49 protein-coding genes and 2 pseudogenes (2 of these 51 only partly in view) are annotated in these 57,671 nt (G+C 60.0%); 40 read left to right on the forward strand and 11 right to left on the reverse strand.

The window, feature by feature from the left end:
- From speA to AC1DHT_RS20185, 4 genes are all read right to left on the reverse strand, one after another.
- A protein-coding gene (speA, locus tag AC1DHT_RS20170; protein WP_427538099.1) for an arginine decarboxylase crosses the window boundary here: on the reverse strand, positions 1 to 1,073 show its 5' portion. Its footprint begins 841 nt before the window's first position; 1,073 of the gene's 1,914 nt are visible here — the first part of the coding sequence; its start codon is at positions 1,071 to 1,073; its stop codon lies off the left edge, out of view.
- 219 nt (positions 1,074 to 1,292) lie between these two features.
- Entirely contained in the window at positions 1,293 to 1,664 is a 372-nt protein-coding gene (locus tag AC1DHT_RS20175; protein ID WP_054595446.1) for a translation initiation factor Sui1, read from the reverse strand.
- Positions 1,665 to 1,855: 191 nt separating this feature from the next.
- Positions 1,856 to 2,425, reverse strand: coding sequence for an NUDIX hydrolase (locus AC1DHT_RS20180; protein WP_427538102.1), 570 nt, complete (start codon positions 2,423 to 2,425; stop codon positions 1,856 to 1,858).
- Positions 2,426 to 2,428: 3 nt separating this feature from the next.
- Complete coding sequence (locus AC1DHT_RS20185) at positions 2,429 to 3,496, reverse strand: DUF2333 family protein (protein ID WP_427538105.1); 1,068 nt, start codon at positions 3,494 to 3,496, stop codon at positions 2,429 to 2,431.
- Between the two features lie 291 nt (positions 3,497 to 3,787).
- On the opposite strand from AC1DHT_RS20185, the gene gcbA reads away from it, so the two are divergent.
- The 16 genes from gcbA (at position 3,788) to AC1DHT_RS20265 (ending at position 23,474) form a co-directional block, all read left to right on the forward strand.
- On the forward strand, positions 3,788 to 5,458 hold the full coding sequence (gene gcbA, locus AC1DHT_RS20190) for a diguanylate cyclase GcbA (RefSeq protein ID WP_427538108.1): 1,671 nt from the start codon (positions 3,788 to 3,790) through the stop codon (positions 5,456 to 5,458).
- Between the two features lie 1,246 nt (positions 5,459 to 6,704).
- Positions 6,705 to 7,472, forward strand: coding sequence for a methyl-accepting chemotaxis protein (locus tag AC1DHT_RS20195; RefSeq protein ID WP_427538296.1), 768 nt, complete (start codon positions 6,705 to 6,707; stop codon positions 7,470 to 7,472).
- 196 nt (positions 7,473 to 7,668) lie between these two features.
- A complete protein-coding gene (locus AC1DHT_RS20200) occupies positions 7,669 to 8,007 on the forward strand; it encodes a polymorphic toxin type 44 domain-containing protein (protein ID WP_145017187.1) in 339 nt (112 codons plus the stop codon).
- The gene (locus AC1DHT_RS20205; protein ID WP_427538111.1) at positions 7,985 to 8,449 is read left to right on the forward strand and encodes a hypothetical protein; all 465 of its coding nucleotides are present in this window, start codon (positions 7,985 to 7,987) and stop codon (positions 8,447 to 8,449) included. The genes AC1DHT_RS20200 and AC1DHT_RS20205 overlap by 23 nt, the downstream gene beginning before the upstream one ends.
- Before the next feature lie 93 nt (positions 8,450 to 8,542).
- Positions 8,543 to 10,306, forward strand: a complete 1,764-nt coding sequence (locus tag AC1DHT_RS20210; RefSeq protein ID WP_427538114.1) for a protein-disulfide reductase DsbD — start codon at positions 8,543 to 8,545, stop codon at positions 10,304 to 10,306.
- A 131-nt stretch (positions 10,307 to 10,437) separates the two neighbouring features.
- Entirely contained in the window at positions 10,438 to 10,890 is a 453-nt protein-coding gene (gene aroQ / locus AC1DHT_RS20215) for a type II 3-dehydroquinate dehydratase (RefSeq protein ID WP_019693755.1), read from the forward strand.
- A 48-nt stretch (positions 10,891 to 10,938) separates the two neighbouring features.
- Positions 10,939 to 11,403 carry an acetyl-CoA carboxylase biotin carboxyl carrier protein gene (gene accB / locus AC1DHT_RS20220; protein WP_054595440.1) on the forward strand — a complete coding sequence of 155 codons (465 nt, stop codon included), beginning with the start codon at positions 10,939 to 10,941 and terminating at the stop codon, positions 11,401 to 11,403.
- A gap of 17 nt (positions 11,404 to 11,420) precedes the next feature.
- A complete protein-coding gene (accC, locus tag AC1DHT_RS20225) occupies positions 11,421 to 12,782 on the forward strand; it encodes an acetyl-CoA carboxylase biotin carboxylase subunit (RefSeq protein ID WP_019693757.1) in 1,362 nt (453 codons plus the stop codon).
- 304 nt (positions 12,783 to 13,086) lie between these two features.
- Entirely contained in the window at positions 13,087 to 13,965 is an 879-nt protein-coding gene (gene prmA, locus AC1DHT_RS20230; protein WP_427538117.1) for a 50S ribosomal protein L11 methyltransferase, read from the forward strand.
- Between the two features lie 30 nt (positions 13,966 to 13,995).
- Positions 13,996 to 15,258, forward strand: coding sequence for a DUF3426 domain-containing protein (locus tag AC1DHT_RS20235; protein WP_427538120.1), 1,263 nt, complete (start codon positions 13,996 to 13,998; stop codon positions 15,256 to 15,258).
- 197 nt (positions 15,259 to 15,455) lie between these two features.
- Positions 15,456 to 16,466 carry a tRNA dihydrouridine synthase DusB gene (gene dusB, locus AC1DHT_RS20240; protein WP_427529475.1) on the forward strand — a complete coding sequence of 337 codons (1,011 nt, stop codon included), beginning with the start codon at positions 15,456 to 15,458 and terminating at the stop codon, positions 16,464 to 16,466.
- Positions 16,463 to 16,783, forward strand: a complete 321-nt coding sequence (fis, locus tag AC1DHT_RS20245) for a DNA-binding transcriptional regulator Fis (protein ID WP_007921650.1) — start codon at positions 16,463 to 16,465, stop codon at positions 16,781 to 16,783. The genes dusB and fis overlap by 4 nt, the downstream gene beginning before the upstream one ends.
- Positions 16,784 to 16,865: 82 nt before the next feature.
- Complete coding sequence (gene purH / locus AC1DHT_RS20250) at positions 16,866 to 18,473, forward strand: bifunctional phosphoribosylaminoimidazolecarboxamide formyltransferase/IMP cyclohydrolase (RefSeq protein WP_427538124.1); 1,608 nt, start codon at positions 16,866 to 16,868, stop codon at positions 18,471 to 18,473.
- A gap of 167 nt (positions 18,474 to 18,640) precedes the next feature.
- A complete protein-coding gene (gene purD, locus AC1DHT_RS20255) occupies positions 18,641 to 19,936 on the forward strand; it encodes a phosphoribosylamine--glycine ligase (RefSeq protein WP_145017204.1) in 1,296 nt (431 codons plus the stop codon).
- Positions 19,937 to 20,035: 99 nt separating this feature from the next.
- Positions 20,036 to 22,813, forward strand: a complete 2,778-nt coding sequence (locus AC1DHT_RS20260) for a hybrid sensor histidine kinase/response regulator (RefSeq protein WP_427538127.1) — start codon at positions 20,036 to 20,038, stop codon at positions 22,811 to 22,813.
- A 64-nt stretch (positions 22,814 to 22,877) separates the two neighbouring features.
- On the forward strand, positions 22,878 to 23,474 hold the full coding sequence (locus AC1DHT_RS20265) for a MarC family protein (RefSeq protein WP_054595433.1): 597 nt from the start codon (positions 22,878 to 22,880) through the stop codon (positions 23,472 to 23,474).
- 47 nt (positions 23,475 to 23,521) lie between these two features.
- Here the strand turns inward: AC1DHT_RS20265 and AC1DHT_RS20270 are convergent, their stop codons facing one another.
- The gene (locus tag AC1DHT_RS20270) at positions 23,522 to 30,622 is read right to left on the reverse strand and encodes a TcdA/TcdB pore-forming domain-containing protein (RefSeq protein ID WP_477761438.1); all 7,101 of its coding nucleotides are present in this window, start codon (positions 30,620 to 30,622) and stop codon (positions 23,522 to 23,524) included.
- Between the two features lie 109 nt (positions 30,623 to 30,731).
- On the opposite strand from AC1DHT_RS20270, the pseudogene AC1DHT_RS20275 reads away from it, so the two are divergent.
- Positions 30,732 to 30,818 (forward strand): annotated as a pseudogene (locus tag AC1DHT_RS20275) (MarC family protein); the annotation flags it as partial.
- Positions 30,819 to 30,902: 84 nt separating this feature from the next.
- On the opposite strand, the gene AC1DHT_RS20280 reads toward AC1DHT_RS20275, so the two are convergent.
- From AC1DHT_RS20280 to cobG, 6 genes are all read right to left on the reverse strand, one after another.
- Positions 30,903 to 31,553: a hypothetical protein gene (locus tag AC1DHT_RS20280; RefSeq protein ID WP_477761439.1), complete on the reverse strand. Its 651-nt coding sequence runs from the start codon at positions 31,551 to 31,553 to the stop codon at positions 30,903 to 30,905.
- Between the two features lie 59 nt (positions 31,554 to 31,612).
- A complete protein-coding gene (locus AC1DHT_RS20285; RefSeq protein WP_427538136.1) occupies positions 31,613 to 32,425 on the reverse strand; it encodes a hypothetical protein in 813 nt (270 codons plus the stop codon).
- 237 nt (positions 32,426 to 32,662) lie between these two features.
- A complete protein-coding gene (gene cobJ, locus AC1DHT_RS20290) occupies positions 32,663 to 34,366 on the reverse strand; it encodes a precorrin-3B C(17)-methyltransferase (RefSeq protein ID WP_427538139.1) in 1,704 nt (567 codons plus the stop codon).
- Positions 34,366 to 35,097 (reverse strand): precorrin-2 C(20)-methyltransferase, encoded by a 732-nt coding sequence (locus AC1DHT_RS20295; RefSeq protein WP_427529598.1) that lies wholly within the window; start codon positions 35,095 to 35,097, stop codon positions 34,366 to 34,368. The genes cobJ and AC1DHT_RS20295 overlap by 1 nt, the downstream gene beginning before the upstream one ends.
- Positions 35,097 to 35,723: a precorrin-8X methylmutase gene (locus AC1DHT_RS20300; RefSeq protein WP_427538142.1), complete on the reverse strand. Its 627-nt coding sequence runs from the start codon at positions 35,721 to 35,723 to the stop codon at positions 35,097 to 35,099. The genes AC1DHT_RS20295 and AC1DHT_RS20300 overlap by 1 nt, the downstream gene beginning before the upstream one ends.
- A complete protein-coding gene (cobG, locus tag AC1DHT_RS20305) occupies positions 35,716 to 37,023 on the reverse strand; it encodes a precorrin-3B synthase (protein ID WP_427538145.1) in 1,308 nt (435 codons plus the stop codon). The genes AC1DHT_RS20300 and cobG overlap by 8 nt, the downstream gene beginning before the upstream one ends.
- Before the next feature lie 131 nt (positions 37,024 to 37,154).
- Here cobG and cbiE point away from each other — a divergent pair, with 131 nt between their 5' ends.
- The 23 genes and pseudogenes from cbiE to AC1DHT_RS20420 all read left to right on the forward strand — a co-directional run.
- Positions 37,155 to 38,366, forward strand: coding sequence for a precorrin-6y C5,15-methyltransferase (decarboxylating) subunit CbiE (gene cbiE, locus AC1DHT_RS20310; RefSeq protein ID WP_477761440.1), 1,212 nt, complete (start codon positions 37,155 to 37,157; stop codon positions 38,364 to 38,366).
- A complete protein-coding gene (locus tag AC1DHT_RS20315; protein WP_427538151.1) occupies positions 38,359 to 39,456 on the forward strand; it encodes a cobalt-precorrin-5B (C(1))-methyltransferase in 1,098 nt (365 codons plus the stop codon). Before cbiE ends, AC1DHT_RS20315 begins: the two co-directional genes overlap by 8 nt.
- Positions 39,453 to 40,181, forward strand: coding sequence for a cobalt-precorrin-6A reductase (locus tag AC1DHT_RS20320; protein WP_427538154.1), 729 nt, complete (start codon positions 39,453 to 39,455; stop codon positions 40,179 to 40,181). Before AC1DHT_RS20315 ends, AC1DHT_RS20320 begins: the two co-directional genes overlap by 4 nt.
- 203 nt (positions 40,182 to 40,384) lie before the next feature.
- A complete protein-coding gene (locus AC1DHT_RS20325) occupies positions 40,385 to 40,687 on the forward strand; it encodes a type II toxin-antitoxin system RelE/ParE family toxin (RefSeq protein ID WP_103316981.1) in 303 nt (100 codons plus the stop codon).
- A 3-nt stretch (positions 40,688 to 40,690) separates the two neighbouring features.
- Positions 40,691 to 40,981: an addiction module antidote protein gene (locus AC1DHT_RS20330; protein WP_103316984.1), complete on the forward strand. Its 291-nt coding sequence runs from the start codon at positions 40,691 to 40,693 to the stop codon at positions 40,979 to 40,981.
- 98 nt (positions 40,982 to 41,079) lie between these two features.
- Positions 41,080 to 41,481, forward strand: a complete 402-nt coding sequence (locus AC1DHT_RS20335) for a DUF2946 domain-containing protein (RefSeq protein ID WP_347928787.1) — start codon at positions 41,080 to 41,082, stop codon at positions 41,479 to 41,481.
- Positions 41,482 to 41,528: 47 nt separating this feature from the next.
- Complete coding sequence (locus tag AC1DHT_RS20340) at positions 41,529 to 42,008, forward strand: copper chaperone PCu(A)C (RefSeq protein WP_427538158.1); 480 nt, start codon at positions 41,529 to 41,531, stop codon at positions 42,006 to 42,008.
- A gap of 54 nt (positions 42,009 to 42,062) precedes the next feature.
- Complete coding sequence (locus tag AC1DHT_RS20345) at positions 42,063 to 42,482, forward strand: DUF2946 domain-containing protein (protein WP_427538161.1); 420 nt, start codon at positions 42,063 to 42,065, stop codon at positions 42,480 to 42,482.
- 89 nt (positions 42,483 to 42,571) lie between these two features.
- Positions 42,572 to 44,701, forward strand: a complete 2,130-nt coding sequence (locus tag AC1DHT_RS20350; protein ID WP_427538164.1) for a TonB-dependent copper receptor — start codon at positions 42,572 to 42,574, stop codon at positions 44,699 to 44,701.
- A 137-nt stretch (positions 44,702 to 44,838) separates the two neighbouring features.
- Positions 44,839 to 46,221, forward strand: a complete 1,383-nt coding sequence (locus AC1DHT_RS20355; RefSeq protein WP_427538167.1) for a PepSY-associated TM helix domain-containing protein — start codon at positions 44,839 to 44,841, stop codon at positions 46,219 to 46,221.
- Positions 46,222 to 46,299: 78 nt separating this feature from the next.
- Positions 46,300 to 47,082 (forward strand): annotated as a pseudogene (locus AC1DHT_RS20360) (ABC transporter ATP-binding protein); the annotation flags it as partial.
- A 1-nt stretch (position 47,083) separates the two neighbouring features.
- A complete protein-coding gene (locus AC1DHT_RS20365) occupies positions 47,084 to 48,043 on the forward strand; it encodes an ABC transporter substrate-binding protein (protein ID WP_477761441.1) in 960 nt (319 codons plus the stop codon).
- Positions 48,040 to 49,050 (forward strand): FecCD family ABC transporter permease, encoded by a 1,011-nt coding sequence (locus AC1DHT_RS20370; protein ID WP_427538172.1) that lies wholly within the window; start codon positions 48,040 to 48,042, stop codon positions 49,048 to 49,050. Before AC1DHT_RS20365 ends, AC1DHT_RS20370 begins: the two co-directional genes overlap by 4 nt.
- Positions 49,051 to 49,333: 283 nt before the next feature.
- Positions 49,334 to 50,599 (forward strand): urea ABC transporter substrate-binding protein, encoded by a 1,266-nt coding sequence (gene urtA, locus AC1DHT_RS20375; protein ID WP_477761442.1) that lies wholly within the window; start codon positions 49,334 to 49,336, stop codon positions 50,597 to 50,599.
- Between the two features lie 220 nt (positions 50,600 to 50,819).
- Entirely contained in the window at positions 50,820 to 52,322 is a 1,503-nt protein-coding gene (gene urtB, locus AC1DHT_RS20380; protein WP_427538176.1) for an urea ABC transporter permease subunit UrtB, read from the forward strand.
- Complete coding sequence (gene urtC, locus AC1DHT_RS20385) at positions 52,322 to 53,401, forward strand: urea ABC transporter permease subunit UrtC (protein ID WP_477761443.1); 1,080 nt, start codon at positions 52,322 to 52,324, stop codon at positions 53,399 to 53,401. The genes urtB and urtC overlap by 1 nt, the downstream gene beginning before the upstream one ends.
- Positions 53,398 to 54,267, forward strand: a complete 870-nt coding sequence (gene urtD, locus AC1DHT_RS20390) for an urea ABC transporter ATP-binding protein UrtD (RefSeq protein ID WP_427538182.1) — start codon at positions 53,398 to 53,400, stop codon at positions 54,265 to 54,267. The genes urtC and urtD overlap by 4 nt, the downstream gene beginning before the upstream one ends.
- Positions 54,268 to 54,401: 134 nt before the next feature.
- Positions 54,402 to 55,100, forward strand: a complete 699-nt coding sequence (gene urtE / locus AC1DHT_RS20395; protein ID WP_427538185.1) for an urea ABC transporter ATP-binding subunit UrtE — start codon at positions 54,402 to 54,404, stop codon at positions 55,098 to 55,100.
- Positions 55,101 to 55,131: 31 nt separating this feature from the next.
- Positions 55,132 to 55,971: an urease accessory protein UreD gene (locus AC1DHT_RS20400; protein WP_427538188.1), complete on the forward strand. Its 840-nt coding sequence runs from the start codon at positions 55,132 to 55,134 to the stop codon at positions 55,969 to 55,971.
- A 201-nt stretch (positions 55,972 to 56,172) separates the two neighbouring features.
- Positions 56,173 to 56,475: an urease subunit gamma gene (gene ureA, locus AC1DHT_RS20405; RefSeq protein WP_019693787.1), complete on the forward strand. Its 303-nt coding sequence runs from the start codon at positions 56,173 to 56,175 to the stop codon at positions 56,473 to 56,475.
- Between the two features lie 9 nt (positions 56,476 to 56,484).
- Complete coding sequence (locus tag AC1DHT_RS20410) at positions 56,485 to 57,018, forward strand: GNAT family N-acetyltransferase (protein ID WP_427538191.1); 534 nt, start codon at positions 56,485 to 56,487, stop codon at positions 57,016 to 57,018.
- Between the two features lie 6 nt (positions 57,019 to 57,024).
- Positions 57,025 to 57,558 carry a GNAT family N-acetyltransferase gene (locus AC1DHT_RS20415; RefSeq protein ID WP_427538194.1) on the forward strand — a complete coding sequence of 178 codons (534 nt, stop codon included), beginning with the start codon at positions 57,025 to 57,027 and terminating at the stop codon, positions 57,556 to 57,558.
- A protein-coding gene (locus tag AC1DHT_RS20420) for an urease subunit beta (RefSeq protein WP_427538197.1) crosses the window boundary here: on the forward strand, positions 57,555 to 57,671 show its beginning. The gene runs 189 nt beyond the window's last position; only the first 117 of its 306 coding nucleotides appear in the window; the start codon lies at positions 57,555 to 57,557; its stop codon lies off the right edge, out of view. Before AC1DHT_RS20415 ends, AC1DHT_RS20420 begins: the two co-directional genes overlap by 4 nt.

Raw genomic sequence — 57,671 nt, forward strand, 5'->3', positions numbered from 1 at the left:
TGCACCACCAGCATGGCGTGGTGAGCGGTCAGCGAACGACCACTCTCGGAGAAGATGTTCGGATGCGGCAGGTTCTGCGCGTCGCAGAATTCCTTGAGCATGCCGACCACGACACCGGCGTAATCGTCCATGTCGTAGTTGATCGAGCTGGCGTTGCGCGAATGGGTACCGTCGTAGTCGACGCCCAGGCCACCCCCCACGTCGATGTGATCCACCGGTAGGCCAAGGTTGCGCAGTTCGCCGTAGTAACGGATCGCTTCCTTGAAGCCGTGCTGGTAGTCCGCCAGGTTGGCGATCTGCGAGCCCATGTGGAAGTGCAGCAAACGGATGCCCTGATCCAGACCGGCCGCACGGAAGCGCTCGACTACCGACAGCAACTGGGCAGCAGACAGCCCGAACTTGGATTTTTCGCCGCCAGTGTCAGCCCATTTGCTCGATGCCAGGGACGACAGGCGAACCCGCAGGCCGACTTGAGGCTTGACCTTCAGCGAGGCAGCCTCTTCGATCACCAGGCCGACTTCGGATTCTTTCTCGATCACGATGAACACGTTGTGGCCCAGCTTCTGGCCCATCAGTGCCAGACGGATGAACTCACGGTCCTTGTAACCGTTGCAGACGATGGTGCCGCCCTTTGGCGCCAGGGCCAGCACGGCCAGCAGTTCCGGCTTGGAACCGGCTTCCAGGCCGATGGACACGTTCTGGGTGGCGATGATGTTCTCGATCACCGCTTCCTGCTGGTTGACCTTGATCGGGTACAGCGCGGTGTACTTGCTCTGGTATTCCAGACGCTCGATGTTCGCGTCGAAGGCGCCGGTCAACTGACGGACGCGGTCTTGCAGGATGTCCGGGAAGCGCACCAGCAGTGGCAAGGACAGGCCGCTTTTACGCAGCTGTGCGACTTGCTCGAACAGATCGATAGGCGAGCTGCTCGGACCGTTCGGACGAACTTCTACGCGACCGGCGTCACTGATCGCGAAATACCCGGCCCCCCAATGGCGAATCCCGTAAACACTGCGGCTGTCCGCAACTGTCCATTGGCTGCCATCGTCTTTGCGTGTGCGTCGTACGGACATCGAAGTCCCCTATAAAGAAGTCAAAGAGCGCCACCCGGGTTGAGGGCTGGCGCAGTCTAAAGTGAAAAAATGACGATTAGCCTGCAAGCGGGATAGACCACACTTACAGCGCTGAGTTTAGAAACCGGTCAGAACAGGCTCTGTGAAAACCATGGAGACGACGTTCAACCTGAATCGGATCAGGACTGCATCAAGTCGGGGTGGTTTTCACAGAGGCTGCTAGCCGCCGGATTTCTTCGCTTTGAAACCGTGTTTGATCAGCTCTGCCAAGAGTAGCTCGACATGATCGCCCTGGATCTCGATGATCCCGTCCTTCAACGCGCCACCTGTACCGCAACGTTTCTTCAACGTCGTGGCGAGCTCCTTGAGCGCATCTTCAGCCAGCGGTACGCCGCTGATGGTCGTCACCGTCTTGCCACCCCGGCCCTTGCTTTCGCGGCGCACGCGCGCGATGCCGTCGCCGGCCGGGATAACGGTTTGTTTGCAGATGCAGGCTGCCACCGGCTGGCTACAGTCCGGGCAATGTCGACCTGCGTCGGTGGAAAATACCAGGCCACCAAGGGCGGCGAAGGATGCGGCTTTTTTGGCCACCGGCAATCCTCTTGGGAGGACAAAGACTGGTCGCAGCAACGTTGGCACGTGCTATCGACCGCGAAGCCCCACTCAGGCAGGGGCAGCGCTACTGACCGGATGCTCCTACAAAAGGAATACCGGTTCAGCTTGAAAAGGTCGCGCAGTGTAACGGCAAAAAGCGCACTTGCTAAGAGCCAATCGGCGCCATTTTATAGATCTTTTGCGACGTCCTTCAGAGCGTCACCCCCGCGCGCGCGCAGATAGCGCTTCAACGCCGCCAGAGAGTCCGGGCAGTAAGGCTTCTGCGTGATTTCCAGCATCACCTGTTCGATGGGAATAAAGCGGGCCTGAAGCACTTCTTCCGGCTGCAGGATCAATGGCCCGTCCCAGACCGCCGAAAACGCCGAACACCACAAGCGGTTACCAGTGTCTTCAAAGAAAAAATGATCATGGGCGGTCAGCTCGACCCCACTGACGCCCAGCTCTTCTTCCAGCTCACGGGCCGCCGATTCGGCATAGCTTTCGGTCGCCAGCACCATGCCGCCCGCCGCCACATCCCAGAATCCCGGGTAAATGGCTTTACTGAACGTGCGCTGATGCACACACAGTTCGCCGACCGAGTTGAACAGCATGATGTAGGTGCCACGTCCGATCAGACCGCGCTCGCGCAAGTCCGAACGCACCAGCGAACCGAGCAGGTTGTCCTGCTCGTCGACCCAGGCGATCTGTTCGGCGTCCGAGGCTGCGCGGTGCGCAGCCTCATTGACATTATCAACCATGACTCAGCCCTGATTGAGCAATTGACGCAAATCGATAACTGCCGCGTTGGCCCGCGAGATGTAGTTGGCCATGACCAGCGAGTGGTTGGCCAAAACCCCGAAACCGCTGCCGTTGAGGATCATCGGGCTCCAGACTGTTTCCTGGGAGGCCTCCAGTTCACGAATGATCTGACGTACGCTGACCGTCGCGTTCTTCTTCGCCAGTACATCGGCGAAGTCGACTTCGATGGCGCGCAGCAAATGCGACAGTGCCCAGGCCTGACCGCGCGCTTCATAGAAGACGTCGTCGATCTGCAGCCAAGGGGTTTCCACCCGCTCTTCATCCACCTGCGGCACCTGACCCGGCGCCAGGGTTTCGGTTTTCAGCGCGGTGTTCAGCTTGACTCGGCCAACACTGGCCGACAGCCGTTGCGACAGCGAACCCAAGCGGGTCGCGACATCCCCCAACCAGTTGTTCAGGTTGTCGGCACGCGCATAGAACTGGGCGTTTTTTTGCGTTGGATCGGACAGGCGAGCCTGGTAACGGCTCAGGGAGTTGATGCCTTCCTGGTATTCCGACTCGCTGGACGGCAGCATCCAGCTCTTGTTGTCGAAGTTGAAACGCGGCTCGGCCTTGGCCAGATCAGCGTCTTCAGCCGATTGCGATTGCGAACGGGCAAAGTCTTTACGCAAGGCGCGGGTCAGATCGCGGACTTGCACCAGCACGCCATATTCCCAATTCGGCATGTCGTCCAGCCACAAGCCTGGTGGAAAACGGTCGTTGGAAATATAGCCACCCGGCTTGTGCAGCAAGGTACCGGCGACGGTCTTGAGGGTTTCGACCGTGGTGTAGCCGATGACCATCTGTTTGCCTTCCTTCTCGGCGGCCAGCTGCGCGTTCTGCTGAACCGGAAACAGCGCAGGTTCATGGCTCCAGTACCAACCCAGGGCGAGGACCACCAGCAAATACAGGCCGATCAAGGTGGCCAATGCGCGGCTGAACAGCAGGCCACCTAAATAGCTGCGGGTTGCCGACTTGGGTTCGGCGGCACGTTCAGGCGCGCTGCCTGTGCGGTTCTTCCAGTCCAGCATGGCGATATCCTTTCAATCACTTGAGTTCGTCGGTTCGACCACAACCCTACTCCATCGTGCTTTGCTGCGAGCAGATTAAATCTGCCCGGCAGACCGTGGATCGCACAGTGGACGCGAGTCGAGCAGCCACTATAAATGAAGCACAGCGTTGATCCTATGCGACCAGTCGGTCAGGAACTGAATAACGTCGCTTTACAGTTTATTGATGTACGACACTCATGGCATCGGAAAGAGGTGCTAGCATAGAGCCACCAGTCGATCTCAGCATGCACCCTAACTAGTAGTCAGGATATGACCGAGCCAGAAGACCCCAGCCGTGAGCGCCTCAAGCACCACTTTGCCCAGCGGGTAATTCATCAAGCACGTCAGATTCTTGAGATATGGCAGCGCCTGCAACGCTGTGAATGGTCTGGCACGGACCTGGCAGAGCTGAGTGAAGCGAACCTGCGGCTGCTGCGTTTCGCCGAACGCTTCGAACAACCCGAGCACACCCACCTGGCGCACAGCATCAGCCAGTCGCTTGCGGCCGTCGACGCCAACCGCGGACGCCTGAGCAGCGGGCTGATCACCGACCTCAATCGCCTGATGCAGCGCCTGTCGCGCACCGGCCTGCGGCATGGCGACCAGCTCGAACAAACCTTTCTACCGCCACTGCGCAAGCCGATCTACGTGATGCTGCAAGATCACGACCGCGCCGAGCGACTGGCCAAGCAACTCGAATTTTTCGGTCTCAGCGCGCAATCGCTGGACAGCGTGGCGGCGTTTCGCTCCTCGATGGTCGAGCGGTTGCCGGCAGCGATAGTCATGGACGTCGACTTCAGCGGCCCCGGCATGGGCCTGCAATTGGCAGCCGAAGCTCAGGAAGGCCTGGAGCAGAAACTGCCGCTGCTGTTTTTCAGCTTGCTGGAAACCGACACCCCGACCCGCCTCGCAGCCGTACGCGCCGGCGGCCAGGAGTTTCTGACCGGCACCCTCGAAGCGTCGAGCCTGCTGGAAAAGATCGAAGTGCTGACCTGCGTCGCCCAGTACGAGCCTTATAAAGTGCTGATCATCGACGACTCCCGTGCCCAGGCCCTGCACACCGAGCGCCTGCTCAACAGTGCCGGGATCGTCACCCGCACCTTGATCGAGCCGATTCAGGCGATGGCCGAACTGGCGGATTTCCAGCCGGACCTGATCATCCTCGACATGTACATGCCGGCCTGCACTGGCACCGAACTGGCCAAGGTGATCCGGCACAATGACCGCTATGTGAGCGTGCCGATCATTTACTTGTCGGCCGAAGACGACCTGGACAAGCAGCTCGACGCCATGAGCGAAGGTGGCGACGACTTCCTGACCAAGCCGATCAAGCCGCGGCACCTGATCACCACCGTACGAAACCGTGCAGCCCGGGCGCGCAACCTCAAGGCGCGAATGGTCCGTGACAGCCTGACCGGTCTCTATAACCACACCCATATTCTGCAATTGCTCGAAGACTGCAGCTTCCGCGCCCGTCGCGAGAACAAGCCATTAAGCTTTGCGATGCTCGATATTGACCATTTCAAGCGGGTCAACGACAGCCACGGCCACCCCATGGGCGACCGGGTGATCAAGAGCCTGGCACTGTTTCTCAAGCAACGCCTGCGCAAGACCGACTTCATCGGCCGGTATGGCGGTGAAGAGTTCGCCATTGTGATGCCGGACACCGATATCGAATCGGCCTATAAAGTGCTCGATGAAATCCGCCAGCGCTTTGCCGAGATCCACTACCCGGCCCAGCCGCAGGACCTCTGGTGCACCTTCAGCGCCGGCGTGGTGGACCTGCATGAAGATTCCGACAGCCTGATGATGGCCAGCCAGGCGGATGAGGCGCTGTACCGCGCCAAGCACGCCGGACGCAATCGCGTTCAAGCGGCACGGCCGTCGAATCAAAGTGCCACTTTTTCATCTGAATCCACCGATTCGGTCATAACCCTGTAACACAAACGCAATAACTTCAGGCACTTACCATTCTGTCGTTGGTAGAACCGCGATGCGCCTGAAGTTGCTGACCAATCTCAATACCCTGCTTTTAGTCGCGGTGTGTCTCGCACTCGGCGCCACCCTCTGGTGGTCGCAAAAAGCCCTGGAGCGTCCTTATCTGTTGATGGAGCGCTATCTGGGTCTGTCGCAGCACTTTCAAAATCAAGTGGCGCGTAACGTCGAAGATTATCTGGCCAGCGGCGACGCCCTGCGCCTGAGCAGCGCCAGCCAGGCCATCGAGACCCTGCAAAAAGACCTCGACGAACTGCCGTCCGAGCTGGCCGACAGCGTGCGTCCGAGCCTCGCCAGCCTCGATGACTTCAGCAAGACCGACCTGCTGGCCGCTGGCAAACTGGCGGGTGATCCGCAAGCCTTGCTGCTCCAGGCCGAGCGCGAACTGGGCGCTAGTCTGGAACAACTCAGCCAATACGCCACCAGCGCCAATACGCCCGCCGCTGCCGCCTATCTTCCACCGCTGCTCGTTGCCTCGCAGCACGTCGGCAAACTCTCGCTGGCCCGGGACAAACTGGTCAGCAGTGGCCGCAGCGAACTGGCGGTCGATGTCGAGCGTGAAGTCGACAGCATCCGCACTCAGGCCGAGCTGATCGAAGCACTGCCGCTGCTTGGCGTGACCGCCAGCAAAGAATCGAATACCGACGATTTCTCGGCGATGATGGGGCTGGAAAACACTGAAAAAACCGTCGCCGAAGATGCCGGCACCGGTTTCAAACGCGAACTCGCCAGCCTGCTAAGCCGCTACCCCGCCGAACTCGGTCGGACCCGCGAACAGATTCAGAAACGCGCCGACCTCAGCGCCGCCACCCACCTGAAAATTACCGCCGTGCAGCAGGCCATCGCCGGGCTGGAACCGACCGTTCGCGCGCAACATGGGCAAATCCAGGGTGAAGTGCGGCTCATGCAGGGCGTGATGATCGGCCTGATCCTGCTGATCGCACTGCTCATCGACACCTTGCAACGTCGCCTCGCCCGCGTGCTGACCAACCTGGCGCCAGCGCTGTCGACCTGGGCCGAGGGCGACTTCAGTCGGGACATCCAGCTCGGTGCGACCAACCGTGAGCTACGGGACATTCAAGAATCGCTGAATCGCCTGCGCGCTTATCTCGTGGATCTGGTCGGGACAATCCGCCTGAACGCCGAACAGGTGGCCGGCAGCAGCCGGGTATTGGCCGAACTGAGCAGCGACATGCACAGTGGCGCCGAACATCAGGCCGGCGATACCGCGCTGATCCGCGACTCGCTTGGTGAGCTGGAAGCGACCATTCAGCAAGTCGCCGGCGATGCCAGCCAGGCTGCCGACGCCAGCCGTCACGCCGGTCTGGCGGTCGAGCACGGGCAAAAGGTCATTGGCTTGAGCCTGACCGGATTGCACGCGCTGGTCGGCGAAGTCCAGGGCAACGCACAAATGATCGAGCATCTGGCCGAAGAGTCGGCCACCATCGGTGGCGTACTGACGGTGATTCGCTCGATTGCCGATCAGACCAACCTCCTCGCCCTGAACGCGGCGATTGAAGCTGCCCGCGCCGGGGAAATGGGCCGCGGTTTTGCGGTGGTCGCCGAGGAGGTTCGCTCGCTGGCGCAACGCACCGCCGGCGCTACCGCAGAAATCCAGACGTTAATTGCCGGCCTGCAACAGGCCGCAAGACAATCGGTAGAAGGCATGCGTGCCCAGGTCGAGCACGCAGAAGCCACCGCCAGCCAGGCACAAGCGGCTGACGGTGCGCTGGATAAAATTGTCGGGGCGATCCAGACCATTGCCGACACCGCCGTGCGTATCGCCGATGTCACGGCGCAACAAAGTGGCGCCGTCAGTGAAATCCGCGATCACAGCGAGCGGATTCATCAGTTGGGTGGGGATAACCTGGTGCGTATTGGCGAAGGCCGTAGCCAGGGCGAGAATCTGCTGGTGCTGGGTGGGCAATTGCATACGGCAGTGCAGGCATTTCGGGTTTAAGTCTGCGGCCCCGAACACAACTGGCCAGCAGGACTATCGCCACCTAAGCTCTTGTATAAACACACCTATTTGTCCATACGGTAGTATTTAATCTTCGCTTTGATGCTAAGGTTTAGCGCTTAAATTAATCGAGCGCGCAAAGGAGTGCCCCGTGATAGTTCCAACTTCGCCCCCTAGTGTATCTGTGGAGGAAAACATGGCTGTTGCCTTCCATAAGAAAAAAGTTTTGAAAGAGGGATCCGCGTTCATTTACTCCTGGTTCTATACCCAGGTCAGGAATCGCGGCCCTTGGGATTACAAAAAACTGTCTCCTGACTATGAAGCCTTCGGTAATTTCAATTACGGCGCGGCCGGGATTGCTGCGGGCTTTTCCGAAAATGTCCTGTTACGTGCCGCCGGTTTTGCCCAGACGCAGGCAAAAACGACAAAAGTAGAATTTGGAAGCTGGTGGAGCGAGGCTCCTTTTGGCGATGACCCTGCAGATCAGGAATGGATCAAAAAAGGAGTCAGGTATGCCCGCTTCAGGAACTACTGAAAAAACTGTATATACCATCGTCACCTCCTGCCTGCTGACGGTATGCCTGGGCTACATCGGCTGGACCTGGCTTATGTCTCCCAGCGCCCCGGTGCTGACCGATGTAGTACTCAAACTACCCGTTGGCGAAAATGGCTTCGTCTACGGCGTCAAGGATGATCGAGGCGGAGCAACAGTACCGTTCAGCTATCGATACTATGTCTATCGCGAACTGGCATCCGACGAACAAATAGCGTCTGAACTCAAGACTGCCGGTCCGTTTTTAGTCACCCGAGATCCAGCCATAAAGATCAATGTCCAAGGCTCGGTCATCAATGTATCGACCCATCAGGAAGTCTACGAGTATCACAGCAGCACGCTGTTCCGACATACCAACAGCGCCGACTACAGCCCCGTGACAATCAACTTGTGCAACCACTCCAGCGATCAATCAACAAAGTAAACGCGTCCCCCTGGGAGCTGTCGAAGAGTCGGCGTAGGCGCATGCATCGTGCACTCAGTTATCATGCTCCCACTTTCGATACGCGAGATTGTCATGCGCCGCTTGCTCTCCCTGCTGCTGTTAGTGCTCGCCCTCCCGGCCTCTGCCGCTGGCCTTTTGGACAGTCGCCCCAGTTCGACCCTGGGCTCGATCAACAACAGCGCCGACTTCCTGCCCGTGCGAAAAGCCTTTCAACTGAGCCTGGTGGAAAGCACACCGCAATCGATCAAGCTGCGCTTCGTCGCTACCGAGGGTTACTACCTCTACCGGCATCGCTTTCAGTTTCACAGCGAGCCCGCCGACATTGGCCTGGGCCCCGCGCAACTGCCTTCGGGCGAAAAAAAGCACGACGAATACTTCGGCGATGTCGAGGTCTACCACGGCGTTCTCGACGTCGACCTGCCACGCAACAGCGCCGATCAGCGGGCTTTCACGCTGGCCGTCACCTACCAGGGTTGTGCCGATAAGGGCCTGTGTTATCCGCCGGAAACCGAGCGCCTGACAATCGATGGCGCAGCCATTACCTCCCCGGCCAGTGCCACGGGCTGGAGCTGGCGCGAACTGGCGCTGTTCTTCCTCGCAGGCCTTGGCCTGACGTTTACCCCATGCGTGCTGCCGATGCTGCCGATCCTCTCCGGCGTGGTGTTGCGCGGTCAGGTCGGCGGGCTGCGCGGCTTCAATCTGTCGCTGGCCTACGTCTTGCCGATGGCCGCCTGTTTCGCCGCGCTCGGCGCGTTGATGGGGCTGTTCGGCGCCCAGCTCAACCTTCAGGCACGCCTGCAATCGGCGTGGGTGTTGGCGCCGTTTGCCTTGTTCTTCGTGGTGTTTGCCTTAGCGATGTTCGGGGTGTTCGAACTGAAATTGCCCTACGCAATCAGCAGCCGCCTGGACCGCATTGCCGGCCGCACCGAAGGGGGATCGCTGTGGGGCGCGGCCGTGCTCGGAGTGGTGTCGAGCCTGCTGGTTTCGCCGTGCGTGTCCGCGCCTTTGGCCGGCGCGTTGCTGTATATCAGCGCCAGCGGCGATGCACTGGGCGGCGCGTTGAAGCTGTTCGTTCTGGGCCTGGGGATGGGTGCGCCATTGTTGCTGGTCGCCACCGGTGGCGCGGCCTGGCTGCCGAAAAGCGGCCCATGGCTGATCTACGTGAAAAACGCGATTGGCGTGTTGTTGCTGGGGTTGGCAATCGGCTTGCTTAGCCGGGTATTGCCCGGACAAGTCACCTTGCTGCTGATCGGTTTGTTGGCAGCCGGGGTGGGCTTGTTTCTCGGAGCGCTGGAGTTTGTCTATAAATCGCCGCGAAAACGCCTGGGGCAACTGCTCGGGATGCTCCTGGTGTTTTATGCGCTGGCCTGTTGGTACGGCGCCTTCAGTGGCCAGACCGATCCGTTCAGTCCGATAAGCCAGCCAAAGGTCGTCAACGCTCCTGGCAGCGCTCAAGCGCAAAACCCGAGTGAATGGCAAACCATCAGCACCCCGGCGGAACTCGATCGAGCGCTCGCTGAAGCAAAAACAGCCAATACCCCGTTGCTGCTCGACTGGTACGCCGACTGGTGCATCAGCTGCAAAGTCATCGAACACGAGGTGCTTAACGACCGCAACGTCGTCGAACGCCTTAAAGGGTATCGACTGATCCGCTTCGACATCACCGCCAGCAACGCTGAACAACGCGCCCTGCTCGACCGTTACAAGCTGTTCGGACCACCGGCGCTGATGTTTTTCGGCAAGGACGGCAATGAACGTGGCGATGTGCGGGTTATTGGCGAGATCAATGCAAGGGACTTCGCCGAACGTGTCGCCAAAGCGAATGACCGGATTTAATCAGTTGGTCACATATTTCGCGCAATCATCGGTCATTGTGCTGGCTATTGCAGAGAACTGGACAGTCACAAAGGCTTTGCGGCATAGTCGCCGGGTTCTGATAACTGCACACAGATAACAAGGAACAGTCGATGGCGACCCTACTGGTACTGCACGGACCCAACCTGAACCTGCTCGGCACCCGCGAACCGGGCGTCTACGGGGCTGTGACCCTGGCCGAGATCAACCAGGACCTGGAACAGCGTGCGCGCAATGCCGGCCACCATTTGCTCTACCTGCAAAGCAACGCCGAGTATGAATTGATCGACCGCATTCACGCCGCTCGCGGCGAGGGTGTGGATTTCATTTTGATCAATCCAGCAGCTTTTACGCATACAAGTGTCGCATTACGTGACGCGCTGCTGGCGGTGAGCATCCCATTCATCGAAGTGCATTTGTCTAACGTGCACAAACGCGAACCTTTCCGCCATCACTCTTACTTCTCCGACGTTGCGGTGGGAGTGATCTGCGGCCTTGGCGCCAGCGGTTATCGACTGGCCCTGGAGGCCGCACTAGAGCAGCTTGAAAGACAGGCAACGGCTTGAACAACAAGCGTTAAACGCCCCTGACCGACCCTTGGGAGTTGATGATTCATGGATATCCGTAAAGTTAAGAAACTGATCGAACTGCTGGAAGAGTCCGGCATCGACGAGCTCGAGATCAAGGAAGGCGAAGAGTCCGTACGTATCAGCCGCCACAGCAAAACCCCGGCCCAGCAGTACTACGCTCCTGCGCCAATGCACGCTCCGGCTCCGGCCCCTGTCGCTGCTGCCGCGCCTGCTGCTGCCGCTGCACCTGCCGCTCCCGCTGCGCCAGCGCTGAACGGCAACGTTGCCCGTTCGCCAATGGTGGGCACGTTCTATCGCAAGTCTTCGCCGTCCTCGCCATCCTTCGTTGAAGTTGGCCAGAGCGTGAAGAAAGGCGACACCCTGTGCATCGTCGAAGCCATGAAGATGATGAACCACATCGAAGCTGAAACCAGCGGTGTGATCGAATCCATCCTCGTCGAAGACGGCCAGCCGGTTGAGTACGACCAACCGCTGTTCACCATCGTTTGAACCGCGGAGAGCCAACGATGTTGAAACCTGCGAAGTTGGAAAAAGTTCTGATCGCCAACCGCGGTGAAATCGCCCTGCGGATCCTGCGTGCCTGCAAAGAGATGGGCATCAAGACCGTCGCCGTTTACTCCAAGGCCGACAAGGAGCTGATGCACCTGGGCCTGGCAGACGAATCGGTTTGCATCGGCCCGGCATCGGCCGCGCACTCCTATCTGCACATCCCGGCGATCATCGCCGCTGCCGAAGTGACCGGCGCCACCGCCATTCACCCAGGCTACGGTTTCCTCGCGGAAAACGCCGACTTTGCCGAACAGGTGGAAAACTCCGGCTTCGCCTTCATCGGCCCGAAAGCTGAAACCATCCGCCTGATGGGCGACAAGGTTTCGGCCAAGCACGCCATGATCGCTGCCGGCGTTCCAACCGTTCCAGGTTCCGACGGCCCGCTGCCGGAAGACGAAGAAACCGCTCTGCGCATTGGTCGCGAAGTCGGTTACCCGGTGATCATCAAAGCCGCTGGCGGCGGCGGTGGTCGCGGCATGCGCGTTGTGCACAAAGAAGAAGACCTGATCTCCTCGGCAAAACTGACCCGCTCCGAAGCTGGCGCGGCGTTCGGCAACCCGATGGTCTATCTGGAAAAATTCCTGACCAACCCACGCCACGTGGAAGTCCAGGTACTTTCCGATGGCCAGGGCCACGCTATCCATCTGGGTGATCGCGATTGCTCGCTGCAACGTCGCCACCAGAAGGTTCTCGAAGAAGCGCCGGCACCGGGCATCGACGAGAAGGCTCGCCAGGAAGTCTTCGCTCGCTGCGTCAAGGCGTGCATCGACATCGGTTACCGTGGCGCGGGCACTTTCGAGTTCCTGTACGAAAACGGCAGCTTCTACTTCATCGAGATGAACACTCGTGTCCAGGTAGAGCACCCGGTTTCGGAAATGGTCACCGGCATCGACATCGTCAAGGAGATGCTCAGCATCGCCGCCGGCAACCCACTGTCGTTCACCCAGGATGACGTGGTCATCCGCGGTCACGCGCTGGAATGCCGGATCAACGCCGAAGACCCGAAAACCTTCATGCCAAGCCCAGGCACGGTCAAGCATTTCCATGCCCCGGGCGGCAACGGCGTGCGGGTTGATTCGCACCTGTACAGCGGTTACGCGGTTCCGCCGAACTACGATTCGTTGATCGGCAAACTGATCACTTACGGGGCAACCCGTGAAGAAGCCATGGCGCGCATGCGCAATGCGCTGGACGAAATCGTGGTTGACGGGATCAAGACCAACATCCCGCTGCACCGCGACCTGACCCGCGATGAAGGCTTCTGCAAAGGTGGAGTCAACATCCACTACCTGGAACACAAGCTGGCTGCACAGCACTAAAGCTTGATCCAGACCAACAAAGCCGCTTTCGAGCGGCTTTGTTGTTTCTGCAGGTTTCATCTGATCTATTGCCATATCCTTGTGGGAGCGAGCCTGCTCGCGATGGCGCCGGATCAGTCAACACCGACTCTGAATGTGCCGCCCTCATCGCGAGCAGGCCCGCTCCTACAGGGTCAGGTGTCATTTAGAAACCGTGCGATGGATGCAGATCAAGCAGCTCCCACAAAAGCATCGCTCTCGCGTAAACTTGCCCGCTTCTCGCAGCCCGCCAGGCTGCACATTACATTTTTCAAAGGTGCCCGCCATGCCTTGGCTGCAAGTCCGTCTCGCCATCAGCCCAGAACAAGCCGAAACCTACGAAGACGCCTTCCTTGAAGTCGGCGCCGTCTCGGTGACCTTCATGGACGCCGAAGATCAACCGATCTTCGAGCCGGAACTGAACACCACCCCACTGTGGTCGCACACCCACCTGCTGGCCCTGTTCGAAGGTGGCACCGAAGCCGCCAGCGTGCTGGCTCATCTTGAGTTGCTGACCGGCAGCCCATTGCCCGAGCATCACAGCGAAGTCATCGAAGACCAGGACTGGGAGCGCAGCTGGATGGACAACTTCCAGCCAATGCGCTTCGGCCAGCGCCTATGGATCGTCCCGAGCTGGCACGCCGCCCCCGAGCCTGATGCGGTCAACCTGCTGCTCGACCCGGGCCTGGCGTTCGGCACCGGCACCCACCCGACCACCGCCTTGTGCCTGGAATGGCTCGATGGCCAGGACCTGAAGGACTGCCACGTACTGGACTTCGGCTGCGGCTCGGGGATCCTCGCGATTGCCGCCCTGCTGCTGGGTGCCAAAGAAGCGGTGGGTACCGACATCGACGTGCAGGCACTGGAAGCCTCCCGCGACAATGCCGGACGCAACAACATCGACGAAGCGCTGTTCCCGCTGTACTTGCCTGAGGACCTGCCACAGGTGCAGGCTGACGTGCTGGTGGCCAACATTCTCGCCGGGCCACTGGTTTCCCTGGCCCCGCAACTCTCCAGCCTGGTCAAGCCCGGCGGTCGCCTGGCCCTGTCGGGCATCCTTGCCGAGCAAGGTGCAGAAGTCGCAGAGGCTTATGCCAAAGACTTTGATCTGGACCCGATTGCCAATCGCGATGGCTGGGTGCGCATTACCGGCCGTCGGCGCTAAAATGAGCGCCTGCATACTCCGGATGGCCGCATGACCGATAGCTTCGTCACCCAGTGCCCGCATTGCCAGACCAGTTTCCGCGTCAGCCATGCCCAATTGAGCGTGGCCCGTGGGGTGGTTCGCTGCGGCTCTTGCCTGCAAGTGTTCAATGCTGCGCGGCAGTTGCTCGAGCAGCGCATGGGCAAGGAAGCTAGCGCCCTCACGACCCCGCCTCCGGTTGAGCCGCCCACACAACGGGCCATCAGCCAGAAGCAGTGGACAGCCGCCGAACTGGATCTGGACAGCCTCGACCTCGACGAAGAACTCGCCAAGCTCGAACAACGGGAAATCCAGCCCACCAAAGAGTTCGGCCATCATGAGCGCAAGCACAAGGAAGACTCGCTGAGCGCCCGCCGGGATACGCCCGAAGGTGAAGAGCCTTGGTCCGACAGCCTGTTCAGCGATTCCGCCGCCGAACGCGCGCTGGCCAGCGAACACACGCACACACCAACCGAGAACCATCGATCGGCGGACATCGCCGACGAGCCGGAAAAACCCTCGCGCACCGAACCCTCGCTGTCGCTCGAACTGGTCGACCTGGACGATGAGCCAGAGACGCCGCAGCTGCGCCTCGACCAGCCCTTCGAGACGCCGGAACCTGCAACGAAACACGAACGCCTGTCCGCGACCGATGACGATATCGACGACGAAGCCCACGAAGTCGAGCCCGTACGCAAGAAGCGCACACGCAACGAGTCGGCCATACATGACGAGGTGCTGCAGGACCTGGTCGACGACCCACTGCAACTCGACTGGCAAAAACGCCGCTCACCCTGGGGTCGCCGGTTCTTCTGGGGCCTGATGGTCCTGCTGGGCGCAACAGCCCTTGCCGGCCAGTACATTGCCTATCATTTCGACGAACTGGCCCGTCAGGACCAATACCGCCCCTGGTTCCAGCAACTGTGCCCGCAGATTGGCTGCAGCGTGCCGTCCAAGGTCGACATCGCGAAAATCAAAAGCAGCAACCTGGTGGTGCGTAGCCACCCGGACTTCAGCGGCGCCCTGGTGGTCGATGCGATCATCTACAACCGCGCGTCGTTCTCGCAGCCGTTCCCGTTGCTGGAGCTGCGTTTTGCCGACCTCAATGGCCACCTGATCGCCAGCCGCCGCTTCAAACCGGGCGAATACCTCAATGGTGACCTTGCGGACCTCGCAGAAATGCCACCGCAAACACCGATCCATATTGCCCTGGACATCCTTGATCCCGGCCCCAAAGCCGTGAATTACAGCCTGAGCTTCCACTCGCCCGAGTGAATCACCTCACTCGGCGCCGAGTCTCGCGCCATTGACGGCAATTTTCCGACTCCCGGCGCCTCGAACCAAACTGATGGCAATAACGGAATAACTGTTCAGATTTTATCCAATTCAGCCTTTATCCAGTCATCGAGAGCGGGTATCATGCCAACCCTTTTTCGAACTCTCATGATCCGACCCCACAACAGGGAAGTCCTATGTCGGCGGTACGCATCGGCCCATATACATTGCACAACGGCTTGATTCTCGCCCCGATGGCGGGAGTCACCGACCAGCCCTTTCGTCAGCTGTGCAAACGACTGGGCGCAGGGCTTGTAGTCTCGGAAATGGTCACCAGCGACATGAGTTTGTGGAACACCCGCAAATCGCGTCTGCGCATGGTCCACGAAGGCGATCCCGAGCCACGCTCGGTACAGATTGCCGGTGGCGACGCACAGATGCTGGCGGAGGCAGCACGCGCCAACGTCGAGTTGGGCGCCCAGATTATTGATATCAACATGGGATGTCCGGCCAAGAAGGTCTGCAACAAGGCTGCCGGCTCCGCGTTACTGAAAGATGAAGAGTTGGTGACCGAGATCCTGCACGCCGTCGTGGCGGCGGTTGATGTGCCGGTCACGTTGAAGATCCGCACGGGCTGGGACCGGGCGAACAAGAATGGCCTGACGGTGGCGAAGATCGCCGAACAGGCAGGTATTACGGCACTGGCGGTGCATGGCCGGACCCGTGCCGATCTGTATACCGGTGAAGCCGAGTACGACACCATTGCCGCGATCAAGCAGGCGGTGTCGATTCCGGTCTTCGCCAATGGCGATATCGACTCGCCCGAGAAGGCCCGGCACGTGCTTGACGCGACCGGTGCCGATGGCCTGTTGATAGGCCGGGCTGCCCAGGGGCGGCCATGGATTTTTCGTGAGATCGAGCATTTTCTGCGTACCGGCGAAAAACTCCCGGCACCAGAGTTGATCGAGGTGGAACGTATTCTGCTTGAGCATCTGGCCGCGCTCCATGCTTTCTATGGAGATGTCATGGGCGTACGCATCGCCCGCAAGCATGTCGGCTGGTATCTCGCAACCCTGCCGGGCGCCAGGGAGTTTCGCGCCCACTTCAATCGTTTGGATGGTACGGAAACACAATGCGCCAACGTTCGGGAGTTCTTCTCCGAACGCTACAAGAGCCTGACAGGGGACGGAGAAGGGGTGGCCGCATGACGATGATGACCGAGACTTTAGTGAGTGGAACAGCACCCGTGAGCGACAATGTAAATTTGAAACAGCACCTCAATACGCCAAGCGAAGAAGGCCAGACCCTTCGCGGGAGTGTCGAGAAGGCGCTGCACAATTATTTCGCCCACCTTGAAGGCGCTGCCGTCACGGATGTGTACAACCTGGTGCTCTCCGAAGTCGAGGCTCCCCTGCTCGAAAGCGTGATGAACTACGTCAAGGGCAATCAGACCAAGGCCAGTGAGCTGCTGGGACTGAACCGCGGCACCTTGCGTAAAAAACTCAAGCAGTACGATTTGTTGTAAGCATTCAATCAAACCAGAAAGGCGCCCGCGTAAAACCGGTCGCCTTTTTTGCTGACTTCCTTTGCTTTTGATGGAAATTGAGATGACCGACCAGACCACCCGCCTGCCGATCCGCCGCGCCTTGATCAGCGTTTCCGACAAGACCGGGATCCTCGAATTCGCCAAGGAACTCGAAGCTCTCGGCGTCGAGATCCTCTCCACCGGCGGGACGTTCAAGCTGCTGCAGGACAATGGCGTAGCCGCTGTGGAAGTCGCGGATTACACCGGTTTCGCAGAAATGATGGACGGTCGGGTGAAAACCCTGCACCCGAAAATCCACGGCGGGATCCTCGGTCGTCGCGGTATTGACGACGCGATCATGAACGAGCACGGCATCAAGCCGATCGACCTGGTCGCCGTCAACCTCTACCCGTTCGAAGCCACCATCAACAAACCAGGTTGCGACCTGCCGACCGCCATCGAGAACATCGATATCGGCGGCCCGACCATGGTGCGCTCCGCTGCCAAGAACCACAAAGACGTGGCCATCGTGGTGAACGCCAGCGATTACGCCAGCGTGCTGGAAAACCTCAAGGCCGGTGGCCTGACCTACGCCCAGCGTTTCGACCTGATGCTCAAGGCCTTCGAACACACTGCCGCCTACGACGGCATGATCGCCAACTACATGGGCACCGTGAACCAGTCGGCTGAAACCCTCTCGACCTCCGGTCGCAGCGAGTTCCCGCGCACCTTCAACAGCCAGTTCATCAAGGCTCAGGAAATGCGCTACGGCGAGAACCCGCACCAGAGCGCGGCGTTCTACGTTGAAGCCAAGCCAGCCGAAGTCGGCATCGCGACCGCGACCCAACTGCAAGGCAAAGAGCTGTCGTACAACAACGTGGCCGACACCGACGCTGCGCTGGAATGCGTGAAGAGCTTCGTCAAACCGGCTTGCGTCATCGTCAAGCACGCCAACCCGTGCGGCGTTGCCGTGAGCCCGGATGCCGAAGGCGGTATCCGTCAGGCGTACGAACTGGCTTACGCCACCGACACCGAATCGGCCTTCGGCGGCATCATCGCGTTCAACCGCGAACTGGACGCTGAAACCGCCAAAGCCATCGTCGAGCGTCAGTTCGTCGAAGTGATCATCGCCCCATCGGTCAGCGATGAAGCCCGCGCCATCGTTGCCGCCAAGGCCAACGTTCGCCTGTTGGCCTGCGGCCAATGGTCGGCGGATCGTGCCTCGGCCTGGGACTACAAGCGCGTCAATGGCGGCTTGCTGGTACAGAGCCGCGACATCGGCATGATCAGCAGCCAAGACCTGAAGGTTGTGACCAAGCGCGCACCGACCGAGCAAGAGATCAACGACCTGATCTTCGCCTGGAAAGTCGCCAAGTACGTCAAATCCAACGCCATCGTCTACGCCAAGAACCGTCAGACCATCGGTGTCGGCGCCGGCCAGATGAGCCGCGTGAACTCTGCGCGCATCGCCGCCATCAAAGCTGAACACGCTGGCCTGCAAGTGCAGGGCGCGGTCATGGCCTCGGACGCGTTCTTCCCGTTCCGCGACGGCATCGACAACGCAGCCAAGGTTGGCATCACCGCCGTGATTCAACCGGGTGGCTCGATGCGTGACAACGAAGTGATTGCTGCCGCCGACGAAGCGGGTATCGCGATGGTGTTCACCGGCATGCGCCACTTCCGTCACTGATTATTGCCCTCTGTGGGCGAACTCCTGTGGGAGCGAGCCTGCTCGCGATAGCGTTCTACCGGACACATTGATTCTGGATGTACCGCCGCCATCGCGAGCAGGCTCGCTCCCACATAAGAGCACCCCTGCGGTGCTATCAAGAATTAGCGTCATCCGAGGTTTTTGAAATGAATGTTTTGATCATTGGCAGCGGCGGCCGTGAACACGCCCTGGCCTGGAAAGTCGCTCAGGATCCGCGCGTACAGAAAGTCTTCGTTGCCCCGGGCAACGCCGGCACGGCCATTGAAGCCAAGTGCGAGAACGTCGCTATCGACGTGCTGGCCCTTGAGCAGTTGGCTGACTTTGCCGAGAAAAACGTCTCCCTGACCATCGTCGGTCCGGAAGTCCCGCTGGTCGCGGGCGTCGTCGATCTGTTCCGCCAACGCGGCCTGGACTGCTTCGGCCCAACCGCTGGCGCCGCCCAGCTGGAAGGTTCCAAGGCATTCACCAAGGACTTCCTGGCTCGCCACAAGATCCCGACGGCCGACTACCAGAACTTCACCGAGATCGAGCCAGCCCTGGCTTATCTGCGTGAAAAAGGTGCGCCGATCGTGATCAAGGCCGACGGCCTGGCTGCCGGTAAAGGCGTGATCGTCGCCATGACCCTGACCGAAGCCGAAGACGCCGTACGCGACATGCTCGCCGGCAACGCTTTTGGCGACGCCGGTTCGCGCGTGGTCATCGAAGAGTTCCTCGATGGCGAAGAAGCCAGCTTCATCGTCATGGTCGACGGCAAGAACGTGCTGCCGATGGCCACCAGCCAGGACCACAAACGTGTTGGCGACGCCGACACCGGCCCGAACACGGGCGGCATGGGTGCCTACTCCCCTGCCCCGGTGGTCACCAGCGAAGTTCACCAGCGCGTCATGGACCTGGTGATCTGGCCAACCGTGCGCGGCATGGCCGAAGAAGGCAACGTCTACACCGGCTTCCTCTATGCCGGGTTGATGATCGACAAAGCCGGCAACCCGAAAGTCATCGAATTCAACTGCCGTTTCGGCGACCCCGAGACCCAACCGGTGATGCTGCGCCTGCAGTCGAGCCTGGTATTGCTGGTCGAAGCGGCGCTGGCACAGGCACTGGACAAGGTCGAAGCGCAGTGGGATCCACGTCCAAGCGTCGGCATCGTACTGGCGGCTGGCGGCTACCCGGGTGATTACGCCAAGGGCGCCGTGATCGAAGGCCTGGATGCAGCCGCTGCGCTGGAAGGCAAAGTCTTCCACGCCGGTACCGCGCTCAAGGACGGCAAGGTTGTGACTGCCGGTGGTCGGGTACTTTGCGCCACTGCCATGGGCGCAAGCGTTGATGCCGCCCAGCAGCAGGCCTACAAACTGGCCGCAAAAATCAACTGGGAAGGCTGTTTCTACCGCAAGGACATTGGCTACCGCGCCATTGCCCGTGAGCGTGGCGAAAATCAGGAATAAGCTATCCATTCGGCTAGGCAGGGGCCTATGGCCCTTGCCGTACTATTCCGGCGCCGCGCATAGTTATAATCTGGCATCAACCTATGAAGGGATTTCGCCGTGCGCTGGCTCAGGATTGCCATAGGCTTCACCGTCACTCTGCTGACCCTGCTCTGCATGCTCCCGGCCCAGGCCGCGCAAGGCAGTGGCTGGGCGGTATTGCTCGACGAACAGGCAGACCTGCAACTGAGCGATATCCGCTCGGCTCGCTACACCAACCAATTCAGCCCGATTGAACTCGACCAGATCACCGCCGCCGAACCCAGTGGCGCGTTGTGGCTGCGTTTCAAGCTCAGTCCCGGCAAACACGAACAACTGCTGCGCATCTTCGCCCCCGATTTGTTGCACCTGAACCTCTACGTTCTGAATGGCGACACGCTGGTCGAACAATTGACCAGCGGCACCGAGCAACCGCAGAGCGAGCGACCACTCCCCAGCAGCGACTTCATGTTGCCGCTGCCTCAAAGCGACAAGCCCCTCGACGTTTATCTGCGGCTGGTTTCCGAGCATGAGTTGCGGCCTTATATCACCCTGCAATCGGCAGTGATGACGGCAGCCCACCAGAACCAGACGCTGATCTACGGCCTGTTTTTTGGCTGCATCGCGATGCTGATCCTGTATAACCTCACGCGCTACGGTTATTCGCGCTCGCGAAGCAGCCTCTGGCTGGCGGCGTGCGAGGGGCTGTTGTTGCTCAGTCTGGTGCTGTTGCTGAACCTGGCAGGCCCATGGCTACCCGACTGGCATGCCGTGCAAACACCCGGCGCCTACCTGGCGCTGCTGCTGACGGCCCCTTGCGGCCTGATGTTCGCCTATCGCTTCTTTGCCCCGCTGGGCCCGCATCCATTGAACAGGTTGCTGCTGGGGGACATCCTGTTCATTGTCCTGTGCAGCCTGCTGTTGCTGTTCGTCGACACCCTGCCGCTGAACATCATCACCTATGCGCTGGTGGCCCTGGCGGGCCTGAGCATGCTCTTTGTCAGCGCCTATCACTGGCAAAAGGGTTACCGACCGGCACGCCTGTTCGTGGCCGCAATGGTGGTGTTCAACGTCGGCACGCTGATCATCCTGCCGGCGCTGCTGGGGCTGACCCTGGTTGCGCCGCAAGGCCTGATCATGACCTTGATGGCCTTCATCTGCATCAGCGGCGTGCTGATGAGCATCGCCCTTAGCGAACGCCAGCGCAGCATCACCGAAGACCGCTTCAGCATCAGCCGCGACCTGGCGGCGAGCAACGCCGAGATCAATGCCAAAGCCGAATTCCTGGCAAAAATCAGCCACGAAATCCGCACCCCGATGAATGGCGTACTGGGCATGACCGAACTGCTGTTGGGCACCCCGCTGTCGGTCAAGCAACGTGACTATGTACAAACCATCCATAGCGCCGGCAATGAACTGCTGACGTTGATCAATGAAATTCTCGACATCTCCAAGCTCGAGTCCGGGCAAATCGAACTCGACGATGTGCAGTTCGACCTCAACGCTCTGATCGAAGACTGCCTGAGCATCTTCCGCGCCAAGGCCGAACAACAGAACGTCGAGCTGATCAGCTTCATCCAGCCACAAGTCCCTCGCGTGATCAGCGGCGACCCGACGCGCCTGCGCCAGACACTGCTGAGCCTGCTGGAAAACGCCCTGAAGAAAACCGACGAAGGCGAAATCCTGATCGTCGTTGCCCTCGACGAACGCAGCCACAAACCGCGCCTGCGCATTGCCGTGCAAGACAGCGGGCAACCCATGGATGCCGAAGAACGGGAAGCCCTGCTGCATGCCGAACTGCACAGCAAGAACTTCCTGTCCGCCACCCGCCTGGGCGGTAACCTGGGGCTGGTGATCGCCCGCCAATTGATTCTGCTGATGCACGGCGAATTCGGCATCAAGAGCGGCAGCAATCAGGGCAGCACACTGTGGCTGACCTTGCCGCTTGACCCCGAACGCCTGGAACACCCGACCTCCGATCTCGATGGCCCGCTGCAAGGTGCACGGGTGCTGGTGGTGGACGACAATGACACCTGCCGCAAAGTCCTGGTGCAGCAATGCAGCGCCTGGGGGCTGAACGTCAGCGCCGTACCTTCCGGCAAGGAAGCCCTCGCCCTGCTGCGCACCAAGGCGCACCTGCGTGACTACTTCGACGTGGTCCTGCTCGACCAGAACATGCCCGGCATGACCGGCATGCAACTGGCGGCGAAGATCAAGGAAGACCCGAGCCTGAATCACGACATTCTGCTGATCATGCTCACCGGCATCAGCAACGCGCCGAGCAAGGTCATTGCGCGCAATGCCGGAATCAAACGCATCCTCGCCAAACCCGTGGCCGGCTACACCCTCAAGACCACGCTGGCAGACGAACTGAGCCAACGCAGCAAAGGCCTGGCCGTCTCGCAGCAACTGCCGACCGGCGCGCCTGCGGTGGTCAAGGTGCCGAGCGATTTCCGCATTCTGGTGGCCGAAGACAACAGCATTTCAACCAAAGTGATTCGTGGCATGCTCGGCAAGCTCAACCTTCAGCCGGACACCGCCTGCAATGGTGAAGAAGCCTTGAAGGCGATGAAGGCCCAGCGCTACGACCTGGTGTTGATGGACTGCGAAATGCCGATCCTCGATGGTTTCTCCGCCACCCAGCAATTGCGTGCCTGGGAGGTCGGCAACCAGCGAACCCGCACACCGGTCGTAGCACTTACCGCACACATCCTCGCCGAACACAAAGAACGCGCACGCCAGGCCGGCATGGATGGCCATATGGCCAAGCCCGTCGAGCTTTCACAACTGCGCGAACTGATCGAGCATTGGGTCGCACAGCGCGATCAGCAGAATCAGGCAACGGCTCAAACGTCCTGAGCCGACAGACCCCGCTGCGCCTGATAGACTCCTCCCCGACTTCCCTCGCCAGTGAGCTTGCCCCATGCTCCACGTGTTGTTCAGCGTTTACCTGAAGATGCTGGTGCTCTACAGCCCCTTCTTCGTGTTGTCCTGCTTCATCAGCCTGACCCGCGGTTATTCGCGCAAGGAACAACGTCGACTGGCCTGGAATGTCGCCCTCGCGACCCTGGTTTCCAGCGTGCTGTTGTATTTGTTCGGGCGAGTGATTTTCAGCGTGTTCGGCATCACCGTAGACGCGTTCCGCATTGGCGCCGGCAGTGTGCTGTTCATTTCGGCATTGGGCATGGCGCAGGGCAAGTCAGCGGTCCAGACCGACAACGTGCAGCAAGACGTGACCATCGTCCCGCTGACCATTCCGCTCACCGTCGGCCCCGGCACCATCGGCGCCTTGCTGGTGATGGGCGTCAGCCAACCGCACTGGGACGACAAACTCACCGCCATCCTCAGTATTGCCATGGCCAGCCTGACCGTCGGCGTGGTGCTGTACCTGTCCAACCGCATCGAGCGGATTCTCGGTGACCAGGGTTTGCAGATTGTCAGCCGGTTGATGGGGTTGTTTGTGTGTGCACTGGCGGCGCAGATCATTTTTACCGGGGTCAAAGGGTATCTGGTGCCTTGACCCTGGAGAACCTCACCGGGTACCAATGCGCCCGGTGAAGTCCCTCCTCAGCGCTCCTTCAACTCGACACTCAGGGCCGACAGAAGGTCCTTGAGCAGCGCAATCCCTGTAACACCCCGTTTGTCGACCAATACGTTGAGCAGTCTGGAGATCGCGAACGATCGATAGCCGTTGATCGCCAGGAACACCTCGCCGCGCAGTGTGGCATCCGCCGAATGCACGTCTCTAAAAATCAAACTGTGCCCGGTGTCCGGATCGATGATTATCAGGTGCTCCTGGACAATGCTCAGCAACAGTTTTTCTGGCGTTTCCAGCGCCCAGATCAATTTGCCCGGAATCGGTGGTGCGCTCCCCAACGAGTGTCGGCAATMGACAATGACCGATTCCAGTCTCAGCCATGCGGCCGCAGACAACTGATAGGTCATCGCACCCTGCCCCATGCGCAGGATCAAGGTGCTGACATCGTCGGGAATCATCGAGACAAGATCCCCGAGTTTCATCTGGCCTTCGATTACCATGACTTCGGCCGTTCGCTGGACGAAATTGAGTGGGCCAATAGGTCCCTTGCGCGGATAGGCGCGTAAAAAACCATCATTGTCGTCATGCAACAACACGTTGGTTTGCTTTTGTGTACCCAGCAGGGTGAAGGATTCGGGGGCGGAGACCTTCGCGATCCGGATCAAACGTTCGCTTGCAACCACATACCACTGCAGGCTTTCCGGTTCGAAGACCTGAAGAAAGTCACTATGATCATGACTGCCCACCAAAGCCTTGAGGTTCTGAAGCAAGGCGCCTGCGTGCCCCAATACCCGCTGGCTTTCGACACCGGTGATCCGTACAGGCGCCTGATCGTGCAACTCCATCACCACACCTTCAGTGGTCGTCGCCCACAGCCCGGCGCCCTGCACCGCCAGATCGGCGAATCGCCAAGGGGCCCAATCACGCACAGGAGCCGGCAGCGCATCGACCTGCAATAGCTGCGTCCCCTGCTCAAATGCCGCACTCAATCGATCGGGATCGATAAAGGCCTGGCGATAGAGCTCGCCACTTGAAACGTCAAACAGCCAGGCGCCCTGCCTGTCCGGTGTCTTGCTGAGCAAGCGCACTTCTTTCCCATGGCCCAGGTCCGACAGCAGCACACGGTCATCCACGTACCAGGCGCACAATCGGGCATCGCCTGTGAAATTGGTCAAACCCAGCAAGGCAAAACTGTCGACCCGGTGCTGCGCTGCCACCGCTGCCAATGCTGACCACCAATGCTGCCGGTCCTTGAACCAGAGATCCGTCAGACCACCGAGCTGCACATTCCCCTCGGTCGTTACATTGAAAAACAGCTTCCCGTCAGTCAATGCCAGGTAACGGCCTTGAACGGCAACGACATTAGTCACACCATCAATATCGAGCCATTTGGCAGACAACTGGGCACCGGCCGCGCCAATGGACCGCTGCAATCGACAAAGACGTTTTTGGCTGTTGTCATAAACGACGAAAACATCGCCCTCACTGCCCTGCGGTGCGATCAGCGTCAGTTCACTCATTTGCTTGATGGAGTCTGGCCAGCCTCGCCCATGATGCCTGCGTGGGACCGGGCGGATAATCAAGCGATCACTGCTGCGCACCCAGGCCATGTCCCGCCACTTCGAGTCGAGTTTCCAGCAAATCGAGACCAGAGCGGCCGGTAGCCAGTCCACGGTAGCAATCGAACCGTTGCTCGTGCCTTCAGCGCCCATGGAGTAATCGCCAAGTATGCTGTTCCAGTCAGCCAGCGTACTGCTGCTCACACCCAGAACCGCCTCCAGATCCGGTTCCAACCCTCGGGTAACCGAACTGAGGAATACCCCTCCATCATGAATCAGATAGGCCAGCTCATCGCTCGTCCCGTCACCGCGGGATAGCCTCTGTACAACGTGTATGACCCCATCCGACAACGCCTCACAGCGGTCGATGACGCTGCTTTGGGTGTTTTGAACAAGCAGACGATAACAATGGCGGATCCAGCCGGTATTCGCATCGACTTGCCAGATCACGTTGCATTGCGGGTGATAGAAATACGCATACCCATCGGCCACTGCCCCCAATTGGGCTTGATCGGCCAGCAACACGTAAGGATCGCGGATGTACAGGAACCGGTCTTCAACCGCATCGTAATAGGCTGTGGTGTACCTCGGCTCATTCGGCTTTTCGAACGGAATGACAAACCTGTGCACCGGCGTATGCGGTAGAACCAGGCGATGAGCTTGCGCCAGGCTCTTAAAGTGATCCCGCAACACCTGTTCGCTGATGCCCGGAGGTGCATCCTGTTCGATGAGCAATAATTGCGCTGTGCCGCGATCGACTCGATAGAGTTCATTGTTTGCAAGCTTGAGCAGAATGCTGTGCCCCCCCTTGCCAATGAAGGCCACCGTGGTGGTGCCGACCACCAGCGCCCCGGCGACCGTCATCCGGACATCGCTCGGGCTTGCCCAGGTCGCCAGTAACAACCAGTTCATGCTCTTGAAGCCTGGAGCCTCGAGCTCTACCTTCACCCCCGGGCTGAGTCCCAGCGAACAAGGCGAACCCTCCCCCTCGATCCTGTAGGTGATTATGTGGTGCCAGGCCTTCGGCAACGCGGGCACCACCAGCGAGCGCTCAACGGCGTCGAGCCGAACATTGATCTGCGTTGGCCGGTAGACGGGAAGCAGTCGATTGACGATGTATTCCGAGGGAAACGAGTAGAACGTAAATCGAAACCGCCAGTTGCCTTCACGATCCTTTTTCTCCAGGCGACGTGCCGTGTCGAAACCGGTGTCATGACGCGTCGTGGAAAAGGGCAACGCCTTGTACTCATAGCCATAAAAAGTATGCGGCGTGCAGGGCAACACGATTGTCTGACTGGCCGTCGGGACAAAGCTGGCAGTTCCTGACAGCCCCAGTTCCTGACGAATATTGGTTGCCCGGCTATCATCCGGATCAAAATCCGGCACCCCGAAATGATCACGGAGCGGGAACAGCATCGGGCTGTCGAACAGCAGACACGCAGCGCGCAAATCAACGGTCTTGAATACCATCACCGGCTCAGGCATCCAGACTCCATGATCTGTATCCAGGTGATAACCGCTTTCACGATGAGCCTGTTCAAGCTCATTAAAAAACCGACCGACTTGTTTTGCCTCTTCAGCAATAGTGGCAAACCCTTGGGCGAGCGCAGCAACACCAATCGCCAACCCACCCAGCAGGACGCCACCGCCACCCAATACCGCGGCGGCACTACCGGCACCGAGCAAGCCTGCGCCAATCCCGGCTCCCGTCACCAGCAAGCTGGCAGAGTCAAACGCCAACTGAGTGCCGAACCGGGCCTTCTCTACATCATCTTGCGCATTGACCAACTGGTAGACGTCAAAACCCACGTTAGCCAGCCCCAGCACTGCTCCCACCCCTTCGTTAGCCACATGGCCCAGGGCTTCACTCACCAACGGCGCACTGGTACGGGCAATGACCTTTTCTTCTGCCAAGGCCTGTCGTACCAATGCGATGAGCCCGACCACATCAACCACGTTGCCATGAACCAATTGCGCGTAATTGACATAGGCATGCAGACGCACAGCCATCGTCAGCGGTCGTGCTGCCCCCTCCTGTGCCAGTAGCGCGTTCATCAAGGCCTGAATGGTGAAGCCGGCATTCAGGGTGTGAACGCTACCAGCTGCTGTTGGATCGAGCTCATTGATCGGCTTTTGCGGCTTGGTGGCCAAGGTCGCGAATGTCTCGGACAGGTAGTTTTTGATACGCAGGAATCGCGGGTCATCGGTGGTCACACGAACCAGACGTTCAGGGTCTGCAAGGTTGATCAGACTTAACTGATAATCACCCGACGGGGTTATTTCCAGGGTTTCAAACAACGGCACCCACTCTGGTGCCAACTGATTCTTTTCTTGAAGCCGGGCAGTCGCCTGCCCGATCTGCTGGCCCCACCAATGGCCGTCCAGCGCAAGCAGACTGCTGCCCAACCTGGGGTTGTTCACCAGCGATTGCCCGCGGGCACTGGCAAGACGCTGCCTGCCAGGACGCAAAGGCTCTCCGGGCAAAGCACCAGGCTGCATTAGATTCGCGACCTGTCCCGAGGATGACAAGGACAGCTCAGAGACTCGCCCCCCATCCACCTCAATCAGATCGAAGGTCGGACGCTCCGCGTCGCCATAAGCGGCGTAATGCTCGGCCATTTTGTGGTGCAGGAAGAACCGCTTCAGCGCCAGCCCGAATACCTGTGGGTCTTCAAACTCGAACACGCCAAAATTCGGATCGTAGAAGTGATAGCCGCTGCGCTCACCCTCGATGGTTTTAGCCACCAACATCGCGTGATTATCCGAGTTGAGCATCAGCGTGCTGGTGATGGTTCTTTCTTTGAGGATGGCGACGACCTCATTCAGGTCAGAGCGCTTCAATGTGCTGCCAATGTCATTGATGTCCGCTCCCCGCAACTCCTCCAGCGCTTGCAGGAATACCCTTGAATCGCGCTCCTGGGGCTCAAGAACACCGAGATAAAAACGCTCACGGAGTGTGTCCACCGCAGCCGTATCTTGCGCAATCGAGGCAGCCATCACCAACACCAGTGGATAACAGCGCCCCGCGACCCTGTCGCCCGGCCCCTGGAGCAGCAAATCCTGCGGCGCAAGCCTGGGAGTGGCATGACCGAAACTGTCCACGACAATGTCCATTTGCTCGAAGATCCGGTCACGGTACTCAAGCTTCGCAAGGTGCTCGATCCTGGCCGCCGCCTGCCCCCATTGACGCAAGGTCAATGGCTTCGCCAGTGCGTCTTTCTTGAGTGCCAGGGCATTTTCGGTAAGCGCTGGCGGCGATTCGAAAGAGCTGGCCAGACCCGCGACGAACGTCGGTGCCTGATGTTTGTAAAGCTCGCGCTCGATCGCTGCGTAGCGACTCGACACACCCAGTTCGGAAGCACTATTGACCAGGTTTTCAAGGTTGCTGGAGAGCGCGTCGAAACCTGGTTTATCCAATGTTGTTGCGCCCAGTAGCGCTCCGAGCAATAGACGTTGCAGCGGGCTCAATTGCGCTACGTGAAACGTCCCGTCGGCGATCCGGCCCAATACTTGATCAAGCGACAGGTTTCGAGTCGACGGTCCGGAGAACGACTCGGGGGGCAAGGATTCAGCGGGCTGAGCGATGATTGACTGACGATCATCAAAGCTCAGTGGCAGAGTCTTCTCGAAGTTCACAGGCCCAGTGAGGGACTGACCCATTGCGGCCAGGAATGGCTCACCGAGGTCATCGGCCAGACGTTGTAAAATATCGGTCGACACTACATGGCGTCCCTCGATCACCGGCCAGCCTTCGTCGAAATCGATGGTCTGGCCTTTGAGCAGTTGCGCCATATCGCCGCTGTAACGAGCCTTCAATTTGCCGTCACGCCACCTCGCCTGCTCCGACTTGAGCCAGTCATCGATGTCTGAAGCATTCTCTTGCCAAGAGTGATCATTCTCCTCTTCGGTCTGAGCGTTGAACCCTTGCGTAAGCGTCGCCAACTCACGCCAGGCTTCAGCGCCCCTGGGCGTGAAATGCGCCCTCTCATAGGCGGTCATGCCATCACGCATCGCAGCAGGCCCGGTCATATAGATCGAAGCCCCTGCGCCCGGGCGAATACCATCACTGAAGTAGTCGGCTATTGCACTGGCAAGTGATACTGCGCGAAAGGCATCTTCAACCGGTAACTCGTCGAACCGCCCAATCTTCTGTTCCACCACTTCGTTGGCAATTTCACTGATGTTCAAGTGGTCATGCAGTGCGATTCCTTTTTTCGAGGCCTCAAGTACAACCGCATCGAAAACGTCATAGTTGAATCTGAAACGCTGCATGATTGACGTGAGCATCGCCGAGCCCGGATGCGCCAGCAGGAAGGCATTAGCCAGGGTGCCTTGTACGCGAGCAGCGCGCAGGCCGTCAGGGTGAACACCACGATCAGTGGGCACCATGAACACATCCGTCAGCGAAGGCTTGCTTCTGGCGAAACCGTCCAACGCCTCCCGGTGCTCTTCGGGGATACGTTCAAAGTAGCTCTGATACTTCGAACGTTGCGCCTGGCGGCCCGGCATCCACTGAGGGTTATGATCGAGGATCAACTGCAAAGCGCCGTGACGCGCATCCGCGCCAAGCGTGTCTGTTTCTATTCCGCCCAGCTTTTTTTCCAGCGGTGGCAAAAAATCGACATCGGCGTACACGCCACCTTCACTGCTCAATGCTTGAAAGCGAACGATATCGGATGCCGCCGCAAGATTTCCACGGAACGCAATCTCACGCTCATAAATGTCCATCAACGGCAGTGCGGAAGTCGCATTGTTGATATCACGCAACACCAGTTGACCGTCAGCGAGGCCGGTAATGCTGCGAAGGTTCTTGTCCCTCAATACTTCAAGGGCAACTTTGTCCTGACCATACCCACGCACCAGAAGATCTATTCGTGCATCGTCTGCGCTCAGCCCGTTTTGTTTTGCCTGATTGATATGCGCGAACATCTGGCTCTTTAATGCCAATGCCCGCGCCTCATACAGGTCCGCGAGTTGATCGCCGGTGATCAACCCGTCACCACCCGAAATCATACCGTCAGCTTTCGCCGCTTCGACGATCAGCCGATTAGTCTCGTGAGCCAGAAGAGCATCGCTGTCGTACCAGATCTTCAGCGTATGACCCTGATTGGCCATCACCTGTTTCCAGATGTTGATGTAATCATGCTGAATGTCGCCGAGGCCGCCACCCAGCCAGACGAAATGAAGGTTTTTGGGCACGTCGTTGGCGACACCCCGCAACTGATCGATACCAAAGGACAGACGAGTCTCAAAACCATCAAGTCTCTTGCAGATCTCGGTCAGACCAAGAGCCTGATCTGGCGGTGGATTTGTGACAGGCCCCAACTTTGCATCGCGTCGCGGGCGACTCGTTATCTCTGCGAAAGCCCGGACAGATTGCCTGAGTAAATTCAGAGGCTCGCGCAATCCTGGCGAATCCAGTAAACCAATACAGCCAACGTAATATCGGAACACTGCGTCATACTCATCCGTCCCCTTGAAGGCTTTTAACGCCTGCTCAAGATCAACACGTTTAAAAAGATCAACGAATTCAACATAAGTATCCGCGCGCGAGACTTCAGACTCACTCATAAACAATACTTCCATTTATTGCATTTCAAGATGAACACTGAACACCGGCCCGATGAAAGACACGAGAGCCCCTCAATATCGATCCAGTCTCGGTGCCCCGGGCTTATAGATTTTCAGCCGGTTGATGGGGTTGTTTGTGTATGCGCTGGCGGCGCAGATCATTTTTACCGGGGGCAAAGACTATTGGGCGCCGTAGCTCCCAGCGAAGTTGTCGCAACAAAAAACAAGGCCTTATCGTTAAAACACAAGGCCTTGTCATTTTTTGATCAACCCCAGTGACTCAGTACTTCAGTTTCTGCACGAAAAGCTTGCCTGAGTAAGCGTCAATCTTCTCGTGAACCCGTGCACGATAGTTTTCAAATACCTCCCGATTGAAAGCAAAAACACCGCCATCCGGGATAATGAGCACTTCTTTGTCGAATTCACTCCAGTAAAAGAAGTCATCTTCAAACACCGTGGTGCTATAGCGCAAACCGTAAAGACAGACAACGACGTCACCGGAATCAAGGCGCTCGCAGGGTGCACACTTAAGAATGCCCGAACCACCCYGTGCGATGTTGCCGCGAAAGAAATTCCAGGCAAACTCATCCAGCTTCAAGGCCCTGTAGGTGTCCTCAATTAACCGACCTAAACGCTCTGACCCCAAGTGGCCGATTATCGTATGGCTGATGCTCAACAGTTGATTGACATTCGACACCCTCAACGGCTCAGAGGGGACGATTGCCCTCAGTGTGAAACCCGCCTTTAACAATCTACCCTGATAATAATCAAACCAGGTTTTCTTCGACACTTGCCCCGGGTATTTATCATTTGCCGCGAGTTCCGCATACAGCAAACAGTCCTGTATGTCCTGTTGATCCTGCGGGCATACTTCGGACACAAAGGACACTAAGCAGCCACCCACTACGACAGCATCAGCAAGCTCTGACATATTGAACACCTTGTTCATCGACGCTAAAAACAAACACGCGACTGAAAATTCTGACAGCCTTACGACTCTGTAATCTTTTTAAACAGGTCATCCGCAAACTGATCAATGTAGCTATACACCTGTTGACGCTTTCGATCGAATGCGCGCTTATTGAATTTGCGAACACCCGCCGCCTGAAAAAGATGAACCCCCTCCGTCTTGAAAGTAAAAAACAGAAAATCGCCATCGTAGTCCTTACTGAACACATCCAGGCCGCCCATGACCATCGCCATGCCACCACCAGGAGTAACGATACAAGGAACTGCTTTGAAGCTGACAACCGAACTTTCCTTGCTTCCGACGTCCACGATCTTCAGTGCTGCTTTATCGCCCTTGAGCTTGTCAAAACCCGCCGCTACCAGGCTCAACACATTCCCAGAGCCTGCGCTGATTACGGTCTCAAGCACTTGCAACAGTGCATCGTTCATCGTCAGCGTCAGCTTTTTGGAGTCATACTTCTTATACGTGTAGCTTTCCGTGACCCAGCCAATCGCCGACAAGGCTTCGTTATATGCCATGTATCGCTGCTCTCTCGATGTTTCTGCAGGCAACTTTCTGACAACAGCCTCGGCAAAGGCCTGACTATCCAGAGCATCCTGTTTATCATCTTCGCCAAGCTGCTGATCAAATACCACAAGGGACGGACCGACGACCGACGCATCAATTTTCTCCGCGGTGAGGTTCGCCAGAGTACCACTGCTCCTCGCAAGCATTTTGAGTCGGGGGCGCGCGAAAACCTCAACTAACTGAGCTTCAATTCCCTCAAAGTATTTATCCTGCACGGCCTCATCGAAAGGGAGACCCTCAACAACATTGATTATTTCGTTCTTCATATACATCGTCCTTAGTCATTAACCACCGCTCCATGCGGTAGAAACAAAACTAAGACAGCCAACCGCAACCGTCAAACTTATTAAAAAAATAACCTATGCCAATAGTTTCCAGCCCCAAAATATTTCCAACTGCCCGCCACACCCTGAACACAAAAAAAACGCCACTTATTGGCGGCGTTAGTTTCAAAGCTAATTATTATTAGAACGCAAGCGACCTCGAGGTGAAGTCGCCGTTATTCAGGAGACTGGCTTGGTTGGATACCAACGCGGTGTATAAACCCACTCCCCCCCCTCAGCACGCGAAAACACGCAAGTGGTGGATGAACCGATCAGCACCATGGTGCGCATATCGACCTGATCGGGGGTCAATTGCCCAAGTGTGGTAACACGTAGCGTCTGCCCCGGACGCCCAATGTCCCGCCCCAGTACCACCGGGGTTTCGGGCGTGCGGTGCTGGGCGACGATTTCCAGCGCACGGCCCAATTGCCATGGCCGCGAACGCGAGATCGGGTTGTAGAAGGCCAGGGCCAGGTCAGCCTCTGCCGCCAGGTCCAGACGCTTCTCGATGATCGTCCAGGGTTTCAGGTTGTCCGACAGCGACATCACGCAGAAGTCATGCCCCAACGGTGCGCCCGCTTGAGCGGCGGTCGCCAATGAAGCGGAGACACCCGGCAGGATCTCCAGATCGACGCTGTGCCAGCTCGTATCGGTAGATTCGTGCAGCGCTTCGAGCACCGCCGCTGCCATGGCAAATACGCCTGGATCGCCAGATGAGACGACCACCACTGAACGACCTTGGGCGGCCAGTTCGAATGCGTGGCGCGCGCGCTGCATCTCCTCGCGGTTGTCGGTGCAGTGCAACACTTGATCGGCACGGAACGGCCCGGCCATGCGCACGTAGGTTTCATAGCCGAGCACGTCGTTGGCACGAGTCAGTTCCGCCTTGACCGCCGGCACCATCAGTTCGGCAGCGCCAGGCCCCAGACCGATGACCGCCAAACGGCCACGAGCACGACCAATCTGCAACGGGTCAAGCGGTTGCTCAGCCATCGCGATGGTGACTCCGTTAACGTCACAGACGCTGACCGGCTCCGCGAGCGCATTGTGCACCAGTTCACCGAGACTCCCGGCAGCCGCCGCAAAACGCAGTGGCACACCCAGTTCCAGCGCCGCTTCGCGCAGTGCCGGGCTGGCCATCTGCAGATCGCTGGCCAACAGGCATGCGACCGATTGCACAGCAATTTTCGCCTGATGCAAGGCATCGCGTACCGCGTTCGGCAGATCTGCAACATCGGCGCTCACCGCAACCAGAACGTTTTGCGGGTAAATCCGTAATTCATTGGCCGCAGGTGCGCGTTCGGCGCTACCAATATGAATCGCCAGATGCGCCTGCGGATCCTGCGGCAACTGCGCCTGCGCCAGCCACGGGGCGGCGCCTTCGATACGCACGCTCTCACCGGCCAGCAAGTCCGAAACAAAGCGCTTGCCCAATTCCAGATCACCCAACGCATAGCCACTCGGCGGGTTGAGCAAGCAGGTGCCGAAGCGCAACTCACCGCTGGTGGTAATGGCAGCCGCCACACCCAGCCCATCGGCAATCTCGCGGGCCAGCACATTCACCCCGCCCAGCCCTCCGAGCAACGGCACGACCGCGCTACCATCTTCAGCGACGGCCAGCACCGGCGGCTCTGCGCCTTTTTCCAGGAGCAATGGCGCCAGTGTGCGAATGACGATGCCGGCAGCACACAAGGCAATGATCGGTGTGTCCTGTTGATAGAGCTGGCGCAGCGTCGCGCCAAATTCGTGATAAACGCGGTCCGCGCCGTCGACCCGTTCGGCCAGGCCGTGGATCAGGGCGCCAGGGTACAGCTGTTGGATTTTGCGCGCGGTCGCGAGGCTGCCATTACCCAGAATGACAATCGCCGGAACTGGACGAGTCATCAGCCTTGCCACCTTTCGCCGGGAACGATGATCAAGGAAAAATACGGCGAGGACATCGGCTCGACCTGATCCAGCGGCACAATCTTCTGATTGGCCATGGTGGCGCGCTCAACGTACAGCGCACGCTCTGCCAGACCGAGTTCCTCCAGCACCTGACGCACCTTGGGAAAGTTGCGCCCCAACTTCATCACCACCGCCGCGTCGGCATCGGCCAAACGACGCTTGAGTTCTTCGTGCGGTAGCACCCCGGACAACACCGACAGGCTTTGATTGCGATACACCAGCGGCGCACCCAGCACCGAAGCGCCGCCAAGCATCGAGCAGACGCCCGGCACCACTTCAGCCTCGTAACGTTCGGCCAGACGGTCATGCAGGTACATATAAGAGCCGTAGAAGAACGGATCACCTTCACAAATCACCGCCACGTCACGCCCGGCATCCAGATGCACTGCCAGCTGTTCCCCGGCGGCATCATAGAAATCGCTGATCACTTGCTCATAGGAAAGCGGTGGCGCCAAGGCCTCGGTGGTCACCGGGTAGACCAGTGGCAGCAGGGTCTGCGCGTCCTGCAAATGCGCTTCGATGATGCCGAACGCATTGCCTTTTTTGCCCTTGGCGACGAAGTACGCCACCACCGGCGACTCGCGCAACAGGCGTAAGGCTTTGACGGTGATCAGTTCCGGATCACCAGGCCCCACGCCAAGGCCGATCAAACGTCCAGGTTGCTGCATCATTCAATCTCCGTGGCGAGGGCATTGACCGCAGCGGCGGCCATGGCGCTACCACCCAACCGGCCCTGCATGATCACAAACGGCACGCCACGGCTGTCCGCCGCCAGCATCGCCTTGGACTCGGCGGCACCGACGAAGCCCACCGGGAAGCCAAGAATCAGCGCCGGTTTTGGCGCGCCGGCATCGAGCATTTCCAGCAAGTAGAACAACGCGGTCGGGGCATTGCCGATCACCACCACGCTGCCTTCCAGGTGCGGACGCCACAGCTCCAGCGCCGCTGCCGAACGGGTGTTGCCGAGTTCGCGGGCCAGTTCCGGAACGCTCTCGTCACGCAGGGTGCAAATCACCGGATTGTTCGCCGGCAACCGCGCGCGGGTCACGCCTTCGGAGACCATCCGCGCATCACACAGAATCGGCGCACCGGCGGCCAGCGCATCGCGTCCGGCCTTGCCGGCGCCTTCGGAAAATTGCAGACCGTCGATTGCCTCGACCATGCCGCAGGCGTGAATCACCCGCACCGCGAGTTTTTCCAGATCGGCCGGGATCCGGTCGAGGTTGGCCTCGGCGCGAATGATCGCGAAGGAGTTGCGATAGATCTCCTGACCGTCGCGGATGTAATCAAGCATCAAGGGGACTCCGTGGGCGGGCATCAAGCGCTGCGCCGGCCTCTTCAATAGTGAGGTTGCATGCTTGCAGGGCGCCGAAACCCGGCTGCCCTGCATCGCGAAAATAGAGGTCGTAATGACCGGAGCTGACCGCCAGCAAGGTGACCGGTGCGATATGCGCGGAGGCACAGGAGCGCGGGCAGCCGGACAGGTGAACGTGAACTCGGTCGCCACGACTTTGCAGCTGTGTGGACAATTGCAGGGCATCACCCTTTGTCTCTGCCAGACCTTTGCCGCACCCGGCGGATCCGGTGCACGCCACCAGATGCGCCAACGCCTGATCGGCACTCACCAGAAAGCCCAACGCCTGCAATCGCTCACTGAGCACCGGGGCATCCTGCGGGCGAATGTTCGGCAGCAGCAGGCTTTGCCAGGGGGTCAAACGCAAGCTGCCGTCACCGAACGCCTCGGCCAGGTGCGCCGCACCTTTGAGCATCGAAGCATCCAGCCGCCCCAGAGGCGGGACAGCGCCCACATAGACCAAGCCTTCCTGGCGCTGTGGATAAGTACCGATGTGCAGCCCTGGGCGCGACTCGGGACGTTGCCAATCACTGATCGGGGTCAGCGGCACCCGTTCGGCCAAGGCCTGCACTACCGATGCCAGCGAACGCTCGGCCAGTACGTGCCGCATGCGGGTCTGATCCGGCCGCGCCAGATCGAGAAACAGCTCCAGCACCGCCACCACCAAGGCGTGACCGTCATTGCGCAACACCGCCCCTGCCGGTGTATCCGTGGGGCAACCCGCCAGACCGAACGCCAGCCATTGCTCGCCATTACGTTCAACGGCGCTCAACCAGAGGTCATGAGGATGTTCGAGCATCGCCAGCGCCTCACCGCCATCCAGTTGCACGGCAAACTTGGCCGACAGCTGGTGGAAACGCTCATGACTTTGCAAGGTGGCGAGGATCTGCTCGGCCAGCGGACGAGTATCGAACAGCATGTGCCGATCGATGCCGGCCCCCGGGCTGAGCATCAGGTTGCGCACATCATCGCCAGCAGCCGTCTTGGGGCCCAATCCGGCGGCCAGCAGGCTGTCGATCAAGGGCCGGTGCTCGCTACCAATTCCACGAATTTGCAGATTGGCGCGGTTGGTCGCCTCAATCACTCCACCGGCATAACGCTCGGCGGCATCGGCCACAGCCATAGCCTGGGCAGCGCTGATCGACCCGCCATTCAACTTGATCCGGCAAATGCCGCCGTCCGATGCCTGGACGATACGCAGCAACCCCGGACAGGCCGAGGGGCGTAAGGCGGTGTGCATCTGACGTTCGTTCAAGGGGGCGACCGGCTAAGAGGTAGAAGCACTTCGCGAGCGAAGGCGCGGTATTATGCCTGCTTTGTCTGACGGCATGAAAAGCCTGCCCGTCGGAACACCCGGTTTGAGGAATATAAATGGCCCCTTGGCTGACAGTAGTGGGAATCGGTGAAGACGGCTTCAACGGCCTGGGCAAGAATGCTCGGCGCGCGCTGCTGGGCGCTTCGCGGATTTTCGGCGGCCAACGGCAACTGGATCTGCTGCCCGTGTGCATTCGTGGCGAACGACAGCTCTGGCCAAGTCCGTTTTCCCTTGAGCCGGTACTGGCGCAACGCGGTGAGCCGGTCTGTGTACTGGCCAGTGGCGATCCGATGCTGTTCGGCGTGGGCGCCAGCCTGACGCGGCAAGTTCCGAACGATGAGATGCTGATCCTGCCCGCGCCGTCCTCCTGCTCTCTCGCTGCGGCCCGGATGGGCTGGCCATTGCAAGAAGTCGTCACGCTGTCGGTGGTTGCCCGGCCAATCGCAGCGCTGAACGCCCAGCTGTTCAGCGGCGTTCGTTTACTGGTGTTGAGCAATGACCGACACAGCCCCGCCGCGATTGCCGCGCTGCTGCGCGAATGCGGTTTCGGGCCGAGCCGGATGACCGTGCTGGAACACCTGGGCGGCGCGAGCGAACGACGCGTCGATGGCATCGCCAGCGACTGGACCGACCCGGTCGTCGCCGACCTCAACCTGATTGCCATCGAGTGCCTCACCGCCCCCGATAGTCCACGCCTATCGCGCCTGGCTGGTTTGCCGGATRCAGCCTTCAAGCACGACGGCCAACTGACCAAACGCGATGTGCGCGCCATCACCCTCGCCCGCCTGGCGCCGGTGCCCGGCGAACTGTTGTGGGACGTCGGCGCCGGCAGCGGCTCGATCGGCATCGAGTGGATGCGTGCACACCCGAGTTGCCGCACGCTGGCCATCGAGGCCGATGCTGGCCGCCAGCAACTGATCGAACACAACCGCGACGCCCTCGGCGTGCCCGGCCTGCAATTGATTCGTGGCAGCGCGCCGCAGGCGTTGGCCGGTCTTGAGCGACCTGACGCTATTTTTATCGGCGGCGGCGTCACCCGCGACGGCGTGCTCGACACCTGTTGGGCGCAGCTCAAACCCGGCGGCCGGCTGGTTGCCAATGCAGTCACCCTGCAAAGCGAGATGACCTTGATGACCTGGCGTGAGAAACACGGTGGCGAGCTGACGCGGATTCATATCGCTCAGGCGCAGCCGCTGGGAGAGTTCGACACCTGGCGCCAGGCGTTGCCGATCACCTTGCTGGACGTGGTTAAACCCTTCGATGCGTGACGAAACCGCCGAACAACCCGCGCCCCTGCGCAGTGGCCTGACCACTGGCAGCTGCGCCACCGCCACCAGCCTCGCCGCCGCGCGCCTGTTGCTCGGCGCGGTGACCAGCGATGCAGTGGAGATTGTGCTGCCCAAAGGCAAACAGGTGCAGATGCGCCTGGAGTTTTGTCGACTGACTGCCGATGGCGCCGAAGCCGGAACCATCAAGGACGCCGGCGACGACCCGGACGTAACCCACGGTGCGTTGCTCTACAGTCAGGTGCGCTTGATTGCCGAACCCGGTATTCGTTTCTGCGCCGGCAAGGGCGTCGGCACCGTCACGCGTCCGGGGCTGGTACTGGGTGTCGGTGAGCCGGCGATCAATCCGGTGCCGCGCAAGATGATCTCCGACCATCTGCTACTGCTCGCGCAAGAATTCAGCTATGGCGGCGGTTTTGAGGTGACGGTCAACGTCGAGAACGGCGAGGCCCTGGCGCTGAAAACCATGAACCCGCGATTGGGCATTCTTGGCGGGTTGTCGATCCTCGGCACCAGCGGCATCGTTCGACCGTTTTCCTGCGCGGCGTACATCGCCTCGATCCACCAGGGCATTGATGTCGCCAAAACCAACGGCTACCTGCACATCGCCGCCTGCACCGGCAACGCCAGCGAAGACACCATGCGCCGGGTCTACGACCTGCCGGAAATCGCCCTGATCGARATGGGCGACTTCGTSGGKGCRGTRCTCAAACATCTGCGCAAAGTGCCTGTGGATAAACTCAGCCTGTGTGGCGGCTTCGGCAAAATCAGCAAACTCGCCGCCGGACATATGGACCTGCACAGTCGCCACTCCAGCATCGACCTGCCGCAACTGGCCGAATGGGCCGCGGACGTTGGTGCTGACGCTGCATTGCAACAAGGCATACGCGAGGCCAACACCAGCCAGCAAGCGCTGGCGATGGCCAGCGCTGCCGGTATCGCTCTCGGCGATGCGGTGTGCCGACACGCGCTGGATTTCGCCCGCAGCGTGGTGCCCAGGCAGGTTCAGGTCGAGGTGTTTGCCATCGATCGCCAGGGTGGCATCGTCGGTCATGCCGGAGATTTTCAATGAAACGTCTATTACTGCTCGGCGGCGTCACCGAAGCCCTGGCGATTGCCCGAACCCTCGGCCCGCAACACATCTACAGCCTGGCGGGCGTAGGTCGGGTGCCGACCGACCTGAACTGTCAGGTGCGGGTCGGTGGCTACGGCGGCGCTGAAGGCCTGACGCAATTCATCAAGGATCAAGGCATCGATCTGTTGCTCGACGCCACCCACCCCTACGCCGCGCAAATCAGCCGGAATGCCGCCACCGCCGCACAACAAAGCGGCATCCCGTGCTGGGCGCTACGCCGTCCGGCGTGGCAAGCGCAGACCGGGGATGACTGGCGCGAAGTCAACGACTGGGCCGAACTGATCGAAGCGTTGAAACCGTTCAAGCGCCCATTGTTTACCTTGGGCCGCGAGCCGCTGCAGCACCTGGATGAAATCCCGCCCGAGCAGTTCTGGACCTTGCGCGCGCTGGAGGTTTATCCCGGCAACGAGCGCTGCGAAGTGATCGGCGCACGTGGACCATTTTTCATCGAAGACGAACGCGCGCTGTTCGAACGCCGGCAGATCGATGTGCTGATCAGCAAAAACAGCGGCAGCAGCGCCACCGAACCCAAGCTTGAAGTGGCCCGCGAACGCGGGGTGCCGGTGCTGATCCTCAAACGGCCAGCGTTGCCGGGGGTTGAGCGGGAGTTTGAAACAGTGGCTGCGGTATTAACTGCACTGTCACTGTCAGACCATTCCTGACACCTCCCCATAAGAGCGAATCGACAGGCAACATTCTCCGAAAGAGCGGTCTGGCCAGACTCAACGGCTCTGCTCTACATTTCCTGAGCTCTCTTAGCGTCCTCACTTCCCCCAAAAGCGCGAACCTGCCCTCACAGGCTGATGACGGTCGTCCCGAGGAAAGTGCTGCTTGCCAACCTGTATCCCAAGGAATACGATCCAGCATGATCGACTTCGAACAGTCTCGACCATTTGCCGATTGGCTTCACTCACTCAGGGACACCATCGGCAAGGCTCGCCTTGTCGCCAGGCTTCGAGCTGCCGAGCATGGGAACTTCGGTGATTGTGAAGCAGTTGGTGAGGCTGTTTATGAAATGCGTGTGCATTACGGCCCCGGCTACAGGATGTACTTCACTCGTAAAGGTGAAGTGGTTTATCTGCTGTTGGCAGGAGGCGATAAGTCGACTCAAAAACGAGACATCAAACGCGCTCAACAAATGGCGCAAAACATCGGTAATGAGGAGTAAATCATGGCCGAACAATTCACCCGTTTCGACGCCGCCGACTTTCTCAAAACCCCTGAGGAAATGGCCGCTTACCTGGATGCCTGCTTTGAAGAAGATGCAGGTGACGGCGCGTTGATACGTGCCGCGCTCAACGACATCGCTCGGGCACAAGGCATGACGCAGGTTGCCCGTGATGCAGGTTTAGGTCGTGAAAGTTTGTACAAGGCACTGGGTAGCACGGGTAATCCAGAATTCACAACTATCATGAAGGTGATGAAGGCCTTGGGTCTCAAGCTCCACGCGACAGCCGCCTGAAATGCGCTGCGACACCACACCGCACGGCGGTTTTTTACTTATCGCCCCCGATCAGGCTAAATACCCGGCTTGATCACCCACCCGACCGGATATGACCCATGTCCCGACAACGGCTAGCATTTGCCTGGATCGCCTGCTTCGCAGTGCTGTTCAATATGCTCGCCATGCCAATGTCCGGCGCGATGGCGCAAGGTGCCAGTCAGTCGCCGGCCGAGCAGTTGTTGTGGGGCAGTTTCTGCTCGTCCAGCGGGACGAAGATGGTGGCGATCTCTCTGGGCAAACTTGAACAAAAAGCCCCTTCAAACGACGATCACTCGAACATGCAGCATTGCTGGTGCTGCTCGGGCTCGGCGCCTCTGGTGGCGTTGCCGGGCCATGTTCCGCAACTCTATTTCGCACGTTTCGAGGCCAATCGAAGCCGACCGGCGCCGCCCCTCGACATCCCGACGCCGCGCCAGCAATGGCCCAGCCTCAATCCCCGAGCCTCTCCTCTAGTCTGATTACCGTCGCAATTGATCTGCGTGTCTAATCGTTCTGGAGAACTGCCATGTTGAAGAAACTCATCGTTCTGGCCGCCTTGCTGCTGCCTGCGTGCTTTGCCAATGCCCATGAATACAAAGCCGGCGAACTGGAAATCGCACACCCTTGGTCGCAAGAGCTACCGCCCAACGCGCCAACGGTTGCCGCCTATTTCGTGATTCACAACAATGGCAAAACCGCCGACCGGCTGCTCAGCGTTGCTTCGCCGATCGCGGGGAAAGCCGAGTTGCACGAGCATGTGATGCAAAACGATTTGATGAAAATGCAGCAAGTGCCGAGCGTCGAGATTCCGGCGGGCGGCGACATCACGTTCGCGCCGATGGCCTGGCACGTGATGCTGCTGGAGCTCAAAGACCGCAGCCTGCTCCGCGACGGCAAGCGCTTCCCGCTGACCCTGCATTTCGAAAAATCCGGCGATGTGACCGTTGAGGTCGCTGTACAGAAACAACCGCCCGTCGGCACCGAAGCGCACATGCACGCCCAGTAATCACAGCCAGAATAACCTGTGAACGCACGGCGCTCGCTCAGCGTCAGGCGATCAGTGCCGCGTAACACCTCATTGAAGGTTGCACGCGGTAGCTGGATCAGCCTGTTCGCCATGTTGATGATCTTTATCGGCCCACTGATTTCTCAGTCGATGCCGATGGATCAACGCATGCCGATGCCTATGAACATGTCGATGGACATGAGCATGGACATGTCGGCGAACGCCCACGCCGAGCAAAACGCGCAAGCGGCTGCCGAACACTGCGCCCCCAAACCCGATCATCATGCGCTCTGGGAAAAGTGCGGCTATTGCAGCCTGCTCTTCAACTGCCCCGCGCTGCCCGGCAGCCTGTCGTTCGCTGCCTTCGACACACCTTCCGCCCACAGTTTCATCAGCCCTTCCCCCCGCCTGGGCCATGCCCGGCAAACCGTCTTCCCCGGCGCCCGCACCCGCGCCCCGCCCATCGTCGCGTAAACACCCACCACTACTCATACGGCCGACTGTAGAGAACGACAGCCGCAGGCTGCTGGCCGTGTTGTTGACGACTGATTGATGGAACCTTTATGTCCAGGTTTTCTGCTGACACACGCTTGAGCGCTGCTCAGGCATTTTTCGCCCTGAACGCGCCACGCGCCCGTTTCAAACAGGCCACTGCCATTCTGTGCGGCGCCCTGCTTTCCCCGTTGGCCAGCGCGGCCGAGCAACCGTCAGACCACAGCCAGCACACTGAAGAGCTGAGCCCGACGGTCATCACTGCTATCGCCCCAAGTTCGCCACTGACCATCGTCACCAACCCCAAAGACCCGCGCCAACCGGTGCCGGCCAGCGATGGCGGCGATTACCTGAAGACCATTCCCGGCTTCGCACTGGTTCGCAATGGCGGCACCAACGGCGATCCGGTGCTACGCGGCATGTTCGGTTCAAGGCTGAACATACTCACCAACGGCGGCATGATTCTCGGTGCCTGCCCAGGCCGCATGGACGCCCCGACCTCCTACATCTCACCGGAAACCTACGACAAGCTGACCGTGATCAAAGGCCCGCAAACCGTACTTTGGGGACCTGGCGCCTCTGCCGGCACCATCCTGTTCGACCGCGAGCCGGAAAGCTTCGGCGAGCTGGGCACCCGGGTGAACGCCAGCCTACTGGCGGGCTCCAACGGGCGTTTCGACAAGCTCGTCGACGCCGCTGCCGGTGGCCCACAGGGTTACATCCGGGTGATCGGCAACACGGCGCACGCCGACGATTACCGCGACGGCAACAACGACACCGTGCCGTCACGCTACGACAAATGGAACGGCGATGTCGCCGTGGGCTGGACGCCGGATACCGACACGCTGCTGGAATTGACCGCCGGCAAGGGCGACGGCGAGGCACGTTCGGCCGGGCGCGGCATGGACGGTTCGCAGTTCAAGCGCGAAAGCCTCGGCCTGCGTTTCGAGAAATCGAACCTCGGCGAAGTGCTGGATAAAGTCGAAGCGCAGGTCTACTACAACTACGCCGACCACGTGATGGACAACTACACCCTGCGCACGCCATCCGGTACCGGGATGATGGCCGGCCCGATGGCCTCCAACGTCGACCGCCGCACCCTCGGTGCACGGATCAAGGCCACCTGGCGCTGGGCCGATGTGCAGTTGATCAGCGGCATCGATGCGCAAACCAACGAACACCGTCAGCGCGCCGCCATGGGCATCGACACCTATAAGGACGTGCCACGCAACAAGGATGCGGACTTCCATAATTATGGCGTTTTCAGTGAGCTGACCTGGTACGCCGCCGACCGTGATCGTTTGATCAGCGGAGCACGACTGGACCGTGCCTCGGCCAAGGATTTTCGCCAGACCATTGGCTCCGGGATGATGAGCCGACCCAACCCGACCGCCGACAAGAGCCGCGCCGATACCTTGCCGAGCGGCTTCGTACGCTATGAACATGACCTGGCGGACAGCCCGACCACGCTCTACGCCGGTCTCGGCCACGCCGAACGTTTCCCCGATTACTGGGAGCTGTTCTCGCCAAAATCCGGCCCTGCCGGTTCGCTCAACGCCTTCGACTCGATCAAGCCCGAGAAAACCACCCAGCTCGATGTCGGCCTGCAATACAAAACCCAGGACCTCGAAGCCTGGGCCTCGGGTTACGTCGGCGAAGTACACGACTACATCCTGTTCGATTACACCCCCGGCATGATGGGCACGACCTCTCGGGCCGAGAACATCAACGCGCGCATCATGGGCGGTGAACTCGGCGCAGCCTACAACCTCACCTCCCATTGGAAAGCCGATGCGACCCTGGCCTACGCCTGGGGCAAAGACACCACCCACGACACGGCACTGCCGCAAATGCCGCCGCTGGATGCACGTTTCGGCCTGACCTACAGCGAAGACAACTGGAGCGCGGGCGCCTTGTGGCGAGTGGTCGCGGCGCAGAACCGCATCGAACAGAACAAGGGCAACGTGGTCGGCAAAGACTATGACAAGAGCCCGGGTTTCGGAGTGTTCTCGCTCAACGGCGCCTATCGGATCGACAAGCACTGGAAGGTCAGTACCGGCGTCGACAACCTGTTTGGCAAGGCCTACGCCGAGCACTTGAACCTGGCCGGCAACGCCGGGTTCGGCTACCCGGCCAATGACCCGCAAGCGATCAACGAACCAGGGCGCACGTTCTGGACCAAGGTCGATATGAGCTTCTAAAGGCATCGCGAGCAGGCTCGCTCCCACAGGATCGGTGCTGGACCTGTGGGAGCAGTCGGTCGACGCTCGAATGCTCGCGATCGGTTGCGCAGCAACCGCAAACAAACAACAAAGATCCACGCCAAGCGGAGCACCTGATGAAACAACCCAAACCGAATTTCTACAACCTGGCCTGGCGCTGGCATTTTTATGCCGGGCTGTTCGTTGCGCCATTCATGGTGATGCTGGCCTTGACCGGCATCGTTTACCTGTTCAAACCGCAACTCGACCCACTGATGTACGGCAGCCTGCTCAATGTGCCGGCCGGCCATCACACCGTCAGTGCCGATGAGTTGCTGCGCCGTGTCAAAGAGGCTTATCCACAGGGCCAGATCAAGCAGTACCTGCCACCAGTCAATGCCGAGCGCAGTGCGCAGTTTGTCGTTATAAATGCCGGCAGCGAGCTCAACGTCTTCATCGATCCGTATCACGCCGATATCCTCGGTGAGCAGGACGCGAAGAGAAACCTGCAAGCCATCGCCCGGGCCATTCACGGTGAGTTGATGATCGGCACCGTCGGTGATCGGCTGGTCGAACTCGCGGCTGGCTGGGGCGTCGTGCTGGTGGTGTCGGGGATGTTCCTGTGGTGGCCACGCGGGCGAACCGGTGCGGGGATCGTGTGGCCGCGATTCAGCACTCGCGGACGTGTGCTCTGGCGTGATCTGCACGCCGTGACCGGGTTCTGGGGCGCGGCGTTTCTGCTGGTGATGCTGCTCAGCGGCATGACCTGGACCGGTTTCTGGGGCAAGCAATACGCTGAAGTCTGGAACCGCTTCCCGGCAGCCATGTGGAATAACGTACCGAAATCCGACCAAGAGGCCCGCAGCCTCAACACCGCAACCCGCCAGACCGTGCCCTGGGCCATGGAAAACACGCCGATGCCGATGTCCGGCGACCACGCCGAACACATGGCGCACAACGGTGGCAGCAGCGCCCCGGCGGCGCCGACCATCAGCCTGCAAGACGTGCAGGACATTGCCGTTCAACGCAACATCGAACCGGGTTACAGCATCACCTTCCCGACCACCGCCAGCGGCGTGTTCACCATCGCCGTGTTCGCCGACGACCCACGCAACGACGCCACCCTGCATGTCGACCAGTACAGCGGTGAAGTGCTGGCCGACGTGCGCTGGCAGCATTACGGCAACGTCGCCCGCGCCACGGAGATGGGCGTGATGCTGCATGAAGGCAAGCTGTTCGGACCATTCAACCAGATCGTCGTGTTGCTGATCTGCCTGATGATCCTGCTCAGCGCCGTCAGCGGTGTAGTGATCTGGTGGAAGCGCCGCCCACAAGGAAAACTCGGCGTTCCACCGTTGCGGCATGACCTGCCGACCTGGAAAACCGGGGTGGTGATCATCCTCGCATTGGCGGTGATATTCCCGTTGGTGGGCGCTTCGCTGATCGTGGTGTGGCTGCTGGACCGCGTGCTCTTGTCGCGCTTGAACCACCAGCCTGAATCGGCCTCATCTTCATCCTGAAGACAGCGAGATGCCTATAGCAGCGCGGTTGACCTTACAATGTCGGCCCGCTGCGAACACCCGCCGAACGAGCATGCAATGACCTCGCTGAACCTCACTCATCTCGCCTGGACACCGCTGGGCCATGGCCACTGTCATCACCAGTTCCAGCTGCGTGAGGCCAGCCTGTACGTGGCGGCCGGTGAGTTCGTCGGCTTGATCGGGCCCAACGGCAGCGGCAAGACCAGCCTGTTGCGCTGTGCCTACCGGTTCAGCAAACCGGAATCCGGTGAGGTGCATCTGGCCCATCACAACGTCTGGAAGCAGTCGTCGCGCTGGTGTGCGCAACGCATTGCGGTGGTATTGCAGGAGTTCCCCGATGCCTTCGGCCTGACCGTCGAGGAAGTGGTCGCCATGGGCCGCACACCACACAAAGGCCTGTTTGATGGCGATACGCTGGAAGACCGTCGAATTGCTGAACAGGCACTGGAATCGGTGGGCCTCAAAGGCTTCGAAGATCACGCCTTCGCCACGCTGTCGGGCGGCGAAAAACAACGCGTCATACTCGCCCGCGCCCTGGCTCAGCAACCGCAATTGCTGATCCTCGACGAACCGACCAACCACCTCGATCCACGCTATCAGCTCGAACTGCTGCAACTGGTCAAGCGCTTGCAGATCGGCACCCTGGCGAGCATCCACGACCTCAACCTGGCCGCGGCCTTCTGCGATCGGCTGTACGTGATCAACCACGGACGCATCGTCGCCAGCGGCACGCCAAAACAAGTGCTGACCACCACGTTGCTGCGTGAAGTGTTCGGCGTCGAAGCGCTGATCGATGAACACCCGCTCTCCGGCTACCCCCGAATTACCTGGATAACCCAACATGACTTTGCGCACCCTGCTCCGCTCCAGCCTGTCCATCGCCCTGCTGCTGGGCAGCGCCCAGGCATTCGCCGAAGCGACCCGCTACCCGTTGACGATTCAGAGCTGCAACCGTGAAGTGACGTTCAAGGAGGCGCCAAAACATGCCCTCAGTCACGACATCAACATGACCCAGATGATGCTCGCCCTCGGCCTCAAACCCCGGATGGTCGGCTACAGCGGCATCAGTGGCTGGAAAGCCGTGACCCCCGAGATGCAGAACATTCTCGACGGCCTGCCGGAACTCGCCGCCAAGTACCCATCGGTGGAAACCCTGCTCAACGCCAACGTCGATTTCTTCTTCGCCGGTTGGGATTACGGCATGCGCATTGGTGGCGACCTGACCCCGCAAACCCTCGGGCCGCTGGGGATCAACGTCTATGAACTGAGCGAGTCGTGCACCTTCGTAATGAAGCGCTCGGCGGCCAGCCTGGACGACACCTACAACGACCTGCGCAACCTCGGCAAGATCTTCGACGTACAGGATCGCGCCAACCGTTTGATCAGCGACATGCAGGCGCAAGTGGCGGAGGTTCGCAAAAACCTGCCGAGTGAAAAACCGCGGGTGTTCCTCTACGACAGCGGCGAAGACCGGGCCATGACCTCGGGCCGCCTGGGGATGCCGCAAGCGCTGATCGACGCCGCCGGCGGGCGCAATATTCTCGACGATGTCGACGCGAGCTGGACCCGGGTCAACTGGGAAAACGTGGTTGAGCGCAACCCGCAGGTGATCGTGATCGTCGACTACGGCGAAGTCAGCGCCGAGCAAAAGGAACAATTTCTGCTGAACAACAAGGCCCTGCAATCGGTAGACGCGATCAAGAACCAGCGCTTCATCGTCATCCCTTACGTGCAAGCCACACCGGGGATCGACAACGTGCTGGCGGTTGAAACACTGGCCAAGGGTTTTCACGGCGAATGATCAATCGTCGTTATGCCTTGTTGCTGGTTGCCCTCGGTGCGCTGTTGCTGGTGTCTTGTGTGGTGTCGCTGGGCTTTGGTGCAGCAAGGGTGCCGGTGGACGTGGTCTGGCGGATTCTGCTGCATCAGGCATTCGGGATTGGCGAGGTGAACTGGAGTGCCGGCCAGGAGCATATCGTCTGGCTGATCCGCGTACCGCGCATGCTGCTCGGCGCGCTGGTGGGCGCCGGGCTGGCGCTGATCGGCGCGGTGCTGCAAGCCGTCACGCGCAATCCGTTGGCCGATCCGCACTTGCTCGGAGTGACCTCCGGCGCGACCCTTGGCGCGGTAATCGTGGTGCTGCATGTGGGCGAGATCGTCGGCCTGCTGACCTTGCCGATTGCTGCATTCATCGGTGCGCTGTCGAGCATGCTGCTCGTCCTGGCGATCGCCAACCGCAATGGTCGGCTGGACAGCGATCGGCTGCTGCTGTGCGGGGTGGCAGTGTCGTTCGTGATGATGGCGGTCGCCAACTTGCTGCTGTTTCTCGGCGACCACCGCGCCAGTTCTGCGGTGATGTTCTGGATGCTCGGCGGTCTCGGTCTGGCGCGTTGGGAGTTGCTGGCAGTGCCAGCGGCCAGCGTGCTGCTCGGGCTGGTGTTACTGCTGGGCATGGCCCGGCCGCTGAATGCCTTGATGGCTGGCGAGCAAACCGCTGTCACACTCGGCCTGAATGCTCGCACCGTGCGGTTGCGGGTGTTTGTGATTGCGTCGTTGATGACCGGGGTGCTGGTCTCGATCAGCGGCTCCATTGGTTTTGTCGGGCTGATGGTGCCGCACATTGCCCGACGCCTCGTCGGGGCGGAACATCGCAGATTGCTGCCGGTATGCGTGTTGCTCGGCAGTGTGTTTCTGGTGTGGGTCGACGTAGCAGCACGAACTATGATTGCACCGGAAGATCTGCCGATAGGTGTGGCCACCGCCGCCATTGGTGGACTGTTCTTCATCGGCCTGATGCGCCGCCGCTGATCGAGCACCGAACCTGTGGGAGCGAGCCTGCTCGCGATAGCGGTGGATCAGTCAGCATTGATAGCGACTGACACACCGTCATCGTACTCGGCGCCCTAATGTGGCGCACCTTCGCGCACCAGCACACCAGACACGTTCTTTCATGGTGCGCCAGCAAACCATGCAACCGCTCTAATACGACATTTCCCTGCCTTTTTCCGACCGGGCACAGCCCTTGCTAAAGACCCTTCAGTAGTCCGCATCTGCCAACCAAGAAAACTCATAAGTTCATGGAGATCGCACAATGAAGCGTCGCAGTTTGATCAAGGCTTTCACACTATCGGCAAGCATTGCCGCGATGGGTATGACCTGGACTGTCCAGGCCGCCGAGACCATCAAGGTCGGGATTCTGCATTCGTTGTCCGGGACCATGGCGATCTCCGAAACCTCGCTCAAAGACATGGCGCTGATGACCATCGACGAAATCAATGCCAAGGGCGGGGTCAACGGCAAGATGCTTGAACCGGTAGTGGTCGACCCGGCGTCGAACTGGCCACTGTTCGCGGAAAAGGGCCGGCAGTTGCTGACCCAGGACAAGGTCGCGGTGGTGTTCGGCTGCTGGACCTCGGTGTCGCGTAAATCGGTATTGCCGGTGTTCGAAGAGCTCAATGGCCTACTGTTCTACCCGGTGCAGTACGAAGGCGAAGAGATGTCGCCGAACGTCTTCTACACCGGTGCCGCGCCGAACCAGCAGGCGATCCCGGCAGTGGAATACCTGATGAGCGAAGAAGGCGGCAGCGCCAAGCGCTACTTCCTGCTCGGCACCGACTATGTCTACCCGCGCACCACCAACAAGATCCTGCGCTCGTTCCTGCACTCCAAAGGTGTGGCTGACAAGGACATCGAAGAGGTCTACACGCCGTTCGGCCACAGCGACTATCAAACCATCGTCGCCAACATCAAAAAATTCTCGGCGGGCGGCAAGACGGCGGTCATCTCCACGGTCAACGGCGACTCCAACGTGCCGTTCTATAAAGAACTGGCCAACCAGGGCCTGAAAGCCACCGATGTTCCGGTCGTGGCCTTCTCGGTGGGCGAAGAAGAACTGCGCGGCATCGACACCAAACCGCTGGTAGGCAACCTCGCCGCGTGGAACTACTTCGAGTCGGTGGAAAACCCGGTGAACCAGAAGTTCGTCGCCGACTGGAAAGCCTACGCCAAAAAACACAACCTGCCGGGCGCTGACAAAGCGGTAACCAACGACCCGATGGAGGCCACCTACGTCGGCATCCACATGTGGGCGCAGGCCGCCGAAAAAGCCAAGTCCACCGATGTCGACAAGGTCCGTGAAGCGTTGGCCGGCCAGACCTTCGCCGCGCCGTCGGGCTACACCCTGACCATGGACAAGACCAACCACCACCTGCACAAGCCGGTGATGATCGGCGAGATCCAGGCCGACGGTCAGTTMAACGTGGTCTGGCAGACCGAAGGCCCGATCCGCGCGCAGCCGTGGAGCCCGTTCATACCGGGCAACGACAAGAAGCCGGAGTATGCGGTGAAGAGCAACTGAGGCTGATCTGGAATTTCGGGTGGGTTTGAGATCCACCCCTCACCCCAACCCTCTCCCCAAGGGGGAGAGGGGGAAAGGGAGCCGATCTCCATACTTTTCAAAGCCCGAGTTCGCCCCCTACTTGCAGGTCGCAGTTGCTCGGCCAAACACCTCGGTCAGCCCCCTCTCCCCTCTGGGGAGAGGGTTGGGGTGAGGGGTCGATTGAACAGGAACACCGCTAATGCCCACTGCCCTTTCCCGCTTCATACTCGCCATCGCACTGCTGTTGCCGATGGCCGCCCATGCCGGGGACGCCGAAGACTTTGTCGCGGCCAATCCGGTGCAGCAAGCCAAGCTATTGGAAACCTGGGCCGCGCAACCCGACCCGGCACGCATCGAGCTGATCAACGCCCTGCAACAAGGCCAGTTGACCGTCGACGGCGAAGCCAAGACCCTGCGTCTGAACAATCGCCTGCGGGGCTTGATCGACACTGCGTTGGCCAGTCATCAACTGCTCGCCGCTGACACCAAAGTGCGCTTGAGCGCCGCGCAACAACTGCAAAAAAGCGCCAAACCGGCGCAGTTGAAGTTCCTCGACCAGCAACTGGCTGGCGAAAAAGACCCGAGCGTTCACGCCGCCCTGAGTCTGGCGTTGGCCAATCTGCAACTGGTAGACGCCGATCCGGCCGTGCGCCTCGCCGCAGTGCGCCTTCTGGGTGAAACCGGCGACCCGCTGGCCCGCACCCGTCTCGAAGGTTTGCTCCAACCCGGCGTCGAAGCCGACACCACGGTGCACACCGCTGCCGAAACCAGCCTGGCGCAAGTCAAACGCAAACTGCTGTTCGGTGAGCTCCTCGGCCAGGCCTTCAGCGGCATGTCCCTGGGCTCGATCCTGCTGTTGGCGGCCCTCGGTCTGGCGATCACTTTCGGCCTGCTGGGGGTGATCAACATGGCCCACGGCGAGATGCTGATGCTCGGGGCTTACTCGACTTACGTAGTGCAGCTGCTGTTCCAGCGCTTCGCCCCGCAAGCGATCGAGTTCTATCCGCTGATCGCGTTGCCGGTGGCGTTTTTTGTCACCGCCGGCATCGGTATGGCACTGGAGCGCACGGTGATTCGCCACCTCTACGGCCGACCGCTGGAAACCCTGCTCGCCACCTGGGGCATCAGCCTGATGTTGATTCAGCTGGTGCGTCTGTTGTTCGGTGCGCAGAACGTCGAAGTGGCGAACCCGGCCTGGCTCTCGGGCGGGATTCAGGTATTGCCCAATCTGGTGTTGCCGTACAACCGCATCGTGATTATCGCGTTTGCGCTGTTTGTGGTGGTGCTGACCTGGCTGCTGCTGAACAAGACCCGCCTCGGTTTGAACGTGCGCGCAGTCACCCAGAACCGCAACATGGCCGCCTGCTGCGGCGTGCCCACCGGGCGCGTCGACATGCTCGCCTTCGGCCTCGGCTCGGGTATCGCCGGGCTTGGCGGCGTGGCCCTGAGTCAGGTCGGCAACGTCGGCCCGGACCTCGGTCAGAGCTACATCATCGACTCGTTCCTGGTGGTGGTGCTCGGCGGCGTTGGTCAGTTGGCCGGCAGTGTGCTCGCCGCCTTCGGCCTGGGGATTGCCAACAAGATTCTTGAACCGCAAATCGGCGCCGTACTCGGCAAGATCCTGATCCTCGCGTTGATCATTCTGTTCATTCAGAAACGCCCGCAAGGACTCTTCGCACTCAAAGGACGGGTGATCGACTGATGAACCAGCCCCTGATGCTCACGGCCACGCAAAAGGCCGGCCCCAAAGTCACGATAGCGCTGGGCGCGGTGATTCTCGCGCTGTTGCTGGCGCTGCCGCTGCTGTCATTGCTGCCTGCCGACAATGCGTTTCACGTCTCGGCCTACACACTGACGCTGGTCGGCAAGATTCTTTGCTACGCCATCGTCGCCCTGGCCCTGGATCTGGTCTGGGGTTACGCCGGGTTGCTGTCCCTGGGCCATGGTTTGTTCTTTGCCCTTGGTGGTTACGCGATGGGTATGTACCTGATGCGCCAGGCTTCGGGCGATGGCCTGCCGGCGTTCATGACCTTCCTCTCGTGGACCGAACTGCCGTGGTACTGGACCGGCACCAGCAGCTTTATCTGGGCGATGTGCCTGGTGGTGCTGGCGCCGGGTTTGCTGGCGCTGGTGTTCGGCTTCTTCGCCTTCCGTTCGCGGATCAAGGGCGTGTACTTCTCGATCATGACCCAGGYCCTGACCTTCGCCGGGATGCTGCTGTTTTTCCGCAACGAGACCGGGTTTGGCGGCAACAACGGCTTCACCAATTTCCGCACGATTCTCGGCTTCGGCATCACTGAGCCGGGCACACGCGCGGTGCTGTTCGTCACCACGGTGCTGCTGTTGGTCGCCAGTCTGTTCATCGGCTGGTGCTTGGCGCAAAGCAAGTTCGGCCGGGTATTGACCGCCCTGCGCGACGCGGAAAACCGCCTGATGTTCTGCGGCTACGACCCACGCGGTTTCAAGCTGTTTGTCTGGGTCTTGAGCGCCGTGCTGTGCGGTCTGGCCGGTGCGCTGTATGTGCCGCAAGTGGGGATCATCAACCCCAGCGAAATGTCGCCGACCAACTCCATCGAAGCCGCCGTGTGGGTCGCGCTCGGCGGGCGCGGCACGTTGATCGGGCCGCTGCTCGGCGCGGGTGTGGTCAATGGCATGAAGAGCTGGTTCACCGTGGCCTTTCCCGAATACTGGCTGTTCTTCCTCGGCGCGCTGTTCATCGTCGTGACCTTGTACCTGCCCAAAGGCGTGATCGGTTTGCTGAAAAAAAGAGGTGAACAATGAGAATCACACCAACGGCGGAATTCATGCTCGAACCAGTCTTTTTTCCACCGGAGCCTAACAAGGACGCCGGCAGCAGCCGCGAGGCCATCGGCCTGGGGCAACGTGTCGAAAAAGGCCTGAACACCCTCCACGGCACCATCCTCACCCTTGAGGACATCAGCGTCAGTTTCGATGGTTTCAAGGCACTCAACGCCTTGAACCTGTACATCGGTGTCGGCGAACTGCGCTGCATCATCGGCCCCAACGGCGCCGGCAAAACCACGCTGATGGACGTGATCACCGGCAAGACCCGGCCCAGTCACGGCAATGCCTGGTTCGGTGAAACCCTGGACCTGACACGGATGAGTGAAGTGCAGATCGCCCAGTCCGGGATCGGCCGCAAGTTCCAGAAGCCGACGGTGTTCGAAGCCTTGAGCGTGTTTGAAAACCTTGAGCTGGCGCAGAAAACCGACAAGTCGGTGTGGGCCAGCCTGCGGGCTCGTCTGAGTGGCGAACAAAAAGATCGCATCTGCGAGGTGCTGGAGACCATTCGCCTGACCAGCTCGGTCAATCGCCCGGCCGGCCTGCTGTCGCACGGGCAGAAGCAGTTTCTGGAAATCGGCATGTTGCTGATGCAGGACCCGCAACTGCTGCTGCTCGATGAACCGGTGGCGGGCATGACCGACGCCGAAACCGAATTCACCGCCGAGCTGTTCAAAAGCCTGGCCGGCAAGCATTCGCTGATGGTGGTGGAGCACGACATGGGCTTCGTCGGTTCGATTGCCGACCACGTCACGGTGCTGCATCAGGGCAGCGTGCTGGCCGAAGGGTCGCTTGCACAGGTGCAGGACAACGAGCGGGTGATCGAGGTGTATCTCGGCCGATAACGCGATCGGCTTTTTGTGGGAGCGAGCCTGCTCGCGATAGCTGTGCATCTGTCGACATTGATGTTGGATATGCACCCGTCATCGCGAGCAGGCTCGCTCCCACAGGGGTTGTGTGAACTACAAGGGAATTGAACATGCTGCAAGTCGACAAGCTGCACCAGTACTACGGCGGTAGCCACATCCTGCGGGGCCTGAGCTTTGAGGTGAAGGTCGGTGAAGTCACCTGCCTGCTTGGGCGCAACGGCGTCGGCAAGACCACTTTGCTCAAATGCCTGATGGGTCTGTTGCCCGCCAAGGAAGGCGCAGTGAATTGGGAAGGTCAACCGATCACCTCGTTCAAGCCGCATCAACGGGTTCACGCCGGCATCGCTTACGTGCCGCAAGGCCGGGAGATTTTCGGGCGGCTGACGGTGGAAGAAAACCTGCTGATGGGCCTGTCGCGCTTCCCGGGTTCCGAGGCCAAAGAGGTCCCCGCATTCATCTACGAGCTGTTCCCGGTCTTGCTGCAAATGAAGCAACGCCGCGGTGGCGACTTGTCGGGCGGTCAGCAACAACAATTGGCCATCGGTCGCGCACTGGCCAGTCGGCCACGCTTGCTGATCCTCGACGAGCCCACCGAAGGCATTCAGCCGTCGGTGATCAAGGAGATTGGCGCGGTGATCAAAAAGCTCGCATCACGGGGTGACATGGCGATCCTGCTGGTCGAGCAGTTCTACGACTTCGCCGCCGAGCTGGCCGATCAGTACCTGGTGATGTCCCGGGGCGAGATCGTCCAGCAAGGCCGCGGAGAAAATATGGAAGCCGAGGGTGTGCGCGGACTGGTTACGATCTAGTCTGTAGCGTCCTGACGATAATTAAAAATATATGACTGCTCTTGCGCAAACCGCACTGTTCACACCCTGCTGGCACGCCGAGCTGGAGCTCGGCTACGCCCGCTTCGGCGATAGCACGCGCCCGGTCCTGCGTCGCCACAAAGGCCCGCTGCGGGTGCAAAAACACCTGTACGCCGAAGGCCCCGAGGTGTGCCAGCACATCATCGTCCACCCGCCCGGCGGCATTGCCGGTGGTGATCGGCTGGACATCGCGGCCAGTGTCGGTGCCAACGCCTGGGCGCAGTTGACCAGCCCAGGTGCCGCCAAGTGGTATCGCGCTGCCGGGCCAGCCTATCAGCGGCTCGACTTGAACGTCGCCGCCGGTGCCACGCTGGAGTGGCTGCCGCAGGAAACCATCGTGTTCAGCGCCGCCCAGGCTGAGCTCAGCACGTCGATTGAACTGCAAGGTGACGCGCGGCTGTTCTATTGGGACGTGGTGGCGCTGGGTCGCCCGGCCAGCGGCGAACGCTTCGAGCGCGGGCACTTTCAGTCACAGCTGGAAATCCGCCGCGACGGCCAGTTGCTCTGGCACGAACGCCAGCGCATTGTCGGGAATGACGGCTTGCTTGATTCGCCAATAGGGCTGGATGGCCAGCCAGTATTTGCGACGTTGCTGGTGACGGGTGAAATCGACAGCGATTTACTGGAGAAATGCCGCTCGTTGCCCAATGAGGTGCGCGGGGATCTGACCCAGTTGCCGGGGCTGTTAGTCGCCCGTTGCCTGGCCAGTGAAGCATTACTGGCGCGAGGCTGGCTGATTGATTTGTGGAAACTGCTCAGACCGGCCCTGCTCGGCCGCGAAGCAGTCCCCCCCAGAATCTGGAGCACCTGACATGACTGCGCACACGATCCCCGTAGCAGCTGGCGCAGCCTGCGTTCGGCTGCGAAGCAGTCGTGATCTGTCTGACGCGGTCTACCTGACACAACGCATTGGCAGGTTTTACGACTGCTGCGCAGCCGAACGCAGGCTGCGCCAGCTGCTACAGGGATCGAGTCGCTGTTTTTTTTAACTGCCCAATACGGATTTTTAACGATGGACCTGACCCCACGCGAAAAAGACAAGCTGCTGATCTTCACCGCCGGCCTGGTCGCCGAGCGGCGTTTGGCCCGTGGCGTGAAACTCAATTACCCGGAAGCGATGGCCTACATTTCCGCGGCGCTGCTCGAAGGCGCACGCGACGGCCAGACGGTCGCCGAACTGATGCACTACGGCACCACCCTGCTGAACCGCGAGCAAGTGATGGAAGGCATCCCGGAAATGATCCCGGAGATCCAGGTCGAGGCGACCTTTCCCGACGGCACCAAACTGGTCACCGTCCACCAACCCATCGTCTGAGGCTGCGCCATGACTTTTCACATTCGTGATGCCGTATCCGCCGACCTGCCGGCGATCCGCGACATCTACAACGACGCKGTCCTCAATACGACCGCGATCTGGAACGAACAGGCCGTGGACCTCGCCAACCGCCAGGCCTGGTTCAGCACCCGGCAATCCCAGGGCTACCCTGTTCTGGTGATTGTCGACGCCGACAACAGCGTGCTCGGTTATGCCTCATTCGGCGACTGGCGGCCGTTCGACGGTTTCCGTCACACCGTCGAACATTCGGTGTACGTGCGCAGTGATCAGCGCGGCAATGGCCTCGGCCCACAGTTGATGGACGTGCTGATCGAACGCGCCAGGGACTGCGACAAACACGTGATGGTCGCCGCCATCGAAAGCGCTAACGCCGCCTCGATTCGCCTGCACGAGCGGATCGGATTCACCACCACCGGGCACATGCCGCAAGTGGGTACCAAGTTCGGCCGTTGGCTCGACCTGACCTTCATGCAGCTGATCCTCAATCCGGGCGCGGAGCCGCCCGTCGCCAACAAGGAGTGATATGTCATGAACACTGCCCAACTGCGACGCGTGAACACCGAAAGCTTTGCGCACTACCGTCAGGGCTTGATCGATTTGCTGTTTGACGCCGTGCAGCACGGCGCCTCGATCGGCTTCATGGCCGACCTTGATGATGCCCAGGCCCGCGCCTACATCAACAGTGTCCAGGCCGGACTCGAGGACGGCAGTCTGTTGCTGTGGGTAGTGGTTCACGATGAAAAGGTCCTGGCCAGCGTGCAACTGGCCCTGTGCCAGAAAGCCAACGGCCGCAATCGCGCCGAAGTGCAAAAGCTGCAGGTGCGCCATGACACGCGGCGACGCGGCCTGGCGCAACAACTGATGAATGCTGTGGAGCTTGCCGCGCGTCAGCACAAACGTGGCCTGCTGTACCTCGACACCCAAGCGGGGTCGGCGGCCGAAGCGTTCTATCAATCCCTGGGCTACACCCGTGTCGGTGAATTGCCCAATTACTGCCAAAGCCCGGACGGTCGTTACACCCCGACCGCCATCTACTACAAGACTCTGGGACAACCCGAATGATTCCTGGCGAATATCAGATCAAGCAAGGCGACATCGAGCTCAACGCCGGCCGTCGCACCCTGAGCCTGACCGTGGCCAACAGCGGTGACCGGCCGATTCAGGTCGGTTCGCAC

The sequence above is a fragment of the Pseudomonas sp. 05N432 genome (genome assembly GCF_056396945.1).

What these genes read in the sequence shown, in the direction of transcription:
- prmA (WP_427538117.1), top strand. Translation starts at nt 13,087, where the DNA reads ATGCCTTGGCTGCAAGTCCGTCTCGCCATCAGCCCAGAACAAGCCGAA.
- AC1DHT_RS20400 (WP_427538188.1), top strand. Translation starts at nt 55,132, where the DNA reads ATGACTGCTCTTGCGCAAACCGCACTGTTCACACCCTGCTGGCACGCC.
- AC1DHT_RS20365 (WP_477761441.1), top strand. Translation starts at nt 47,084, where the DNA reads ATGACTTTGCGCACCCTGCTCCGCTCCAGCCTGTCCATCGCCCTGCTG.
- AC1DHT_RS20205 (WP_427538111.1), top strand. Translation starts at nt 7,985, where the DNA reads ATGCCCGCTTCAGGAACTACTGAAAAAACTGTATATACCATCGTCACC.
- purD (WP_145017204.1), top strand. Translation starts at nt 18,641, where the DNA reads ATGAATGTTTTGATCATTGGCAGCGGCGGCCGTGAACACGCCCTGGCC.
- urtB (WP_427538176.1), top strand. Translation starts at nt 50,820, where the DNA reads ATGCCCACTGCCCTTTCCCGCTTCATACTCGCCATCGCACTGCTGTTG.
- accB (WP_054595440.1), top strand. Translation starts at nt 10,939, where the DNA reads ATGGATATCCGTAAAGTTAAGAAACTGATCGAACTGCTGGAAGAGTCC.
- AC1DHT_RS20350 (WP_427538164.1), top strand. Translation starts at nt 42,572, where the DNA reads ATGTCCAGGTTTTCTGCTGACACACGCTTGAGCGCTGCTCAGGCATTT.
- accC (WP_019693757.1), top strand. Translation starts at nt 11,421, where the DNA reads ATGTTGAAACCTGCGAAGTTGGAAAAAGTTCTGATCGCCAACCGCGGT.
- AC1DHT_RS20415 (WP_427538194.1), top strand. Translation starts at nt 57,025, where the DNA reads ATGAACACTGCCCAACTGCGACGCGTGAACACCGAAAGCTTTGCGCAC.
- cobG (WP_427538145.1), bottom strand. Translation starts at nt 37,023, where the DNA reads ATGCACACCGCCTTACGCCCCTCGGCCTGTCCGGGGTTGCTGCGTATC.
- purH (WP_427538124.1), top strand. Translation starts at nt 16,866, where the DNA reads ATGACCGACCAGACCACCCGCCTGCCGATCCGCCGCGCCTTGATCAGC.
- AC1DHT_RS20295 (WP_427529598.1), bottom strand. Translation starts at nt 35,097, where the DNA reads ATGCAGCAACCTGGACGTTTGATCGGCCTTGGCGTGGGGCCTGGTGAT.
- AC1DHT_RS20330 (WP_103316984.1), top strand. Translation starts at nt 40,691, where the DNA reads ATGGCCGAACAATTCACCCGTTTCGACGCCGCCGACTTTCTCAAAACC.
- urtE (WP_427538185.1), top strand. Translation starts at nt 54,402, where the DNA reads ATGCTGCAAGTCGACAAGCTGCACCAGTACTACGGCGGTAGCCACATC.
- AC1DHT_RS20210 (WP_427538114.1), top strand. Translation starts at nt 8,543, where the DNA reads ATGCGCCGCTTGCTCTCCCTGCTGCTGTTAGTGCTCGCCCTCCCGGCC.
- aroQ (WP_019693755.1), top strand. Translation starts at nt 10,438, where the DNA reads ATGGCGACCCTACTGGTACTGCACGGACCCAACCTGAACCTGCTCGGC.
- AC1DHT_RS20335 (WP_347928787.1), top strand. Translation starts at nt 41,080, where the DNA reads ATGTCCCGACAACGGCTAGCATTTGCCTGGATCGCCTGCTTCGCAGTG.
- fis (WP_007921650.1), top strand. Translation starts at nt 16,463, where the DNA reads ATGACGATGATGACCGAGACTTTAGTGAGTGGAACAGCACCCGTGAGC.
- AC1DHT_RS20340 (WP_427538158.1), top strand. Translation starts at nt 41,529, where the DNA reads ATGTTGAAGAAACTCATCGTTCTGGCCGCCTTGCTGCTGCCTGCGTGC.
- AC1DHT_RS20320 (WP_427538154.1), top strand. Translation starts at nt 39,453, where the DNA reads ATGAAACGTCTATTACTGCTCGGCGGCGTCACCGAAGCCCTGGCGATT.
- AC1DHT_RS20235 (WP_427538120.1), top strand. Translation starts at nt 13,996, where the DNA reads ATGACCGATAGCTTCGTCACCCAGTGCCCGCATTGCCAGACCAGTTTC.
- ureA (WP_019693787.1), top strand. Translation starts at nt 56,173, where the DNA reads ATGGACCTGACCCCACGCGAAAAAGACAAGCTGCTGATCTTCACCGCC.
- AC1DHT_RS20325 (WP_103316981.1), top strand. Translation starts at nt 40,385, where the DNA reads ATGATCGACTTCGAACAGTCTCGACCATTTGCCGATTGGCTTCACTCA.
- urtD (WP_427538182.1), top strand. Translation starts at nt 53,398, where the DNA reads ATGAGAATCACACCAACGGCGGAATTCATGCTCGAACCAGTCTTTTTT.
- AC1DHT_RS20285 (WP_427538136.1), bottom strand. Translation starts at nt 32,425, where the DNA reads ATGAAGAACGAAATAATCAATGTTGTTGAGGGTCTCCCTTTCGATGAG.
- AC1DHT_RS20300 (WP_427538142.1), bottom strand. Translation starts at nt 35,723, where the DNA reads ATGCTTGATTACATCCGCGACGGTCAGGAGATCTATCGCAACTCCTTC.
- dusB (WP_427529475.1), top strand. Translation starts at nt 15,456, where the DNA reads ATGTCGGCGGTACGCATCGGCCCATATACATTGCACAACGGCTTGATT.
- AC1DHT_RS20265 (WP_054595433.1), top strand. Translation starts at nt 22,878, where the DNA reads ATGCTCCACGTGTTGTTCAGCGTTTACCTGAAGATGCTGGTGCTCTAC.
- AC1DHT_RS20185 (WP_427538105.1), bottom strand. Translation starts at nt 3,496, where the DNA reads ATGCTGGACTGGAAGAACCGCACAGGCAGCGCGCCTGAACGTGCCGCC.
- AC1DHT_RS20200 (WP_145017187.1), top strand. Translation starts at nt 7,669, where the DNA reads ATGGCTGTTGCCTTCCATAAGAAAAAAGTTTTGAAAGAGGGATCCGCG.
- gcbA (WP_427538108.1), top strand. Translation starts at nt 3,788, where the DNA reads ATGACCGAGCCAGAAGACCCCAGCCGTGAGCGCCTCAAGCACCACTTT.
- cobJ (WP_427538139.1), bottom strand. Translation starts at nt 34,366, where the DNA reads ATGACTCGTCCAGTTCCGGCGATTGTCATTCTGGGTAATGGCAGCCTC.
- AC1DHT_RS20355 (WP_427538167.1), top strand. Translation starts at nt 44,839, where the DNA reads ATGAAACAACCCAAACCGAATTTCTACAACCTGGCCTGGCGCTGGCAT.
- AC1DHT_RS20370 (WP_427538172.1), top strand. Translation starts at nt 48,040, where the DNA reads ATGATCAATCGTCGTTATGCCTTGTTGCTGGTTGCCCTCGGTGCGCTG.
- AC1DHT_RS20195 (WP_427538296.1), top strand. Translation starts at nt 6,705, where the DNA reads ATGCACAGTGGCGCCGAACATCAGGCCGGCGATACCGCGCTGATCCGC.
- AC1DHT_RS20180 (WP_427538102.1), bottom strand. Translation starts at nt 2,425, where the DNA reads ATGGTTGATAATGTCAATGAGGCTGCGCACCGCGCAGCCTCGGACGCC.